This window comes from Bacillus sp. GMa5/1 (assembly GCF_050172015.1).
Classification (GTDB): Bacteria; Bacillota; Bacilli; order Bacillales; family Bacillaceae_G; genus Bacillus_A; species Bacillus_A cereus.
Genome location: NZ_JBNLYC010000002.1, coordinates 1 through 57,671, shown reverse-complemented (window position 1 = coordinate 57,671; position 57,671 = coordinate 1). Strand labels below are relative to the sequence as shown.

Below are 57,671 nucleotides of genomic sequence, written 5' to 3'. Positions count from 1 at the left end.
GTACGCTCTTGTACTTGTAAGTTATCAGCTTCTACTACACCTTCAAGTGCTTCACCGCCAGCATATTTCGCCATTAAAGCAGCTGCGTGTTGAATTGCTTCAAATGTACGTGTTGGATCGATTCCTTTTTCGAAACGTGCACTTGATTCACTACGAAGACCTAAGTCTTTTGATGTACGACGTACTGTTTGACCTGCAAAGTATGCAGACTCAATTAGAACGTTTACTGTCTCATTTGTAACTTCAGAATCCGCCCCGCCCATTACACCAGCAACAGCTAAAGCTTTCGTGCCGTTTGTAATTACAAGATGGTGGCTTTGTAATGTACGCTCTTGATCATCTAACGTTTCAATTTTTTCGCCTTCTTTTGCAAGACGAACAACGATTTCTTTTGAACCTAATTTATCGTAATCGAATGCATGTAACGGTTGACCGTATTCCATTAAAATGTAGTTTGTAATATCAACTACGTTGCTAATTGGACGAATGCCAGCTGCCATAAGACGAGTTTGCATCCACATTGGTGATGGACCAATCTTTACGTTTTTAACCATTTTTGCAATGTATAACGGGTTTTCTTCTTTCGCTTCTACACTTACAGAAATATAATCAGAAGTTTTTTCTGCTGTTTCTTGTAAGTCGATAGCTGGAAGTTTTACTTCGCGGCCATAAATAGCAGCTACTTCATATGCAACACCTAACATGTTTAGGCAATCTGCACGGTTTGGTGTTAAACCAAGCTCAAGTACTTCATCGTGTAAGTTTAAAATTTCAAGTGCATCTGCACCAACTTCAGCGTCACTTGGGAAGATGAAGATACCATCTGCATATTCTTTTGAAACTAACTTTCCATCAATGCCAAGCTCTTGAAGAGCACAAACCATACCGTGAGAAGCTTCACCACGTAGTTTTGCTTTTTTAATTTTGAAGTTACCAGGAAGTACAGCACCAACTTTTGCAACTGGTACTTTTAAACCTTTTGCAATGTTAGCAGCTCCACAAATAATTTGAACTGGCTCTTCTTCACCGATATCGATTAAGCATTTGCTTAATTTATCAGCTTCTGGGTGTTTTTCACATTCTAATACGTGACCAACTACAACACCTTTTACACCTTTATTTAATACTTCAACGCCTTCTACTTCAATACCACTTTTCGTGATTTTGTCTGCTAGTTCTTGTGCTGTTACATCTTTAATATCTACATACTCTTGTAACCAACGATATGATACGAACATATTTATCCTCTCCTTCCCTTACGCTCGTTTGAATTGTTGTAAGAAACGTACATCATTTGTATAGAAATGACGAATGTCATCTACTCCGTATTTCAACATTGCGATACGCTCTGCGCCCATACCGAATGCGAAACCTTGATATTCTTTTGAATCATAACCAGCCATTTCAAGTACGTTCGGGTGAACCATACCTGCGCCTAGAATTTCAATCCAGCCAGTTCCTTTACAAGTGCCGCAACCTTTGCCATGACACATCATACAAGAAATATCCATCTCTACAGATGGCTCTGTGAATGGGAAGAAACTTGGACGAAGACGGATTTCACGATCTTCACCGAACATCTTTTTCACGAATACTTGCAGTGTACCTTTTAAGTCACTCATACGAATGTTTTTATCAATTACAAGACCTTCAATTTGCATGAACTGATGTGAATGCGTCGCATCGTCGTCATCACGGCGATACACTTTACCAGGACAAATAATTTTGATTGGGCCTTTTTCTTTATTATTTTCCATCGTACGTGCTTGCACAGAAGATGTATGTGTACGTAGTAACGTTTCTTCTGTAATGTAGAATGTATCTTGCATATCACGCGCTGGGTGATCTTTCGGTAAGTTTAGTGCTTCGAAGTTGTAGTAGTCTTTTTCTACTTCTGTTCCTTCAGCTACTTCATAACCCATACCGATGAATACATCTTCAATTTGCTCAACAACAGCTGTTAACGGATGGTGACAACCTGTTTCAACAGGACGACCTGGCAGTGTAACATCGATTGTTTCAGTAGCTAATTTCGCTTCGATTACTGCTTTTTCTAAGTTACTAATTTTGTCATCTAAACGCGTTTGAATCGCTTCACGCACTTCATTTACTAATGCTCCCATACGTGGACGCTCTTCTGCTGACAATTTTCCCATGCCGCGTAATACTTCTGTAATTGGGCCTTTTTTTCCTAAATACGCTACGCGTACGTCGTTTAAGCCCTTTAGCTCTTTCGCTTCTTCAATAAGCTCTAACGCTTTTTGCTTTAGCTCTTTTAAACGTGCTTCCATTTTGGAACCCTCCTAATTTTAAAAATAAAAAAACCTCGCTCCCAAAAAGGGACGAGGTAAATTCGCGGTACCACCCTAAATTGACAGAACAAGTCTGCCCACTCATTAGTTATAACGATCAATTCTGACCGGAACGCCTTTACATATACATGGTCCTGGCGTCAACTCCAGAGGTGAATTCACTTTCGTCTACCATAAGAATGCTTTCAGTCTACGGCACTCTCTCCCTATATGGCGATTTTGTAAGTTACTCTTCTCTATCAACGTTTTTCGTTATTTAACTTTTAATATAATGTACTTCAACTTATTATAAGAAGTTTTTTATTTGTTCGCAACCGGGCTTTGCAAATAATACGTTAAAATCCCTGCTGCAACCGCAACATTTAATGATTCTGCCCCGCCGTAAATCGGAATATACAAGTTTTGATCCGTTTTTGCAAGAATTTCTTGGCGTACGCCATTTCCTTCATTTCCTACAATTAATGCAAAACTGCCAGCCGGCGTTACTTCACCATACGGAACTCCATTTTCAAGAGCTGTTCCATATACAGGAACGTTGTTTTCTTTTAACTTGTCTACCCATTCTTCTAAGTTCCCTTTTACAATTGGTAAGTGGAAAATAGAGCCTTGTGTAGAGCGGAGTACTTTACTATTGTAAACATCAACACAACCTTCTCCAAGCACAACGGCGTGAATACCAGCTGCATCAGCTGTACGAATAATTGTTCCTAAATTACCTGGGTCTTGCAGGCCATCTAATAAAAGGAATTTCCCATCAGTAAGAGCTACTTCTTTCTCATGCTTCTCACAAACAGCAAATACACCTTGTGTCGTTTCTGTTTCACGAAGTATTTTGACAATCGCCTCAGGTACGATATACATTTCCACATCATTAACTGTCCAATCTTTCGGAAGGTCTGTCTGATCTGAAACGATAAGTTCTGTTACAATTCCTGCCTTCAAAGCTTCCTCGACTAAGTGGAATCCTTCTACAAAAAATAAACCTTTTTTATCGCGTTCTTTTTTCGTTTGCAGCTTTTTCCACTGCTTTACACGCGGATTTTGTACTGAATCAATGTTTTTCATAATATGTATTTCCCTCTCTTCTTGTCTTATCATTATAGCCTATTTTTCATACATATTTACATAAAAAAGAACAAAAACTAACGTCAGTTTCAATTCTGAAGAAGAGGTGAAAGCAATGAGTTTTAATTTACGCGGTGCTGTATTAGCGAATGTATCTGGAAATTCACAAGATCAATTACAAGAAACAATCGTCGATGCAATTCAAAGCGGTGAAGAAAAAATGCTTCCAGGTCTTGGCGTTTTATTTGAAGTCATTTGGAAAAACGCTGATGAAAATGAAAAGCACGAAATGTTAGAAACACTAGAGCAAGGATTAAAAAAATAAGCAATTTGAAAATCACCTTTGCATAAGCTAAGGTGATTTTTTTTCGGAAAAATTTTTTCTTCTCCTAAACATTTCTACTTTACTAACGAACTATGATGGAGTACAATGTTCAAAATACATTTAAACCGATCGATTTTTCTTCATATACACCATAAGATAAAAGGAGTGAATGTTTTATGCACCGTATTACGCTTGAACAAATTTTTAAACACCACATTACACAAAAATACGTAAACCGTTCTGGAATGGTCCACGCGATCGCTGTCGCTTACCATGCGTTTCACCTAGCCAAAAAGCATCACGCCTCAGTCGATGCTGCCACAAAAGCTGGCTTCCTTCATGATATCGGACATCATACATGGTACACAGGCGGCGAATGGGATTATGACTTATATAAAAAGAATGATATCCATGCAATTAAAGGTGCTGAAAGAGCACATAAATTACTTATTAGATTAGGAGAACATCCAAAACTAGCAAAAGAAATTTCTATTGCAATTCTTCTTCATACAGATTCTTTCTTAGTGGAACAAGAAATTGAAAGAACATCTCTTCAAAATATTATTAAATGGGCAGACGAAGCAGATGAAGAACCGGGCGGAGCGCATCATTATCGAACAATTTCTTATGAAAAAGCACTTAAAGCAATTCAGCAATTAGATCGATTGGTAGAGCGTGAATTGCAAATAGAGCAAGCAAAATTGAATAACAAGACAGAACATAGTTATCAATGAGAAAGAGGCATCACTACAGGGTGATACCTCTTTTATTATTTTATGGAAAATACACCTTTATATGTAATATTTAAATATTACGCCTGAAAACAAAATGCCTTATAATTAAATATACAAATATAAAGAGGTGATTCTACATATGCAACCCGCTACACAACTTTCTAATGAACAGAAATACTCTATGTCATGGGGACAATTTATTAGCTCCGTTGTATTCGCTTTTTTCGGAACCGGACTTATTACTGTGTTCCTCGCAATGCCCTTAACAATTTATACAGCCGGTCTTACAGATAAAAAACAAATTGCCCTGTATGAATCTATCGTAAATACTGCAAGTATTGTATTACAGCTAGCCGTGTTGTTATTCTTCATTTTTAAATTCGAACCCGCAAAAAAATTACTACTACAATCATTTAACTTTAAAGCACTGAGAGAATGGCGTACATACGTATACTTACTTCTTTTCTTCGCTATAAACATTTTACTCAATTACATCTTGTTAAATTATGTATTCCAAGACGCAACAAAGCAGCAATCTTCCGCACTAAACTTAGATGTCTTTAAGCAGTATCAAATATTATTACTTCTGGGCTTTGCAATACTCACACCAATTTTTGAAGAGCTTATTTTCCGTGGCTTTATACTTCGCTTTTTCTCAGAACGCTTTCCATTTTGGATTGCAGCGATTATAACAAGCTTCTTCTTCGGTATCGCTCATACATACTCACTTGGCGTAATGGTCATTACTTTCTTCATGGGATTATTAATGGCTATTTTATGTAAAAAAACAAAATCCATTATTCCAGCTATGTTATTTCATATTATGAATAATTTGTTGGCATTCTTGAATTAGAAAGAGGTATCCTCACGATACCTCTTTTATTAATTCGTATGATCACTTCTCATCTCTATCAATTTATACATATTTATTAATAATATCCAAAATAAACCTCATGTAGTAAAATATAACTTAATTCATATAAAGGAGTTTACATATGTTCAGTGTTATTTGGATGCTTTTCACGCCACTTCTCTTACTATGCGGGATTGCTGGTGGTATTTTTTTAATAGTAACAGGAATTAAATATCGGAAATTACTCGTTGGTTTAATGGGGCTACTTAGCCTATCCTTTGTCACACTACCTTTTGTTTTTTTAAGTATAGGAATTAATATGGATACAATCTTCCCCATTCCAACTGCTCTTTACTGGACCCTATTTTCTTTAACTGGATTATTAGCTGGATTAAGTGGATTACAAGCAAAGATTAAAAGTATCCGTAATATGGGATTCATTATTTTTATCGCTGGTATATTAGGAGTTATCTTCTGGTTACTCATGACTGTGGGTGATTCATACTATATATAATATTTTTTGAAACTCACAAATCGGAGGTAACACAGAAGTGTTCGGAATATTAACTTGGATGATTTTAGCTCTTACTTTAATGGTATGCGAATTCATCGTTGGCATTTTTTTAATTATTTTTGGTATTAAATGTCGTAAATCACTTACCATTATAGCTGGTTTCATTAGCATATCGCTTATCGTTGTTCCTATCGTTTGTATAGGTTCTGGAATAGATTTAGAGGGGATGATTCCAATTTCAGGAACTTTATATTGGGGTCTCTTCTCTTTAGCTGGACTATTAGCTATTATAAGCGGCAGACAAATATCAAGTATTCGTGCTATGGGAACAATTTTGTTTATAACAGGGCTGTGCTCCGTAGCTGGTTACCAGCTTTTATATTTAACTGCATAAAGAACACAAAAAAGCAGGGAATTTAATTCCCTGCTTTTCTATTTGGTTTATTGCCTGATGGTAAGAAGAACGATAACACCCAAGCAATCCCTGCGAGTATCGTTGCAATTAAGAAGGCATCGTTAATACCGTTAATTGCAGATAGCTTTGAAATTTGTCCATATAATAGTTGTGTGCTCATCGCGTCTCCTGCTTGAGCTGATCCAGCTAAGGCCGCTAAACTTTGCCCCATGCCGTGTATTTTATCAACTAAAATTGGGTTTGATGTTGTTAACATGTTGCCGTAATCTGCTACGTGAGCAGTCGTTTGTTGCGTCATAAGTGTAATTAAAATCGCTGTTCCGATTGAACCCGCTACTTGTCTTGACGTATTTTGCGTTGCTGTACCGTGAGAAATTAATTTCATAGGCAGCGCGTTCATACCAGCCGTCATAATTGGCATCATAATGAATGACATACCAATTGAACGTATAATATAATCCGTCATAATAACGCTATACGGTGTATCCATCGATAATTTTGTAAATTCATATGTCGCATACGTCGTAATTGCCAATCCAATTATCGCTAATGGACGGATGCCATATTTATCGAATAATTTACCCGCTACTGGTCCCATGATCCCCATAATTAATGAACCTGGAAGAAGTAGTAAACCAGATTCAATTGGCGTAAAGCCACGAATGTTTTGCAGATATACTGGAAGCAATAACATACCTCCGAATAATGCCATCGTAACGATTGCGTTAATTACTAAAGTGAAAGTAAATACTGGATATTTAAATACTTGTAAATCAAGCATTTTATTGTCCGTTGTTAACTCTCTCCAAATAAATAACGCTAAACCAATTACACCAATGATAAGTGAAATAACAACTTCTGCACTAGTCCAACTATTATTTCCAGCCTCACTAAATCCGTACAGCAAACTTCCTAGCCCAATACTTGAACTAACAACACCAAATACATCTAATTTTGTTTTAGACACTGGCTGAGCTAGTGTAAAGAATTTTAAAGATAGGAACGTAATAATTAAACCGATAATAAACATCGCATAGAACATTAAGTTCCAGCTGTAATTTTCAATTACCCAACCTGTTACAGTCGGTCCGATAGCTGGAGCTAAAATCATCGCTACACCTAGTAACCCCATCGCTGCTCCGCGCTTATGAGGCGGGAATAATGTCATGAAGATATTCATACCAACCGGCATTAAAATACCCGCACCAACCGCTTGAATAACACGGCCCGTCATCATCATCGTAAAGTTTCCGGAAGTAGCACAAATGATAGATCCTACCGTAAAGAATAACATTGCTGCTACGAATAATTTACGATACGTAAATCGTGAAACTAAAAAGGCACTAATCGGTACTAAAATACCATTTACAAGCATGAAGCCTGTAATTAACCATTGTGCTGTTGAAGTTGATACGTTAAATTCATTCATTAACGGAGGTAATGCAACGTTAATAATTGTTTGGTTTAAAATAGAAACGAACATGCCGAGAATTAATACAGCTACAACTGCTTTTACGTTCACATTCTCTACAGGCGTAGAAATTTGTTTTTTCTGCACTTCTTTTTCTTGTTTTACTTCTTCTTGCTTTCCTGTTTCTAACTCAACTACATTAGAAATTTCCGATTCTTGCTTTCGTTCAATTTCTTTCTCTTCTGTTTCAACTTTACTTATTTCTATTTTACTTACGGCTGGGACTTGTTCTTCTCCCATTTTCGTTTTTTTCTTTCGTAAAAGACGATTTACAAGGAAGAAGACGATTATACAAAATAGTGCATATCCTGCAATTACAATTGAGGACATCTCATCTCCCCCTTACTTATGAATACGAACTGTCACATTCATGCCAGGAACAATATTTACTGATTTGCTATGATCTAAAGAAATTTTAACTGGTACTACTTGTGTTACTTTCGTATAGTTCGCTGTTGCGTTGCTTGATGGCAACATAGAGAATGTATTCGCTGTTGTTAAGCCAACTTGTTCTACTTTTCCTGTTAACGTTGTATCTGGGTATGCATCTACATACACATCTACATCTTGACCTTTTTGAACATCATCAACATCTGTTTCTTCAATGTTTGCTGTTACCCATAAATTGTTCATATCGAATGCGTAAGCAATCGGGCTACCAGCTCCAACGAAAGCATTTGTTGTTGCGTTTGATTGTACAACCGTTGCATTTTGTGGAATTGTTACATCTACTGTTTGTTCTCCATTAGCTGCCGCTACAGTAACAGTACCTAGTTTATCGTTCTCATTATAATTTTTTCCTACTTCAGCTTTCCAGTCAGTTAGTTTACCTGCTACTGGTGAAGCAACCGGAATTACCTTCCCATCAATCTTTGCATTGTCTGTTTTTAAGTAATTTTCCGTTTGGTTGTAATAGTAATAACCGCCAATACCGCCGCCAACTAGTACAATTAATGTGATAATGTTGATAATTACCATTCTTCGAAACTGATTCATTGCATTCCTCTCCTTATATCGCATATAATTTTTTTCTAAACTATTTATGTCCTTATTGTTTAGATTGTTTAATTGTTAATTATATTAACCTTTTAACAAAAAAATCACACCATCTGCAGCGTAAATCGAAATTTATCTACCTGCGAGCGGTGCTGATTTCTGAAGGACTATCGTTTATAATTATAAATAATTATTTTGAATCTACAACCGACAATTTATGTATGAAATGTCGGTTAAACAACAATATAATACCAATATGTTGTTTAAGTATAGAAAATTAAACGAGGGGAAATAAAAATGTCTATTAAAAATACAAATGATCCACGTGTAAAACGGACGAGACAACTCATACAGGATGCTTTTGTCGCTTTAGTAGGCGAAAAAGGTTTTGAAAATGTAACTGTTCAACATATTGCAGAACGCGCTCCTGTAAACCGCGCTACATTTTATAGCCATTACCACGATAAATATGACTTACTAGACAAAAGCATTGAAGAAATGTTAGAAAAGCTAACTGAAGTAATTAAACCAAGAAATAGAAATAAAGAAGATTTCCAACTAACATTTGATTCGCCACATCCAAGTTTTCTGGCCTTGTTCGAACATATTGCAGAAAACACTAACTTCTATAACGTCATGCTTGGTGATAAAGCGGCCGGAAACTATACGTATAAGATGATGAAAGCAATTCAAACGCATTTAACATTAAGCCTCTCTATTTCACAACCTAACGATGAAAAACTAATGGTTCCACGCGATATTCTCATTAGTTATGTTACTGGTGCCCATCTAGGGATGATTATGTCATGGCTAAAAAGAGGGATGATATATACCCCCCATTTTATGGCGATGCAATTAACTCGTTTAATTATTTTAGGCGCTCATACTGCAGCAGGATTAGAACGGCCTTTTTAAAACATAAAAAAGCGAAGGAGAATCTCCTTCGCTTTTTCTATTAATTAAATGTAATGTTATGTACAGCCTCTTTATCAAGACGTTTAATAACTTCTACAATTAACTTTACTGCATTTTCATAATCATCACGGTGTAACATTGCCGCATGAGAATGGATATAGCGCGTTGCAATTGTAATTGCCATAGAAGGAATACCATTTACAGCAATGTGAATCGCACCCGCATCCGTTCCTCCGCCCGCTACTGAATCATATTGATACGGGATTTGTAATTCATCAGCAACATCAACTACGAAATCACGTAAACCTGTATGTCCAATAACAGAAGCATCATATAAAATGATTTGTGGTCCATCGCCCATTTTACTTTGCGCTTCTTTTGACGTTACACCCGGTGTATCTCCAGCGATACCAACATCTACTGCGAACGCGATATCTGGTTTAATATAATTCGCAGATGTTTTTGCGCCACGAAGACCAACTTCTTCTTGTACAGTTCCAACGCCGTATACAACGTTTGGATGCTTTTCATCTTTTAATTGTTTTAATACGTCAATTGCAATTGCACAACCGATTCGGTTATCCCATGCTTTTGCAAGTAACATTTTTTCATTCTTCATCACTTGGAATTCAAAGTAAGGTACAACTTGATCTCCTGGTCGTACGCCCCACTCCATTGCTTCTTCTTGGCTAGAAGCACCGATATCGATGAACATGTCTTTAATTTCAACTGGCTTTTTACGAGCTTCTGGAGGTAAAATGTGCGGTGGTTTTGAACCAATTACACCTGTTACATCTCCTTTACGCGTTACAATCGTCACGCGTTGCGCAAGCATAACTTGTGACCACCAGCCACCAACCGTTTGGAAGCGAAGGAAACCTTTGTCATCGATTTGTGTAATCATAAATCCAACTTCATCCAAATGACCTGCAACCATAATTTTCGGGCCGTTTTCTTCCCCTACTTTTTTTGCAACTAAACTCCCTAAGTTATCAGTAGAAAGTTCGTCCGCAAACGGCTCGATATATTTCTTCATTACTTCACGTGGTTCACGTTCGTTACCAGCAATACCACGTGCATCCGTTAATTCTTTTAGCATTGTCAATGTCGCGTCTAATTTTGTCATTGCCAACACCCTCCTTTTTCTTCAGTCAATTCATTATACAATAATTAAATTGAAATATTCAAAAATTAAATTAGTATCCTTGTGTTTGACGCTGATGATTTACTTCATTTTTATCTAAATATGCTTTTTCAATCTCTTCTTGCTCAAATTCAAGTGCTTGTCCAAGTCGAAGATAGCTCGTAAATAATTCAATATAGTTTGTAATAGATGGTTGATCTGTAAAACGAATTACTTTCGCATATGTGTCTAAGAAAATTTCCACTTGTGTTTTATTCGTTTGTGCACATTTATAGAATAGGAAGTTTTTATCAATACCTAAATCAATTCCGATTGATAAAATAAAATGCAAACCATCTACGTACTCTTCTAATATCACTTCACGCTCCGAAGCTGGTTTGTTGCTCCAATATTTAAAACAACGTGTTTCATTTGCAAGTTCTCCAATTTCTACAAGAAGAGCTAACATTTTTTCTTTTAACAATTTTTTCGGTTGTAAGTCATGTTCTTTTGCAATACGGTCATCTAATTCTTTTTGTAATTTAAATAGTTGTAGTAAGTCCATTCTATTGTCCTCCTCCAACATCGCATTTTACGCAACAATGTTGTTTCATCTCAAAGTTCATTATTATGTTTCAGTTCTTATGAATAAGTCAGCTATCTACCTCTTTATAAAATAGCTTGTCCTTAATTTACAAATACGTTTCAGTCATCGCTCTTAAATTGTTCATCTGATGAAAGTTCCATATCATCTTTCCATTATAGCAGTGTCGTTTCGGCTAGGAAAGATACTCTTCTTTCCAAAAGAGCAGAATTAAAAAAAGCCAGGAGTATTCTCCTGACTTCATATGTATATTCTTCTATACTGCTATAACTTTTATATTGATTTTGTCATATTGATAACGACATAGTCGTTAATCTTTAGAATTTCTTTCACTTCTAACTTCTATTTGAATACAAATAAAAAACCTTAGAAGAAAATTCTTCTAAGGTTTCAACTAATTAATTAGTTAATGTTGTTTTTTGCAACTGTTGCTAATTCAGCGAAAGCTTTTTCGTCATGAACAGCTAAGTCAGCAAGCATCTTGCGGTTAACTTCGATGCCAGCATTTTTAAGACCGTGCATTAAGCGGCTGTAAGAAAGACCATTCATACGAGCTGCTGCGTTGATACGTGTAATCCATAATTTACGGAAGTCACGTTTCTTTTGACGGCGGTCACGGAATGCATACATTAGAGATTTCATAACCTGTTGGTTAGCAACCTTGAATAATGTATTTTTTGAACCGTAGTAACCTTTTGCTAATTTAATTACTTTTTTACGACGTTGACGAGTAACTGTACCACCTTTTACTCTTGGCATAATATTACCTCCTAATTGTTCTATATATCAGCCGAACTTATTTTAAGTTGTCAAGCATTTGACGAATGCGTTTGAAGTCACCAGCGCTTACTACACCAGCTTTACGTAGTTTACGTTTAGCTTTTGTAGATTTGTTAGCGAATAAATGGCTTGTGTAAGCGTGAGAACGTTTCAGTTTACCTGATCCAGTCTTTTTGAAACGCTTTGCAGCGCCGCGATGAGTTTTTTGTTTAGGCATAGGTATTTCCTCCTCTATCTATTACTTATCGTTTTTCGGTGCTAAAACTAAGAACATACTGCGTCCTTCCATTTTAGGCTTAGATTCAACTGTACTAACTTCAGCACAAGCTTCTGAGAAGCGATCTAAAACACGTTGACCGATTTCTTTATGAGTAATGGCACGTCCTTTAAAGCGAATTGACGCTTTAACCTTGTCGCCTTTCTCTAAAAACTTGATAGCATTACGAAGTTTTGTGTTAAAGTCGTGTTCATCAATTGTTGGACTTAAACGAACTTCTTTCATGCTAATTACTTTTTGATTTTTGCGCTGCTCTTTTTCTTTCTTCTGTTGCTCAAAGCGGAATTTACCGTAGTCCATAATGCGGCATACTGGCGGTTTCGCATTTGGAGCAACTAATACTAAATCAAGATTAAGATTTGCAGCTAAGTCTAAAGCGTCATTACGAGACTTGATTCCAAGTTGATCGCCATTTGCGCCAACTAAACGTACTTCACGTGCACGAATTTGCTCGTTAATCATCATATCCTTGCTAATAGTAAGCCACCTCCAAGGTTTTCTCAGAACATATTTTGTAGTCATAGAACCCGAACAAAAAAAGTGCGGGCATACGACACCCACACTTGTAAAATCTTAAGTAAGAAATACATTTACCTGTTAACTGCGAATGCGTCCATCAGGTGAGAAGCGGGTGCTTCTACTTGTTCCACAAAACAATATTCTATTATCCTTGATGAGTTTATCATAGGACATGACGTCTGTCAAGAAGACGCGATGTGTTTTACTAACAACAAGAAATATTGTAACAAACAACTAACATACTTGCAATACTTTTTTATGATAAGTGTTACATGGTTATTTTTTCTAATTTCTCTCGAGTATATTACATAAAAAAGCCGCGGTATACCGCGGCTTTTTCTTATCGTTTTCCTTCTACTTTAATCATGTCAACAAAAGCATCTAATGCGATTGTTTCTGATTTTTGTTCACCATATTTACGTACGTTTACGCCGTTTTCAGTTACTTCATTGTCACCTACTACAAGCATGTACGGAATTTTTTGCATTTGTGCTTCACGGATTTTGTAACCGATCTTCTCTTCACGAGTGTCTAATTCAACACGGATACCAGCACGACGCAATTCGTCTTGTACTTTCTTCGCATAGTCTAAATGTACTTGCGGAGAAACTGGAATTACTTGTACTTGAACTGGAGCTAACCATGTTGGGAATGCACCTTTGTATTCTTCAATTAAGAAGGCAACAAAACGTTCCATAGTTGATACAACACCACGGTGAATTACAACTGGACGATGTTGTTTACCGTCTTCACCAACGTATGATAATTCAAAGCGTTCTGGAAGTAAGAAGTCTAATTGTACAGTTGAAAGTGTTTCGTCTTTTCCAAGAGCAGTACGAACTTGAACATCAAGTTTTGGACCGTAGAATGCCGCTTCACCTTCAGCTTCATAGTAATCAAGACCCATTTCATCCATAGCTTCTTTTAACATACCTTGTGCTTTTTCCCACATCTCATCATCCGCATAATACTTTTTAGTATCTGCTGGGTCGCGGTAAGATAGACGGAATGAGTAGTTCTCTAAACCGAAATCTTTGTACACTTCTAGAGTTAAGTTTACAACACGTTTTAACTCTTCTTTAATTTGATCTGGACGAACGAAAATGTGCGCATCGTTTAAAGTCATTCCGCGTACACGTTGTAATCCAGATAACGCACCTGACATTTCATAACGGTGCATTGTTCCAAGTTCTGCAATACGGATTGGTAATTCACGGTAGCTGTGAATATCATTTTTATAAACCATCATATGATGAGGACAGTTCATTGGACGAAGAACTAATTCTTCGTTATCCATTTCCATTGATGGGAACATGCCATCACGGTAGTGGTTCCAGTGACCAGAAGTTTCATAAAGCTCTCTGCTCCCTAGTACTGGAGTATATACGTGATCATAGCCTAAGCTTGCTTCTTTATCAACGATGTAACGCTCGATAATGCGGCGGATTGTTGCACCTTTTGGTAACCAAAGTGGTAAACCTTGTCCTACTTTTTGGCTATTAGTAAATAGTTTTAATTCTTTACCTAATTTACGGTGATCGCGCTCTTTCGCTTCTTCAAGCATACGTAAGTGCTCATCTAATTCTGCTTTCTTAACGAATGCAGTACCGTAAATACGTTGTAGCATTTTATTATTGCTATCGCCGCGCCAGTAAGCACCTGCAACGCTTAATAATTTAAACACTTTAATTTTCCCTGTAGATGGAAGGTGAACACCACGACAAAGGTCGAAGAATTCGCCTTGCTCATAGATTGAAATAACTGCATCTTCTGGAAGATCGTTAATTAAATCTAATTTTAACTCATCGCCGATTTCTTCAAAGCGACGAATTGCTTCTGCACGTGGTACTTCATGACGAACGATTTCTAAGTTCTCGTTCACGATTTTTTGCATTTCTTTTTCGATTTTCTTGAAGTCTTCAACTGTAATTGCTTCTTCCATATCAATATCGTAGTAGAAGCCATTTTCAATTACTGGACCAATGCCAAGCTCAACCTTAACATCTTTATATAAACGTTTTAACGCTTGTGCTAAAAGGTGGGCTGTTGAATGGCGTAAAATATATAGGCCATCTTCAGAATCTAATGTAATGATAGAAACTGCACCATCTTCTTCGATTGGTGTAACAAGATCGATCATCTCATCGTTTAATTTTCCAGCTACAGCTTTTTTCTTTAAGCCTGGGCTAATAGAAGCTGCGATTTCTTCAGTTGTTACGCCTTTTGGAAACTCCTTCACAGCTCCATCAGGGAAAGTAATTTTAACTACATCTGCCATCACTGGTCACTCCTCTTTTTCTCAAAATAAAAAACACTCATCCCGTAAAAAGGGACGAGTGTTGAATTCGTGGTTCCACCCTTGTTCCAATTAACATAATTGTTAATTGCTCAAGTTCAACATAACGGTGTTGTCCGTTAGCAATTACTAGAAAAACCGTTCACTGCTAAAGTTTAGAGGTGGTAAGTAATAATCCCGTACTAGGAAGCTCACACCCTAAGGCTTCCCTCTCTGAAAATCGTAGAAAACTACTCATGTCCTCATCATGACATTTCAATATATTTCATTTATGTAGGTAATTATATGCTCAAAAACTTAGAAAATCAAGGGCGTTACCTTTATTTTTTAAATTTTTCACATTGCGCTCAAAATCATGTAATCCATGTAATTGGACCCGTTCTTGGAACACATTTCGCAAAGTAATAATCATATTATGGTCTTGTTCTTTCGTATATAAATAAATCTTTTTAGGCGAAATAGAAAGAAGCGGCGCAATTACTTTCGTATCAATATATACATCATTTTGCTTTAATAATTCCTCATCTATATATTGGACCAACTTCTCCTGTTTTAAACGTCTACCTTTATCATCATAAAAGATAAAGCTTTCATCAAAAATAAGATGCACGCAAGACAAACGTGATTTACGGCTACTTACTTGTTGCCGAAGCGTCTCAATGAACATTTGGTATTCTTGCTCCATCTTATATTCATCAATTGCCACTTCCGCAAGTTTAGCCACCATTTCCCTATATGTACGAAGACGAAAACGGATATATGATGAAAACGAGAATGAGAGCGGATCACAAAGCCAATTATTTAAAGAAGACTTAATATATGACTCAAATGCGTTACGCGTTAAATCCTGAGCTACACCTTTTCTTCTTCCCTTTAAAATCTCATGTGCCATGTGCAATATTTGATGACACTCTTCTTGTTCTTCATAAAAAAACTTTTCTTTTAAAATCGTATAAATCCACTCATTTTGTTTCACATTCACAATGAAATACACCATTACTGGCAATAAGATTTTTTCAATATAATTCGATTCACGTACTGGTATGTGAATCACCACTTTTTGTTCCTGTAAATACACACTCGTTTCCTTATATAACACTTCCGCTCTTTTCAGCAATTGTCTATATACGTGCATAGCATCATTTTTTTCTTCGAAGCAAATTTCAATCACTTTTGTCCCCCCTTTTATCCCCGCTCTAAAGGACTGTATCTATACGTTACAAATCCTATAAGAGTCCGTCCCGCGTGAATTTCACTCTTAGTAGAATCACATTTCCTATCGTTAGAAAATCCACTCAATATGGCTTGCTAATTTTATATATATTAAGGGAGGGAGAAAAAAATGATACAAGCTACTATGAATTTTTATTGTATACTTTACTTATCAATAAAAGGGGGTATCTGAATGTTTGAATATAAATTCGTAAAAGTCGAATTACATTGGGGGTTCACTCGCTCAAAACCAGCTGAAGACTACCAAGAAATTATTCAAGAACATGCTAGAGATGGCTGGAGGTTCGTACAGATTGTTGCCCCTACGTTTGGCAGTTCTGGACAACCTGAATATTTCGATCTCATATTCGAAAAGAAAATATCACTATAATACAAAAAAAGAGCAAGCTGAGAAGCTTACTCTTTTACTTATGACGACGGTTTTTCCCACCAATTGGAATTGGTTTCGCTAAATATTTAATTCTTTCCATAATACGTGCTGCTTTCATTTCTTCAGCCTCACCACGCTGCGTATACGTTAAATGGTGTTCCAGTTGTTTAAAATCAAAATTAGACGTAAAGAACGTCGGTAAGTTTTCTAACATACGGAATTGCAAGATTGCACCAAGCACATCGTCACGCACAAAGCTTGACATCGCTTCTGCCCCGATATCGTCTAACATTAAAACTTGTACGCGTTTAACCGCATCAATCTTTTCACCAATCGAATTATCTTGAATTGAACTTTTAATTTCACGTAAAAATTCCGGGAAGTATACGAGCATCGAACTTATTTTCTTTCGAGCAAGCTCGTTCGCTATTGCTCCTAAAAGGTACGTTTTTCCTACACCAAATTTACCGTACAAATATAAACCTTGTGCTTTTTTACCTGGTTCATATGTACTTAAAAATTCATTCGCTGCACCAATTGCATCGATACGTGCATTTAAATCAGAAGGGTCTAAGTTTTCCATAGTTGCCTGCAAAATATCCGTTGGCATATATACACTTTGAACGAGTTTTTCATATTTCTTTCTCTCGTCATGCGCTACTTTTCTAACGCAGCGATCGTATTGAATATCAATCATCTTCCCTTGAATAACAAGCTTTGGCTCATAACCTTGTAGCATATTTTTACATGAACCTAAATCCGGACAATCCACGCAACCTACACTTTGTCCAATATATTCATATAACTTCACAAGACTGCGCTCAATCATAGAAGTCGTTACTTCACCCTTATGTTCGTCTATAAATTCTTTCACACGCGGATGCGCCATTACTTCTGCCTTTAGTACTTCATATCTATTTTTAAAGTTTTCATTTTCCATTAATTTTGCAAATGAATTTTGAATATGCTCCATTTTCTCACCTCAAAGAGCGTTCATTCTCTTCTATTAATCACGCTTATATTTTTTTAACACTTCTTCTAGTCGTTTTCTTTCATCTTCTAGCGTACTTGCATCTTTTTCTACACTTGTATCTTTCTTCTCTGTTTCTTTCTCTTGTTCTTTCGGCTCTTCTTCCTTAAGCCAATCTGGCACCATTTCTTTCCGCACCGTTTTCTTCGCCGTACGGCCTTTTTTCTTCGTCTCAGCCCACTCTTGATATTGACGGTTCTCTTCTTTCGCTAACGCCATCGCGTCCGCTACTGTACCGACCTTTTTACGTGCCCAATGCCCAGCAATCTTCTCGACATACGTTTTCGCAAGTTTCATATCTGAGCGTAGCATAACGTAATAAATAAGTACATTCACAACTCCTGGTGTCAATTTTTGATTAATCATGACATCTTCAACGATCTGCAAGTCCGCTTTCGTTGCCTCTGCACCACCAGAAATCTCTTTCAATAGTTGTTTTGGCGAGATTTCCTCTAGCTGCTTTATTAACATCTCCTCTTGCGATGAAGGCTCTTTCTCTTTCATCGTACGTGCAGCATGAGGCTGTACTCTTTCACTTAATACCGGTAATGCTTGACCATTTTCAAATTGATACCAATCGCGCGCTCCTTTTCTAAGCCTTTCCGTATCAATTGTTTGCATCTCTGTCACTGCACCAAGAACGATATTTTGCATCGATAACACATCTACACCATACACGTAAGCAAGTGTTATAACGCAGTCTCTCACTTGATCTGTAATCGCCTTTTTAGGAACAAGAGCGGACAATCCATCTACAAATAAAGAGAAATCAAAGAAATCATTCCAAACTTTCGGAGCGTCTCCCTTCTCGTTACTTGGCATAGTTGTCGTTTTTGGAATACGAAGGTCTTCTTGCGCATGCTCAAGCTGTCCTGGATTAAACGAACCAAACACATCATTGAAAGAACGCGTAACATTTTCATAAGAAGCAAAATCAAATTCTTCTTCTAAGAAATATTGCTTTACTTGATTATATTTTGTCCGGCTCAATCGATTGTATAAAAAGATACTTAAAACAATATCATCAAAAAACTGCTTCGGAGATAAAGGTGGTTGCAACTCATATATGAACATTCGAATATCTTTTTCTTTCTTAATATATACCTTCAATAGCCCAATTGCCTCTAACTTTACTCGTTCCTCATATATTTCAGGAAGTTGCATTTGCATAGTCACCATAAGGGAATGATGCGTATTCTCTTTTCCAAATACACGATCTTGCTCTAGCTCTCCCCATAGTGTCATGTATAAGCTAAAAGCTCTACTACCTATTAACGGCTGATACAACATCGTTAACACTTTTCGGTCGTAATTGTGCAGTAGCCCTTTCGCACTTACTTTATAACGATCAATCGGCAATAGCTCCATCCATGACTGTTTTTCCATTCTTGCTTTTCCTTTCTCTCATCCAATCTATCCTCTACTTCATTCGTTCTATCTTCATTATATAAATTCTTAGTGAAAAAGAGCTATTAGCTTGCGCTTCTAGCTCTCTTATCCTATTACTTACGGTATGTAAAGAGAATAAAATACAACTTCTACTCTCTTTCTTTTTGCAGTATATCTTTTAATTCTTCAATAAATACATTTAAATCTTTAAATTGACGATATACAGAAGCAAAACGTACGTAAGCAACATCATCAATATCGCGAAGTTCTTCCATGACAATTTCACCAATCATATCACTTTTCACTTCTGATATACCTAAATTACGCAGTTCACGTTCCACGCTTTGTGTTACTTCTTCTAATTGTCTTAAAGATACTGGTCTTTTTTCACACGCTTTAATTAAACCACGTAAAATCTTTTCTTTATTAAACTCTTCTCGTGTGCCTTCTTTTTTTACAACGATAAGAGGTGACTCTTCTACCCTTTCAAAGGTCGTAAAGCGACTTAAGCAGCTTTCACACTCTCTCCTTCTTCGAATAGAGCGCCCCTCGTCTACCGGACGCGAATCTAACACTCTTGTACCATTATGAGAACAGGATGGACAACGCAATACATTCACTCCTTTACACTATACTCTTTATTTTTCTCTACTCACTTCACCTAAAATATATATACAATATTATATAACTCATTCTAACTCTCTTACCACTTTAAGTTTCAGCGCATCACTTTATCATCTCATCCTTAAAAATAAGATGGTATATAGAGCACTACCTCATTTGCAAGAATCCAATTTATTCAACTAACGAGTACGTTATATTTTTCCTTTTTTATAAACTAAAAAAGAGGTGCATTATACACCTCTTTACATTTTAAATCAATTATGTTCTTTTTTAAAGAGCTTTTGTTTCTCTCTGCTTAATTTCGAAGCTACCAGTTCCTCGAGGAAGCTCGATGCTCTCACGCGTTTTCGCGTTTAAACCTTCTGCAATATATTCTGCAGCAACATTTGGATCAATACGATCCCCACAAGTATAAACATCAATACTTGCGTAACCGTGCTCCGGAAAGCTATGAATTGTTAAATGTGATTCCGAGATAATTACTACTCCACTTACACCTTGTGGTGCAAATTTATGGAAAGCAACCTCACGCACTTCAGCACCAGCTTTTAGTGCTGCATCCACAAATAATTGTTCAATATACGGCATGTCATTCAGTTTGTCGAAATCGCAATCCCAAAGTTCAGCAATCACGTGACGACCCATCGTATCCATAGTATCCATTCTACAGTTCCCCCTTGTAAATTTATTCTAACTGTTCGAATTGAAAACTAATTTGCAATTTGGCTTGCTCCACTACCACGGGGGAAAGTTAGTCCAGAGAGGTCCTAACCCTTTAAGTAGTGACTACGTACCTCAGCTCTTAAGTTTACGAGTGTTAGTATACTTTGTTTATTTTCATTTTGCAACAACAGTTTTTTCGATTTTCTGTCATATTTTCCTCTTTACTTTTCCCTAAAAAAAATAAACGATTCACAAATGCAGTAATCACAACGCTTCGTGGTATGTCCACTTTTTTAAATATACTTATATAATTTTTTTCCTTTTCAGAAAAAATTAAAAAAAGAGGGCAAATGTTGCCTTGCCCTCTCCTCCCTTATTCACTTAAATGTGTTGCACATTTTCTTGTTTCGCTAACTCTTCAACAACTAACGTTACAAGATCTACAACACGACGAGAGTAGCCCCACTCGTTATCATACCAAGCAAGTACTTTCACTTTACGATCACCCATTACCATTGTAGATAAACCATCAATAATAGCTGAGTGTGTATTTGTATTAAAGTCGATAGATACTAAAGGCTCTTCGCTGAATTCTACAATACCTTTTAACGCACCGTTTGCAACAGTTTTGAATGCATCGTTAATGGCTTCAACTGTCACATCGCGTTTTACATCTACTACTAAATCAACAAGAGACACGTTTGGTGTTGGTACACGAAGTGCCATACCATGAAGTTTTCCGTTTAAATGTGGAAGAACTTTTGCTAGCGCTTTCGCAGCACCTGTCGTTGTCGGAATGATTGATTGTCCGCAAGCACGTGCTCTTCTTAAATCTTTATGTGGGTTATCAATATTTTTTTGGTCATTTGTATAGGCGTGAACTGTCGTCATTAAACCGTTTTCAATTCCAAACTGCTCATCTAACACCTTCACAACAGGCGCTAAACAGTTTGTTGTACAAGATGCATTTGAAATAACAGTATGTTTTGTAATATCTAATTGGTCTTCGTTCACACCAACTACAATTGTTACATCTTCATTTTTACCAGGCGCTGTTAAAATTACTTTTTTCGCTCCAGCTTCAACGTGAAGAATTGCTTTTTCTTTTGAATTAAATTTACCAGTTGCTTCAATTACAACTTCAACACCTAAATCTGTCCAAGGCAATTCCTTTGGATCGCGGTTGTTTAAAAGGCGAATCATTTTTCCATCAACTAATAAGTGATCTTCAAATGCTTCTACTGTTCCGTCAAACTTGCCATGAACTGTATCATATTTAATTAAGTGTGCTAACGTTTCAGATGGATAGCTTGCATTGATTGCTACAATTTCGAATGCGCTTTCTTTTATTGCTTGACGAAATACCATTCTCCCAATACGTCCAAATCCATTAATTGCCACACGAGTCATAATATGTTATCCCCCTTGAATGCGTTATACTATTTATCTCCAATCCCAATAATAGTATAACACAAAAAGGGGATATGTCACTAAGCATTTTCATTAATTTCACAATTTTTTAGTCAATAATGTTCCACTTCTTTAAAATTACCTGCAATTGTGTTTTCGTTCCCATAATTGTGCCATCATTATTTATCACTTCATCTGCATTTTTCACTTTTTCTTCTAACGGCATTTGAGATTGAATACGAGCTGTTGCTTCTTCTTCTGAAAAGTTATTTCGTTTCATTAAACGTTCTAATTGCGTATGCGGCTTAACCGCTACAACTAAAATGCGGTCAACGAGACTTGTTAATTTGCTTTCAAATAAGAGAGGAATATCTAACACAACCGCTTGCATACCTTCTTTTATGTACATTTCCTTTTGCCTATTCATTTCCTCACGCACTGCAGGATGAACAATTTTATTTAACTGCAATCGTTTTTCTTCATTATAGAAAACGACACTTCCTAGTTTTGGACGATCTAGTTCTCCATCTTCTTGTAACACTTCCGTTCCAAATACTTCTACTATTTTGTTATATGCTGGTTTTCCTCGCTCTACAACTTCTCGTGCAATAATATCTGCATCAATAACTGGTATGCTCAGTTCACGAAACATTTGAGACACTGTACTTTTTCCACTTGCAATGCCTCCTGTTAATCCAATTACTACTGTCATCATAATCCTCCTCATAATAAAAGGCGCGAAACTAATGTTCCACGCCCATACTTACATTTTCCAAATTCCAATAATAATGAGTAATACTCCAGGCAGGAATGTAAATTTTTGTAACCACTTCATATTCGATAAAACCGTTCCAAGTTTCATTCCAATAAATAAAAACAAAGAACTCATAATTGCAACTAATATCGCCATCATAGCGGGTGCATACCCTAATAAAGATGCACCAATTCCGGCACCAAATGAGTCTACAGAAAGAGCGATACCAAGAAGCAATGCTTCTCCTGCAGAAATGGTGCCTGATTTATCAAAATCTGCTACAGTCGGTTTCCGTAAAATTTGAATCACTAGCCCTAGTGAGGCAATCTCTAATTTCCAGACCTTCTCCTCTTGCTTCGGTTCTTCTTTTTTCTCACTTCGAAAAAATTGATATAATACCCAAATCCCTATTCCAATAAGAACAAGCCCACCGATACGCGTTGCGATAACAGGTGAAAATACTTTCGCGATCATATGTCCAATTCCCATTGAAACAAGCATAACAGCCGCTGAACACATTCCGATAATTATAATTGATCTTAGTGGAATTCTTACGCTTCTTAAACCATATGTTAGCCCTACACTACAGCTATCCAAGCTTAATGTAAAAGCTAATAAAATAAGAGATAAATAAAGGTACATCGGTAAGCTCCTCCCTTATACATAGCTCTGCTGTATGTATATGACAAATGCCTATCCGATGTTATCTCTTTTCTATATTCTAGGCTGACAAATTGGGCAGTAATGCGTTCCTCGCCCGCCAACAACTGTTTTTTCTAATATCGTGCCACAAGTTACGCACGGCTCTCCTTTTTTCCCATATACATTTAGGAGTTCTTGGAAAGAACCAATTTGCCCTTGTGAGTTGATATACGTCCGAATTGTACTTCCGCCACGCTTTACTGCTTCGCCTAGCGTTGTAACGGTAGCCTCATAAATTCGCTCAATTTCTTCTACTGTTAAAGACGAAGCTTCTCGTTCCGGATGAATTTGAGAACGGAATAAAACTTCATCTACATATATATTTCCAAGCCCTACTAAAAGACGCTGATCCAGTAGCACAACTTTTATTTTACGATTTGTCTTTTGTAATCTTTCTTGTAAATACTGCGGTGTCATTTCAGCATCAAATGGCTCCGGACCTAAGTCCGCAAGAGGCATTTGGTTCATTTCTTCACCTTTCTTAAAGAGATGCATCGTACCAAACTTTCTCACATCTTTATAATGTAATTCCGTTCCATCTGTAAATAAGAAACGGACGTGCGTATGTTTATCAATCGGCTCATCCTCTTGATGTAGTAAAAACTTACCTTCCATACGCAAATGTGAAACAATAACATAATTCGTTACATATAAAAGCAAAAACTTTCCTCTTCGCTTTATATTTTCAATCTTCTCGCCTTTTAGCATTTCTTTAAAGATTTCTGCATCATCCGGTCGTTTCACTATTTTTGGATAAGTAACAATAACATCTTCAATCGTTTTTCCTGTTACAAGATTTTCAAGTGTCCGTCTGACGTTTTCAACCTCTGGTAATTCAGGCATTTCATCACTTCCTTATTTTGCGTCGTACCAAGTTGGACCGTAAGAATAATCAACTTTCAGCGGAACTGCAAGTTCAATTGCATGCTCCATTACTTCAGGTACAAGCTTCTCTAATTTTTCAATTTCTTCTTTTGGCGCTTCAAATATCAATTCATCGTGTACTTGCAGAAGAAGACGTGCTTGTAATCCTTCTTCTTCTAAACGATCCGCCATAATAATCATCGCTTTTTTAATAATATCTGCGGCAGTACCTTGAATTGGTGTATTCATCGCTGTACGCTCAGCGAAGCTACGTAAATTGAAATTACGACTCGTAATTTCTGGAATATAACGGCGACGATTTAATAATGTAGCCACATATCCTTTTTGTTTCGCATCTTTTACGATGTCCTCCATGTATTCTTGTACACCAGGGAAACTTTCTAAATACTTTTCAATAAATTCCGCTGCTGCTTTTCTTGTAATTCCTAAGTTTTGTGAAAGACCATAATCACTAATACCATATACAATTCCGAAGTTAACAGCTTTCGCTTGTCGTCTCATATTTGAAGTTACTTCATCTTTTTTAACGCCAAATACATCCATAGCTGTTTTCGTATGAATATCCATATCATGTTGGAATGCTTCAACTAGCCCTTTATCATTTGCAATATGAGCTAATACACGCAGTTCGATTTGTGAGTAATCAGCCGCATACATAATCCATCCTTCTTCTGACGGAACAAATGCCTGACGAATCTTTCTTCCTTCTTCTAATCGAATCGGGATATTTTGCAAGTTCGGATCCGTTGAACTTAATCGACCTGTTTGCGTTAACACTTGATTAAAGCGAGTATGAATTTTAGATGAATCTTCATGTACAACTTTCAATAAACCTTCAATGTAAGTTGAATTTAGTTTCCCTAATTGACGATAATGTAAAATATTTGGAATAATTTCATGGTGATTCATAAGCTTATCTAGTACATCAGCTGACGTAGAATAACCTGTTTTCGTCTTTTTAATAACCGGCAAGTTTAAGTTCTCAAACAGAATAACACCAAGCTGCTTCGGTGAATTAATATTAAATTCTGTTCCCGCAAGCTTATAAATTTCCTGTTCCATTTCCTTTAATCTACCCGCAAGTTCTTCTCCCATATTACGAAGACGCTCTGTATCAACTTTTACACCCTTTACTTCCATATCAGCTAATACACGTGCAAGCGGCAATTCTAACTCTGTAAACAGTTCATATTGCTCATTCTTCTTTAACTCTTCAACGAATGTTTGCTTTACATCATATAATACATGCACTTTACGAGCCACATGCTCCGCTACTACCTCTAACTTTGGAACAGCACGCTTCGCACCTTTTCCGTAAACTTCTTCATCAGATTTCACAGCATGCGTTTCTTTCATTTTCGCTACAGTACGGAAGTCTTTATCCGTATCAGCTGGATCAAGTAAATAAGCAGCGATTAATAGATCAAAGTCAATCCCTTGCATATCTATCCCATTCCATTTCAGTGCAACGATTGCACGCTTCGCATCAAATGTATGCTTTCTCATTTCTCCATCTGCAAGCCACTCTTTAAAAGCATCTGACTTAAGAGCAATGTCTGTCTGAATAAAGTAACATCCATTTTCATTTTGAATACCGAAACCTTGAATGTCTGCTTTATGATAGTTATCTTCTTGTACTTCAACGATAAGCGCACTATCTTGCTGAAGCATTTCTTCTGTAACTTCTTCCACAATATCAAATGTAATATCATCTAATTCAGCTGGAGCAGTTTCTTCTGGCGTAACGCCTAATTTATTTAAAAGGGATGTAAATCCTAAACTCTCGAACATTGGAATGACATCACTTGCTTCATATCCTTTATACGCCATATCATCCACATGAACTGTAATCGGCGCATCTGTAATAATAGTTGCAAGATCCTTACTCATAAGAGCTTGTTCTTTATTTTCTTCCAGTTTTTCTTTTAATTTCTTCCCACTTACTTGATCTATATTTTCATACACCGCTTCAACCGTTCCAAACTGTGTTAACAATTTAATTGCCGTTTTTTCACCAACTCCTGGTACACCCGGTATATTATCTGACTGGTCTCCCATTAAACCTTTCATATCGATAATTTGCTTTGGTGATAAGCTGTATTTTTCAAATAAAGCTTCTTTCGTATATTCATCCACTTCTGTAATCCCTTTTCGCGGAATACATACAAGCGTGTTATCAGAAACAAGTTGAAGTAAATCTTTATCTCCTGAAATAACTTTTACACTTGCCCCTTGCTCACTCGCTTCTTTCGCTAACGTTCCCATGATGTCATCCGCTTCATAATTTTCTAATTCATAACGCGGTACATTGAACGCATCCAGCATCTCACGAATAAACGGGAACTGCTCTGATAATTCAGGTGGAGTCTTTTGACGCCCTCCTTTATACTCACTATACGTTTTATGACGGAACGTTGTTTTGCCTGCATCAAACGCCACTAACATATGAGTTGGCTTTTCTTCCTCTAATATTCTCATTAACATCATTGTAAAACCGTAAATTGCGTTCGTATGTATACCTTTGTCGTTATTTAAAAGCGGTAGTGCAAAGAATGCACGATACGCGATATTATTACCATCTACTAATACGACCTTTTTTTCCAAAATCGAAACCTCCCCATACAAATTTGAAATGATTTTTTTCACAGAAAAAAACCGTTCCTTTCCTCTCTCTATATTAACATGACTAATAGAGAGAAGAAAAATAACGGCTATTTTCTTTCATATATAAACAGACTTATATTGGCATAAAGGGAAGTGACGAGAACAGCTTAACTATTCTCGTCCAAAATTACTCCTTGGATGAAGGGGTTTTCATGTATTATATTAACAGAGCTTTATTAATATTTAATTAAGCCATTGTTAATATATTGTAAACATCCTTCATCCTATTTTTCAGTTGCTGATTTCGGTAAAACAACTGTAAACGTTGTTCCTTCTCCAACTTCACTATCTACTGTAATCGTACCTTGATGCGCCTCAACTAAATGCTTTACGATCGACAATCCAAGGCCGGTACCACCAGTATTTCTACTTCTTGCTTTATCCACCCGGTAGAAACGTTCAAAAATACGCGGAATTTCCTCTTTACTAATACCAATTCCAGTATCCGATACTTTTATATAAGCATTATATTTATCTTCCGCTAACTCTACTGAAACAACGCCTCCAGCCGGTGTATATACGATTGCGTTATTAATTAAATTAATAAAGATTTGTTTCAAACGACTTGGATCTCCAATAACAGAGGCACGTTTTAATACATTCACTTGTAAAGAGATTTCTTTTTCTCCTGCTTTATTATCAAGCACCATATGAATATCTTCAAGCAGCCCCTTCATGTCAACGGTTCCCATATTTAATTTAAATCCTTGTTGTTCGATCTTCGACAAATCTAATAAATCTTCAATTAATCCTTGCATGCGCTCACTTTCTTTTAAAATAATGTGCAAGAAATGTTCGCAGAATTTTTTATTATCCATCGCTCCGTCTAAGAGTGTTTCTGAAAAACCTTTAATAGAAGTAATCGGTGTCTTTAATTCATGAGAAACATTCGCTAAAAAGTCTTTTCTCATTTGTTCTAATTTCTTTAACTCTGTTATGTCATGGAATACGAGAACAATCCCTTTCCATTCATGGTTTGTCCCGATAATAGGCGCTCCATATACTTCGAAATGCTTCCGTTCAATTCCAAGTGGTAATAACATTTGTTTACGCACTTTCACTTCTGTCATAAAGATTTCTTCTACAAGCTCAATAATTTCTGTATGATGAAACGATTCATAATATAAGCGATCTAAATATTCTTCATCTGTTACGTGGAAAGTTTCCTTATAAGAGCGGTTTACAAGGTTTATATATCCTCGGCTATCAATTAAAATCATTCCGCTTCCCATATTTTCAATTAACGTATGCAGACGATCTTGCTGCATTTCTTGTTCAAGTGTCATCTCTTGTAAATTTCGTGCTAAAATATTAATCGCTTTACTCAGCATTCCTGTTTCATCCGAATGACTTTCGTATGCACGTGCTTTATAATTACCCTTTGCCAATTCAATTGCAACTTTCGTAACCGATTCAATCGGCCTAATATATTGCCCTGTAATTTTCATACCTAAAAATACAACTACGAGACAAGCAATGACAAATCCGATAATTAATAATCCCCACGTTTTTTGATGTACGTCTCTTAAAGGATCAATTATACTTTTCACCAAAATGTATCCTTGTTTTCCTTCTACATCTTGAACGAACACCGCATGATAAAATTCATTCTTTCGATCCGTTTCTTTCGTAATTACTTTACTTCGTTGTTTTGCCACTTCCGAAGAAAGTTCTTTAATCGTCTCTGGACTAAATGCCAATTCTTGTCCTTTTCTATATTGAACTTTCTTTTTTTCATCCAAAAATACGATAGAAGCTGGTATTTTTTCTTCTAACTTTTCAAATACGTATGGATTTTTTAAGACATTATCAAAACCTTGCTCTTCTGCTAACGTCGCAACATACTCCGTCTCTTTTACCATTCTCTCTTTAGCATGATCTATATAGTAGTTTTCAAACACAGTTTCTAGTAATAAACCTAGTCCAACTAAAATAAATACAATAAGAGAAACAAATGTAAAAAGAAGCCTGGAACGAAATTTATTCATTCCCTTTTGGCTCCTCTAATTTATATCCTAAACCACGTATCGTTTTAATGTACGTCGGTTTTTTCGTATTTTGTTCAATTTTATCGCGCAAATGGCTAATATGAACATCAACAATTCGTGTATCACCAGCAAAATCATAATTCCATACAGCACTTAATAATTGATCACGTGTCAACACGCGACTTTTATTTTTCGCAAGATACACAAGTAGTTCAAATTCTTTTGGTGTTAATTCAAGCTTTCTTCCTTGGAAATAAGCCTCATAAAACTCCGGTAAAATTTTAAGTTCTGCAATTGTGATGCTATCTTCATCTGGCGCTTCTGCAACTTGTTCTTCTTGTTGTAATTTCGTACGGCGCAAAATCGCCTTCACACGAGCAACTACTTCTCTTGGACTAAATGGCTTTGTCATATAATCATCTGCCCCAAGTTCAAGGCCTAGCACCTTATCAAACTCATCATCTTTTGCCGTTAACATTAAAATCGGCGTCATAACGCGCTGCAATCGTAATTCTTTACACACTTCCATACCATCCATTTTCGGAAGCATTAAATCTAATATAATTAAATCTGGGCGTTCTGTTGTCGCTTTTTGAAGCGCCATTTCTCCATCCATCGCTGTTATAACTTCAAACCCAGCTTGTTGTAAATTAAATTCGATTAAAGTTAAGATAAATTCCTCATCATCAACTACTAAAATACGATTGTTCATTCTTTTCCTCCAAGTTATAGACTTGAAACCTTCTTCATCCTAGTATTTTCCCCGTTATTCTCATCATACTAGAAAACAAGGTCCCTCTCAATATAATTGTCTATTCATGGATTCGGATTGTGCTATTGTTATTCCTAAAAACAATTACGTTCGCCTCAATTATGTTTTGTTATCCATACTTTATATACTTCCATATCGTTATTAAATTCTACTTCCGTATGAATATTGAGTTCTCGATTTTGCGCTAAGAGAAAAGATAAAGCATACGCTATTTTATAATCTGGTGTTTCATATCCATCAAATACTCTCCCGTACATTTCATTCACAAACCCGTCTGCCCACACTTCAGCTTCTCTTACCGTTTCAAAGATCACTCTTCTCTTTTCCACCTCACCTAAAAAACCACTCCTTTAATTGACTTCAATTACCGATAATAATATTATTAATCTTAATATATAAATTAATAATATTCGGAGGTCTATTATGCGACTAATACTATCCATTCTATCTTTAGCAGTCACATGTATCCTTGCTTTTAACGCTCCTAGCTGGGATACGATTAAAACGGGTTGCTCAGAATTTGCTGAAGGGTTCAAAGAAGGGTTTTTCAACTAAAAATAGCGCTAGCATCCTTATTAAAGGTATGCTAGCGCTATTTTTAGTTTCATCTTTTAAAAGTTATCTAATGCTTTTTCCATAATGGAAACAGATTTATAAGGTGGCGTTACTGTTAATGAACCCTTTACAACAGTTTCTCCTTTTTCATCATGAGCAGATACAAGCATATCAATTGTATGTTCCTCCTCAGAAACAGCCACAACTTCAAAGTGGATTTGTAACGTTTCATAATGGTGAACATGTTTCACGAATGTAAGGTCCTTTCTCGTAATATGACTTCCTGGACCCGGTAAATATTTCGTAACCGCCGTTGTAATCATTCCCGTTAGCATAATGCTTGGTACAATCGGCTTTTCATACGGAGTTTGGGATGCGTAATCATGCTGAATATATAATGGATTGGCATCATTCGTTAACCCTAAGTACAATAACAAATCTTTATCCTCAATTTTTTCAGTGATAGATAATTTCTCTCCTACTGTAATTTCATCCATTTTACGACCAATTTGAACTTTTTTCTTTAACATGTTACAACCCCCTCCGATTTTTTCACCTTATTATCCTACTAAAAGCGATACCTTATCCGAAATTTACTATGATGAGGGCAATGTATAGTATAAATCTACAGTTTCATTATAGGATATTACAAATGATAGCGTTTTCATATTATTTCAAAAAAACAATTCGGTAAATAGTAGAAAAAGATTCGGAATCCCGAATCTTTTTCACTACTATTCAATTATTAAACAAGAACTTTCATTACGTTACGTACAGATTCTACAGAGCGATTTAACGCTTCTTTTTCATCTGCAAGAAGTTCTAATTCAATAATTTTTTCAATTCCGTTACCACCTAGAATTACTGGTACCCCTAAGTAAAGGTCACTATAACCATACTCACCTTCAAGGTACGCAATAGCCGGTAATACACGGCGTTGATCTTTTAAGATTGCTTCTGTCATTTCAACTAAAGAAGCTGCTGGTGCGTAATATGCACTACCGTTTCCTAATAAGCCTACAATCTCACCGCCACCTTTACGTGTACGTTCTACGATTGCTTCTAAACGCTCTTTCGGAATTAACGTTTCTAACGGAATACCGCCTGCATATGAATAACGCACAAGAGGTACCATGTCGTCACCGTGTCCACCAAGAACAAATCCTGTAATATCTTTTACAGAAAGATTTAATTCTTGTGCGATGAATGTACGGAAACGAGCTGTATCTAATACACCCGATTGACCGATAACACGCTCTTTCGGGAATCCTGCTTCTTTAAATACAGAATATGTCATTGCATCAACTGGATTTGTTAACACAACAATAATTGCATTTGGTGAATGTTTTGCAATGTCGCGCGTAATACTTTTCATAATTTTAGAGTTTGTTGCTACTAAGTCATCACGGCTCATACCAGGCTTACGTGCAATACCTGCTGTAATAACGACAACGTCAGAATCAGCAGTATCTGCGTAATCAGATGTTCCAATAATGTTAGCATCAAAACCTTGTACTGGGCTCGCTTCTAACATATCTAACGCTTTCCCTTTTGTTGGATTTTCCAGTTGTGGAATGTCCACTAATACAACATCTGCCAGTTCTTTTTGTGCTAATAAGAATGCCGTTGTTGCTCCTGTAAATCCTGCACCGATGACTGAAACCTTCTTGCGTTTGATTGTCATAATTTACCCCCCCGCTTTAATTATGCGTTTTTGATTATCGCTACATCCATGTTTTTAATAAGTTCATTAGCGAACTCAGAACATTTCACTTCTGTTGCACCTTCCATTAAGCGTGCGAAATCATAAGTTACTACTTTTGAAGCAATTGTTTTCTCAACAGAAGCAGTTACTAATTTCGCAGCTTCGTTCCATCCTAAGTGTTCTAATAATAATACACCTGAAAGAAGAACAGAAGATGGGTTTACTTTATCTAAACCTGCATATTTTGGAGCTGTACCGTGTGTAGCTTCAAAGATAGCATGTCCAGTCACATAGTTAATGTTTGCACCAGGTGCAATACCAATTCCACCTACTTGTGCAGCAAGTGCATCAGAGATATAGTCACCATTTAAGTTCATTGTTGCAACAACATCGAACTCACGTGGACGAGTTAAAATTTGTTGTAAGAAGATGTCTGCAATAGAATCTTTTACGATGATTTTTCCAGCCACTTCAGCGTCTGCCATCGCTTTATTCGCTGCATCTTTACCATCTTTTTCAACGATACGATCGTATTCAGCCCAAGTAAATACTTTGTCGCCGAATTCTTGTTCCGCTACTTCGTAACCCCAGTTTTTGAATGCACCTTCTGTAAATTTCATAATGTTTCCTTTATGAACTAATGTAACAGAAGAGCGTTTTTCGTTAATTGCATATTGAATTGCAGCACGAACAAGACGCTTTGTCCCTTCTTCTGAAATCGGCTTAATACCAATACCAGATGTTTCTGGGAAGCGGATTTTATTAACACCCATTGCTTCTTTTAAGAAAGCAAGAACTTTTTCTGCTTCTGGAGATCCTTGTGCATATTCAATTCCAGCATAAATGTCTTCTGTATTTTCACGGAAAATAACCATATCAGTATCTTCCGGACGTTTTACAGGTGAAGGAACACCTTCAAAATAACGAACTGGACGTAGACATACATATAAATCTAATTCTTGACGAAGTGCTACGTTTAAAGAACGAATACCACCGCCAACTGGAGTTGTAAGTGGACCTTTAATCGCGATTAAATATTCACGAATTAAGTTTAAAGTTTCTTCTGGTAACCACTCGCCTGTTTGGTTGAATGCTTTTTCCCCTGCAAGCACTTCTTTCCAAACGATTTTCTTCTCACCATCATAAGCTTTTTCAACTGCTGCTTCTAGTACGCGAGATGCAGCTGCCCAAATATCAGGACCAATTCCATCTCCCTCGATAAATGGAATAATCGGATTGTTTGGTACATTCATAACACCATTAGTTACAGTAATTTTTTCACCTGTCGTCAATGTGATAACCCCCATGTTTGAAATTTCATATGTATGAAACTGAGGGAATAACCCCTCAGTTCAAACCGTTAGTCAAATTAAAATATTCTAATCATTACATCTTTCCGAAAAAATCAGACTTTTGAAAGCGTATTTTCACTATCAAAATAGTGTTATTCGCTTATCGTTGTGCAATTGGAACATACACTTGATGCGTTGGTCCATTATAATCAGCACGCGGACGAATTAAACGGTTGTTTTCATATTGTTCTAGAATATGAGCTAACCAGCCTGACATACGGCTAATTGCAAAAATAGGTGTAAATAAGTCATGGTCAATTCCTAAACAATGGTATACAGAAGCTGAATAGAAATCAACATTTGGTGGAAGACCTTTTTCTTTTGTTACAATGTCTTCAATTTTGATAGACATATTATACCATTTCTCTTCCCCTAAAAGCACGCATAATCTCTTAGACATTTCACGTAAGTGTTTTGCACGTGGATCACCCTGCTCATACACACGGTGGCCAAAGCCCATGATTTTCACTTTATTTTGAAGAGCATTATGAATATATGACTCTACATTTTCTTCTTCACCAATCTCAGTTAACATCTTCATTACATTTTCATTTGCCCCACCGTGAAGAGGACCTTTTAATGCACCGATTGCTGCTGTAATACCAGAATATACATCTGAAAGTGTAGCTACGCAAACACGTGCAGTAAATGTAGAAGCGTTTAACTCATGATCTGCATGAAGTACAAGCGCCTTATCAAAAGCTTCAATTTCAACTTCATTTGGCTCGCGATCATTTAACATGTACAAGAAGTTTGCAGCTAATGATAAATCCTTTCTTGGCTCAACAATATCTAAACCTTTACGGATTCTCGCGTAAGCAGCAACTAAAGTTCCGACTTGCGCCTGTAATTTAACCGCTTTCAAATAATTGGACTTTTCATCCATAATTTCAGCGCTCTCATCGTATAATGATAGCATGGAAATTGCAGTTCGTAAAACAGACATCGGATGTGCAATTTTTAAATCTACTTGTTTCAAATATGTTAAAATCTCACCTGGAACTTTATAGTATTCAGATACAATTTCATTAAATTCCGCTAGTTCTTTTTCATTAGGAAGCTTGCGGTGCCATAATAAGTACACTACTTCTTCAAACGTAGCATTCTCAGCTAAATCATCAATATTATACCCAACATAAGTTAATGTATCATCAATAATAGAGCTCACAGATGATGTTGTTGCTACTACCCCTTCTAAACCTCGAATAACAGTCATGAAATTCTCTCCTTTTCCTGAAAATTCTCCCAACCTTGCTCCTTATATCTATTTGCTCCCCTTATGAATTATGAACGCCCGTTCACTCTTTAGGCAAGCAAAATGCACGATCATGCAAATTTGTTGCGATGTTCCCCTCTTATTGTCCATTGTTTACATGGAAAGCATGAGCGTGAATGTCTCCCCGAATCCTCACGCTCAAAACAACAAGTTAGTGAGGAAAATACATTCCGAAGAGTTTTATGATAAAAACAACATAAAACAATATCATTATAAAATTGTTTTATGTTGTTTTTATTTTATCTGGTGTAAAGTCTCTGCTGTTATGTAACTTTTCAAAGTTTCTAATCCTATTATAAACAATTATCTGACTTTTGTGAACAGAAAGAATTCAAAAATTTTATATTACTATAAAATTCCTTATTTAAACATCTGTATAATACTCATAACCGCATAGGCAATTCCAGCCCCAATTAACGGACCAACAGCAACCCCATTAAATAGCGCAACCGCTATAATTGTCCCAAAAACAAGCGCAGTTGTAATGTGAGGATCCGTCGTCAACAATTGTACGCCGCCTTTCGCTAACAAAGCGACCGCTACACCTGAAGCTAAAGCAATCCACGCATAATAAGATTTCGCCGCTTCTCCAAGTTGTTTAAAACCTATTTCCCCTGTCGCAATCGGTACGAGCACCGCTATTGTAATGACCGTTACACCTAGGTTAATTCCTTTCGTTTGTAAATAAGGAAAGACCTTATCTCCTAAAAACGTAAACTTCAATAAAAATAACACACCAATAGCTACAGTAAGCGATTGGTTTTTAGCAATAAGTCCTATAATAAGTAGTATGAATAAAAATAACGTTGACTGACTAATCATGTTTGCACTTCCTTTCTGAAAATAATGAACTCATTTCCAAACAAAAATACCTTTAAACCTATCGTTATACATGCTATATCGATGCCTATTCAACATGAATCACTTCATTTTTTATGTATTTTAAAATGACAAACTGAGACTTTCACCATCAAAATTTAAGCATGTATACATTTTAAAAAACGGGCGTCTCTTCTTTCTTTTCTAATTAGAAACAGGTAAAATAAAAAGAAGAGAAAATGAAGTTTTTACCATATAGTAGAAGCATCAACACCAAGCTTTCACAGTCACTCACATACTGAAAAAGCAGGAAAAATCCATCATTCCACTATAACATAAAGTGAAACTTTAATCAGTGGAGCACACTCGTTATAAGTTGAACGAATTAGGATAATCCAAATTGGAATGGGAGGTATACATCTTTGAACCGAAACTTACTATATATGATATTGAGACTCATATTTGTCATTGTAGCAACGGTAGCTGGGTTCTATGTATTACTATACATGTCAGGGCTTATCTATCCTTTTATTATCGCTTTTGCATTTGCTTATTTGATTAATCCTGTCGTCAATTTCCTTAATCAAAAACTACAATTTCCTCGCGCACTAGCAGTACTCGTTAGCTTAATTCTCGTATTTGGAGCTATCGTTGGACTTGTTACATATCTTGTGACTGAAGCAATATCTGCCACAACATACTTACTACAACTTGTTACAGTAAAGTTTCCAGATATCGTTACATTCGCTCAGCAATTTGCACTTAATCATATTATGCCTCTCTACGATGATTTAATCTCTAAATTTAATCATCTTGGAGAACCACAGCGCTATACAATTACACAAAACATTCAAAACTTAGGAACAGAAGCAACAACACAAATGAAAGAACTTTTAACCGCCATTATAAGCGGGTTAACGAATTTCATTAGTGCACTGCCAACAACTTTAACTGTTCTTGTATTCATTTTATTAGCCACTTTCTTCATTAGTTACGATTGGCACCGTCTTGCTCAGAAAGCAAGAAAATTGCTACCGAATCGTGTACATGGCTATGGAAAAACTATTTTTGTCGACTTAAGAAAAGCTTTGTTTGGTTTTGTGAAAGCACAACTTACACTCGTATCTATGACAACCGTCATTGTACTAATCGGGCTTTTAATATTACGCGTACCATACGCCATTACTATTGCGATTATTACAGGAGTTGTAGATTTACTACCATACTTAGGAACAGGCGCAGTCTTCGTTCCATGGGTTATATACGTATTTTTCACTGGCGATACCGCATTCGCCATTGGTCTTCTCATTTTATACATCGTCGTGATTGTCCAAAGACAAATTATGGAGCCGAAAGTACTTTCATCTAACATCGGTCTCGATCCATTAGCAACACTCGTCGCTCTATTTGTCGGCTTTAAACTTTTTGGCTTTTTAGGATTAATCATCGGCCCAGTCACCTTAGTACTACTTAATACATTACACAAAGCTAATGTCTTCCATGACTTGTGGAAATATATTAAAGGTTCACCTTCAAAATAATAGTTTCTAATTCATACACAACAAAAAACTTACATGTAATCAGTGGGAATTTCCCACTGATTATTCCTTGTACTTATTTTTCATACTCATTACATAAAACAAGAGAATTGCACTCAAAAAAGATAATTCTCTTGTTTTTTTGCATGAAAAACGCATATTTCGTGGTGTTTTTACATATTTATTCTATTTATTTTATAATTATCATTTACATTTATTACTTTTTATGTAAATGAATAAATATACAAAATAGCATAAAACAAGACTTCAACTAACAATCTCCGCCTTTTTATATGAATTTTTTACACCAATCGTTCCTTTATATAAGAAAGCAAAACTTTAATTCAGCAGCGTTTCCCTCCATCTTATTCATCTAAATTAATAGCACTAAAAAATCACAAGTTTAATCGAAGTACACACAAGAGTTCAAACGAAAATTATATAGCACATATAATAAGCGAACGTTTTGTTCATCCCCACTCATCATTCGCCCCACATCAGACGCTTACGAGCAGCCCAGCTTTGAGATAGAAATTTCACCCCACAAATAGCGAGGTAAAGCAAAGCTTCAATCAGAAAGTTCCTCTCCTCTTACAATACAAAAAAATAGCACTTAGATTTCTACAATCTAAGTGCTATTTCTGAATAATAATAGTAGAGTTCTTTCTAAATTTCCATTCCATCCACTTCATAACAAGCGGCTTCAATAAAGCTCTCGTAATAGGGATCACGCAGATAAACCCTAGCACATCGGTCACATACCCAGGAAGCACTAAGAGAATACCTCCTACAAATACAAAAATACCATCTAGTACCGCCTCACCTGGCATTTCCCCTCTATTCAACTTAGATTGAATCTCTCCAAGCACTTTAAACCCTTGTCTTTTCGCCAAATACACACCTACAACACCTGTAAATACAATCATAGCGAACGTAGACCATAAACCTATTACATGACTTGATCCAATTAAGACCGTAATCTCAATCGCCGGTATTAAAATAAACAAGAATAGTAACCACTTCATAGTTCTACACCTCTCTCACAACTCACTTTTAACGTCCTCACAACGCCTATATACATCATATGAAATATAGATACTCTTTCATATTAAAACACATAACAAACAGCTTTTAAAAGCAATTCTAGGCGCTTTAAGCTAATTCTATCTCGTTTTTGTGTAAAAAAAAGAGAAGGACTCCGATCCTTCTCTCCGTATTACTTATAGCACTTCCGCATGTCCATTATAAACAATTCCGCGTGCTGCATCAACTGTTACTTCTTGGCCATTTTTTAAAGTTGCTGTTACGCCGTTTACACCAACGATAACAGGAATACCGATTGATACGCCTACAACAGCTGCATGGCTTGTTAAGCCACCTTCTTCTACAACTAAAGCCGCAGCTTTTTCGATTGCAGGAATCATATCTTTATCAGTGCTTGTTGTAACAAGGATATCACCTTCGTTTACGTTCGCTACAGCTTCAGCAGCTGTTTTTGCTACAACTACTTTACCTTTTGCAGCTTTACGACCAATTCCTTGTCCTTTAGCAATTTCTTCACCAACAACGTGGATTTTCATTAAGTTTGTTGTACCAGTTTCAGCAACTGGAACACCCGCAGTAATCACTACAGTATCTCCAAGTCCAATTAGACCCGCATCCATACCTGTTTGAATTGCTGTATCTAACATTTCGTCAGTTGAAGCTGCGCGCTTCTCAGCCATAAATGCTTGTACACCCCAAACAAGTGCAAGACGACGTCCTACTTGCTCGTCAGATGTTACAGCTACGATTGGAGATTTTGGACGGTATTTAGAGATCATTTTCGCAGTATATCCACTTTCTGTTGGAGCTACGATTGCAGCTACATCAAGAGCAAGTGCTGTATGCGCAACAGATTGGCTAATTGCATCTGTAATTGTTGGAGTGAACTCTTTAATACGTTTTTTGAACATATCTTCATATTGTAATGATTTTTCAACACGTACCGCAATGTTAGCCATCATTGTTACTGCTTCTACCGGATATTGTCCAGCAGCTGTTTCACCTGAAAGCATGATTGCATCTGTACCATCGAAGATTGCGTTAGCTACGTCACTTGCTTCCGCACGAGTTGGACGTGGGTTACGTTGCATAGAATCTAACATTTGTGTTGCAGTAATAACCGGTTTACCTAACACGTTACATTTTTTAATTAGACGTTTTTGTACTAACGGTACTTCTTCTGGTGGAATTTCTACACCCATATCACCACGAGCTACCATTAAACCGTCAGAAACTTCTAAGATTGAATCGATGTTGTCGATACCTTCTTGGTTTTCGATTTTTGGTACGATTTGGATGTATTGAGCGTTATGCTCTTCTAATAATTCACGGATTTCTAATACGTCAGACGCTTTACGTACGAATGAAGCTGCAATGAAATCAACTTTTTGCTCGATACCGAAGATGATATCTTTTACGTCTTTTTCAGTGATACCAGGAAGCTTAATGCTTACGTTTGGTACGTTAACACCTTTTTTATTTTTTACAGTTCCGCTGTTAAGAACTTTTGTACGGATGTTTCCATCAGCTTTTTCGATTACTTCTAGTTCGATAAGACCGTCATCGATTAGAATACGAGAACCTGGGTCTACATCGTCATAAAGACCAGCATAAGATACAGAGAACTTCTCTGCAGTACCTAATACTTGCTCAGTAGAAAGAACTACCTCTGCACCTGTTACAAGCTCAGCTTGTCCGTCTACGAAGTCGTGAGTACGGATTTCTGGACCTTTTGTATCAAGTAAGATACCAACTGTTTTACCAGTTTTCTTTGAAGCTTCACGAATGTTTTTAATACGAGCTCCGTGCTCTTCATGGCTACCATGAGAGAAGTTTAAACGAGCAACGTTCATACCTGCTTCGATTAATTGCTCTAATTTTTCAATACTTTCACTAGCAGGACCTATAGTACATACAATTTTAGTTTTACGCATATTGCACCTCCGAAAATTATGAAACCGTTCCCAAATATCTGACATTACGCCGATTAGATGGATAATTCTTTAGATAATTGATACATATCTTTATCGATTGTATGCTTTTGAGCTAACGCTTCGATAATGTCATGATCAACAAGTTTATTATCTTGAATACCTACACAACGTCCACCTTTACCAGCAATTAACAACTCAACTGCTCTTGCACCAAGACGACTTGCTAATACACGGTCTTGTGCACTTGGTGATCCACCACGTTGTACGTGACCTAATACAGTTACACGAGTATCAAAGTTTGTTGCTTCTTCAATGTGCTTACCGATGTCAATTGCACTTCCAACACCTTCAGCTACAATGATAATACTGTGTTTTTTACCACGTTCGCTACCACGTTTTAGACGAGCGATTACATCATCCATGTCATACTCTTCTTCTGGAATTAAGATTGTTTCTGCACCATCAGCTAAACCAGCCCATAATGCGATATCTCCAGCATGACGTCCCATTACTTCGATAACATATGTACGTTCATGAGATGTAGCTGTATCACGGATTTTATCAATTGCATCAATAACAGTGTTTAAAGCTGTATCGAAACCAATTGTGAAGTCTGTTCCAGGGATATCATTGTCGATTGTACCTGGTACACCAACACATGGGAATCCTTGTTCAGTTAATTTTTTAGCGCCTTGGTAAGAACCATCTCCACCAATAACAACAAGTCCTTCGATACCATGTTTCTTTAATTGCTCGATACCTTTTAGTCGTACTTCTGGGTCTTTAAACTCAGGACATCTTGCTGTATATAATTTCGTACCACCGCGGTGGATAATATCGCCAACAGAACCAAGTTCTAATTTTTCAATGTGACCAGAAATTAATCCAGCGTATCCATGGTAAATACCATATACTTCAATATCATGGAAAATCGCTTTACGAACAACTGCACGAATGGCAGCATTCATACCAGGTGAATCTCCACCACTTGTTAATACACCAATACGTTTCATTTGTACTCACCTCATAAAGATTATTTGCCTTATAATAAAATAACACGAAAAAATATAAAAACACAATGGAGAAGATGTGTCTTTTCATAATAAAAACGTGCATTCGCGAAGAGGAACGCACGCTTTTCTTATTTTATCCCAATGGAAGCGTTTGAAAACGAAACTTGCCCAATTTTCATATATTTTTCATAACGTTTTTCGATTAATTCATCTTTCGAAATTCCGTTTAATTGTTCAAAAGTTTTTCTAATTATTAAGTCTATATTTTCTGACTGTTTCAAAATATTACGGTGAGCTCCACCTTTTGTCTCTGGAATAATTTCATCAATTACACCTAATTCTTTCAAATCTGCTGCTGTAATTTTCATTGCCTCTGCAGCTTCCTTTGCTTTTCCTGCATCTTTCCAAAGAATTGCCGCTGCACCCTCTGGTGTAATAACAGAATAAGTGGAATTTTCTAGCATATGAATGTAATCTCCTACTCCAAGGCCTAGCGCACCACCACTACCGCCTTCACCGATAACGATACAAATAACTGGTACCGTTAAACCTGCCATCTCAAATAGGTTGCGGGCAATAGCTTCACTTTGTCCACGTTCTTCAGCTGCTTTACCAGGATAAGCTCCCTTCGTATCGATGAAACAAATAATAGGACGATTAAACTTTTCCGCTTGTTTCATGAGACGCAGTGCTTTTCGATATCCTTCTGGATGAGGCATTCCAAAGTTACGGCGAATATTTTCTTTCGTATCTTTTCCGCGCTGATGCCCAATTACAGTTACAGGCATCCCTTTATATTTCGCAATGCCGCCGACAATCGCTGCATCATCGCCAAATAGACGATCTCCATGACATTCGAAAAAATCAGTAAATAAGTGCTCAATATAATCGAGCGTTGTCGGTCGTTCTGCATGACGAGCAATTTGAACACGGTCCCATACTTTTAGATTGCCGTATATATCTTCCTCTAAATTTTCTAGCTTTTCTTCCAAAATACGAATCTCCTCACTGAAGTCCATCTGGCTGTTTTTCGTATAGTCTTTCAGTTCACGAATCTTATTTCTTAGCTCAACAACTGGTTTTTCAAATTCTAGCTCTGCCATACAGCCACTTCCCCTCCTTGATGAACTTCTAAAATCTTACGAAGCGATTCTCTCATATCATCACGATGCACCACCGCATCTAATTGACCATGATCTAGTAAGAATTCTGCCGTTTGGAAATCTTCCGGTAGTTTCTCACGCACCGTTTGTTCAATTACACGTCTACCAGCAAATCCGATAAGTGCACCTGGTTCTGCAAGATTATAATCACCAAGTGAAGCGAAACTCGCTGAAACCCCGCCCGTCGTTGGGTGAGTCATAACAGAAATAAATAATCCTCCTGCATTACTATGCTTTTTCAAAGCTACGCTTGTTTTTGCCATTTGCATTAAACTTAATATACCTTCTTGCATACGGGCACCACCCGAAGCAGTAAAGATAATAAATGGAACTTGTAAGTCGTACGCCTTTTCAACCGCACGGGCGATTTTTTCTCCTACTACAGAGCCCATGCTCCCCATTCGAAAACGAGAATCCATTACTGCAACAACAACAAGCATGTCATCAATTGTTCCTTCACCAGTTACAACCGCTTCGTTCAATTCAGTCTTCTTACGATCGCTCTCTAGTTTCTCTTCATAACCTGGAAACTCGAGTGGATTTAATGAAACCATTTCTTTGTCATACTCACGGAATGACCCTTCGTCCAATATACTATCAAGACGTTCCCATGCATTCATAGGATGATGATATCCACAATTCACACATACTTTTAAATTTTTTAGAAGTTCTTTCGTATACATGATTTTTTTACATTCCGGACATTTTGTCATAACGCCATCTGGCACATCTTTTCGTACTTGTTCTGAAGGTATTGCAGCGTACTTTTTCTTTTTCACGAATAAATCTCTTAGCACAATTTGACCCCCTTCGTTGAGAGCTAAGGTTAGCGTAAGAAGAAAATGGGGCTAACACCAAAGTTTGATGTTAGCCTTATCTTCTCAATCTGTCTAATAACCTCACTCTTTACGTTTAACTTTAACCGCTACGCGGTAGAATGTTTGTCATAACGTGTCATGGTCATTTCGACAAATTTTATACATTACGAGTGAAACTGTATATTCTCTACTAATTCATCGTAAATTTTTAGTGCATCATTTTCTTGTTTTTCTTCCAAAGTAGCGTAAAGCTTTCTATACATATCGATAGAATCTCTTGAAACTTTACAAGAAAGCGTTGATACGTAATCATTTACGATCATCCAAATGCGATATAGTAAATAATTATCGACTTGTTCAATAAGTGTTTTAAAGAACGTTTGATGAAGCGTTGGGATTGAGTTTTCATTTCCTTCAAGTACTTGGTGTAATTTACTTAGCACTTTAGAAAACGTTTCTTTCGGTAAATTACATACAATTCGAATCATATCTTTCTCGAGTAATCGTTTCGTTTGTAATAAATCACGAATTGTTTTCTCATCTTGCAATAAGAACGGAGCAATTAATTGTACAAGACCGTTATCATAAAAGTTTCGAATAAACGTCCCTTCACCACGTCTCGTTTCAATCAATCCTACCAGTTCTAAAGCACGCAATGCTTCTCTTACAGAGGAACGTCCTACGTTTAAGCGTGAACTTAACTCACGCTCAGACGGCAAACGATCCCCCGCCACCAATCCATCCTCTTCCATAATGGAACGGATTTTTTTTACAATTTCGAGATATACTTTTGTATTTGATGATGTCAATGGAATTTCCTCGCTTATTCTTTACCAATCAGCGCTAATTGTTTTGTTTTTTCAGCGATCTCATTTGGATCTACTTGACGGCGAGCTACTCCTGTCTCCATTGCTGCTTTTGCAACGTAAGCCGCTACTTGAGGCGCTACACGCGCGTCAAATGGTGCCGGAATGATATAGTCTGCATTTAACTCATCTTCTGCTACAAGCTCAGCAATAGCCTGTACAGCTGCCATCTTCATTTCTTCGTTAATTTGTGTCGCATGTACGTCAAGTGCACCGCGGAAAATACCAGGGAACGCCAGTACATTATTTACTTGGTTCGGGAAGTCAGAACGACCTGTTCCAACAACAGCTGCGCCCGCTGCTTTTGCCAATTCTGGCATAATTTCTGGAACTGGATTCGCCATTGCAAAAATAATCGCATCGTCATTCATTGTACGAACCATCTCTTCTGTTAATGCACCTTCTGCAGATACACCAATGAATACGTCTGCACCTTGTACAACATCAGCTAAAGAACCTTCTATACGATTCTTATTTGTATATTTTGCAACTTCATCCTTCACCGGATTCATACCTGTAGGACGACCATCATAGATTGCCCCTTTACGGTCACACATAATAATGTCGCGTACACCATAGCGATATAAAAGTTTAATAATTGCAATACCTGCTGCACCTGCGCCATTTGCGACAACTTTAATGTCAGACATTTTCTTTCCAACTAATTTCAGTGCATTTACAAGACCTGCTACTGTTACAATAGCTGTTCCGTGTTGATCATCATGGAAGATAGGAATATTTGTTTCTTTTTTCAAACGCTCTTCAATAATGAAGCAGTTTGGTGCTGCGATATCTTCTAAGTTAACGCCGCCAAAAGTTGGCTCCATTAATTTTACAGTTTCAACAATTTTATCTACATCGTTTGTATTTAAGGCAATTGGGAATGCATCTACACCAGCAAAGCTCTTGAATAATACAGCTTTACCTTCCATTACTGGAAGAGATGCTTCAGGTCCAATGTTACCAAGACCAAGTACAGCTGTTCCATCTGTCACAACTGCTACCATATTTCCCTTCATCGTATATTCATATACCTTACTTTTATCGTCATAAATTTCTTTACAAGGTTCTGCAACCCCTGGAGAATATGCAAGACTTAAATCTTTTGCATTTTCTACTTTTACTTTTGATACAGTTTCTAATTTTCCTTGATGCACTTTATGCATGTGAAGTGCTTCTTCACGAAGTGTTGACAAACTATCCACTCTCCTCAAATTATTCTTGCTGATATCAATTTCTCCAAGTGGTCTGACCACGAACACTACTACTATAATAATCGAAGTGTAGGGAAATTGTCCATTATATTTTCACAACTACATTTTCTTCCCCGACAATTTCACGAAGTGCTCCTAAACATTCTTCACTTGGATGAATCGATAAACTCCGAGATAATTGTACCATTTTATGTTCCTTTTCATAATAAATTAGTACTTTCGCAAAACCTGAATAGTCGAACAATATTTTCGTAACCCGATTTAAAAGCTTTTTCTCATACTGAGATGGCAATTTCACGTAAACAGATGCGTCTTTCTTTTCTTCATAAACATCCATTTCCTCTAGCGGATATAGTCCATTTACAATCCATTGCAGCTTATGATTTCTTAGCTCAATCGTACCGTCAACTAAAACAATTGCTCCTTCTTGCAACTTATCCGAGAAATGTATATACGTTTCCGGGAAGAGGACCGCTTCCATTTCATCATTTTGATCACAGAATGTAATAAATGCCATCTTTTGAAACTTTTTCGTACGAATCACTCTAACACTTGTTATATACACAATAGCTCTTTGTACTTTTTTCTTGTGTCGCATCGCCTGAGCGAGAGATGGAATTTCTAATTCTTTTGCTAACTTCACATATTGCGCTGTCGGATAACTTGATAAATAAAAGCCAAGTACTTCTTTCTCTTTATTTAGTTGTTCAATAAAAGATAGCTCTTCTCCTTGTACATATTTTGATTTTGGAACAGCATCTCCTAAATCACGTGCGAGATTCGCGTACTCTAACGCCCCTTTAATACTTTTCCATAAATTCGTTCTCGAAACACCAAAATCATCAAAACATCCCGACCAGACGAAAGCTTCTAAATTACGCTCCGTTACGAACTTTGACGGCATACGGAGACAAAATTCAAATAAATCTTCGAACATTTTTTTCTCTCGTTCTTCTAATAATGCCGTCACTGTAGCCATTCCAATATTTCGGATCGAAAGTAAACTGTAACGTATCGCATTCCCTTCTATTTGGAAGTTATAACCACTTCTCTGAAGAGACGGCGGCAAAACGTGAAAACCTTTCCGCTTCGTTTCTCGTATATACTGTACAATTTTATCTTCATTTCCAATTGCGCTTGATAATAATGCCGTCATAAATTCCAGCGTATAGTTCGCTTTCAAATAGGCAAGCTGATATCCGATCATACTGTAAGCTACAGCGTGACTTCGGTTAAAACCGTAATTCGCAAATCTTACAATTAAATCATAAATTTTTTCAGCAGACGTCTCATCATATCCATTTCGCAAACATCCCTGGACGAAATGCTTACGTTCCTGATCTAAAATATCACGATTTTTTTTACTCACTGCACGGCGCAGTAAATCTGCTTCTCCAAGCGAAAACCCTGCTAACTTCGATGCAATTTGCATAATTTGTTCTTGGTATACAATGACGCCGTATGTTCTTTCTAAAATTGGCTTTAAATCCGGATGTAAATATTCGATTTTTCTTTTTCCATGTTTCGATTCAATAAAAGTCGGTATCTGTTCCATCGGTCCTGGTCTGTATAACGAGTTAACAGCTACGATATCTTCAAACTCATTCGGTTTTAACCCGCGAAGTACATTTCGCATACCGCCTGACTCAAGCTGGAATACACCTGTTGTATCTCCTCTCCCTAATAATTGGAATGTCTTTTCATCTTGAAGAGGTAAGTTTCTTATATCGATTTCTTTCCCAGTTTTGTTCGCGATAAATTTTATAATATTTTCAAGTAACGTTAAATTACGTAATCCTAAAAAGTCCATCTTAAGCAACCCAAGTTCTTCTAGCGCATCGGCTGGATATTGCGTAACATAAACATCGTTATGTCCTTCTTGAATTGCTACACTGCCTGTTAGCGGTTCTTGACTCATAATAACACCAGCCGCATGAATAGACGTATGACGTGGTAAACCTTCTACACGTTTTGCGATTTCAAACACACGCTCATGCAAAAGATTCCCTTGTATAAACTCACGAAGTGATTGTGATTCTTCATATGCATCTTTTAACGTTATACCAAGCTTTGATGGGATAAGTTTTGAAAATATATCAATATCTCGCGGCGGAAGCCCCATTACGCGGGCAATGTCTCTAATTGCCGCTTTTGCTGCAAGCGTACCAAACGTTACAATTTGCGCAACACGGAGCTGACCGTATTTATCTTTCACATAGCGAATCATCTCATCACGTCTTACGTCTGGAAAATCAATATCAATATCAGGAAGCGTCACACGTTCAGGATTTAAAAACCTTTCAAATAATAGATCGTATTCAATTGGATCAATATCTGTAATTTCTAATACGTATGAAACGAGTGAACCAGCTGCCGATCCACGACCTGGTCCTGTTAGAATATGATTTTCATGTGCATACTTCATAAAATCCCATACGATGAGGAAATAATCACTAAATCCCATACGAGAAATAACATTTAATTCATGATCCAAACGCTTTATATGCACTTCTTTCGGTTCACCATATCGTTTCCGCAAACCTTCTTCACAAACACGACGCAAGTATATATCACTCGTTTCATTAGACGGAACAGGAAACTTCGGAAGTTGATTTACATGGAACGGTATTTCTACTTGGCAACGCTCTGCAATTTTTATTGTATTTTGGATTGCTTCCGGCGCATGGGAAAATAGTGCTTCCATTTCATCCGATGACTTTAAATAATACTGATCTGTTTTCAGCCTCGGCCTATCTGGATCAGTCATTTTCGTTCCACTTTCAACAGATAGTAAACATTCGTGAACAAGCGCGTCACTTTGATTGATATAGCGCACATCATTTGTTGCAACGACTGGAATATTAACCCTACTAATAAATTCAGGTAGTTTCTCTTGTAAAAGCAACTCATCTTGAATTGCATGATGCTGCAAACTCATATAAAAATGGCCGAACATATTTTGATACGTGCGAGCTACTTCTTCAGCCTGACTCTCATTGTCTTCTAGTAATAATTGCTCAATTTCGCCATCTTTACCTGGCGAAATAGCAATTAATCCTTTCGCATAATGCGCAAGCCACTTCTTAGGAATACCTTCTTTGGACTTTGTCATAATACTGCTAGAAATCTTTAATAAATTTTGGTAGCCTATTTCATTCTCAGCAAGTAATACAAGCGGATAAGACCTTTCTTCTTCTTCACTAAAAATAGAAGCGGTTAATCCAATAACAGGCTGTATACCATGTTTCTTACATGCTTTATAAAACGGAATAACACCATACATAACATTTTCATCCGTAATAGCTAACGATGAAAAACCAAGTTCTTTCGCCCTGACTACAAGCTCATCAATTTTACAAGCACTTTTTAATAAACTAAAAACGGTTTGACATTGTAAATGCACAAACTTCACTGTTGTACCCTCTCTTTACCTATTTGACTACTTTTATTATAGGTGATGAGGAAAGCGGAAATCAAAACATACTTCTTATACTTTGTCCATATATATGAAGAAGAAAGGGGAATGACGATGGATGTAAGAGAACATACTTTTTTCTCTCTGCTTATTATTAGTTATTTTATTGCCTTTGGGGTTATACTTGGCGGTTCATTAATTGGTGGATTTGGTGCGTTTCTTATCGGAAAACCAGCTCTAACTTACATTAATCAATTCGCCCAAAATTTAAGAATTTGGGCACTCGTTGCAGCAATCGGCGGAACATTCGATACCTTTTATAGCTTTGAAAGAAGTTTCTTTGGCGGAGATATGAAAGATATCGTAAAACAAATTCTCCTTATTTTTTTCGCAACTGGTGGTATGCAAACAGGTCTCATTATTATTAAATGGCTAACGCAGGAACATGTATGAGAGTACCAAGTGCCAATACAGCAAAAAGATGGTACTTAGTATTAGCTGGTGCTGCTGTTGGAGGCGTGTTGAGCTGGTTTATTTTTTTGTACATATACGGTGTTTTTCAACAAGAACAAGCTAGTAAAATAGCAGAACAAAGAGAAATTATAGAAAAACAAGAAGCAAAGCTCCACGTCCTTCTCGAAGATCAAGAAAAATTGAACACTGAAAATAAACGGCTCTTAACCATTCAAGAGATTAAAATAAAACTTATCAATCGAGAAAAATACGATTTAGACAATCTTACACTCGAAAATATGACTACATCTATTCATAATGATCTCCAGCATCTTTTAACGAAAAACATTCAAAGTATCGCAAAAAATAAAGACCTACTAAAAAAGGTAATCGAAAATAAAACATACAAACATTACGATCGCCTATACCGTTTTAAAGTCGATACAATATCTTTTGATACAGTGCTTGAAATTAGCATTACTATAGAGAAAGAAAAATAAAGAAGGAGGGCTTTAGCGCCGCTCCTTCTTTTCGTTCTAACATATAGTCTTTTATTTACAAATCTCACGTAAATCAGCAAAAAGACGATCCGCTTCTTGCCAAGAAGATGCCTTGGCACCAGAAGCCATCGGATGCCCTCCGCCGTTATATTGCATTGCCAATTTGTTTATAACTGGCCCTTTTGAACGAAGACGAACACGAATTACGTCATCTTCCTCTAAAAATAGAACCCACGCCTTTAATCCATCAATATTGCCAAGCGCTCCAACAACACCAGATGCTTCAGAAGGAAGTACATCAAACTCTTCTAATACTTCTTTCGTTAATTTAATGTAAGCTGCTCCTTCTTCTACCATCGTAAAGTTTTGTAAAATATAACCGTTTAAACGAGCAATTTTTTCTTTTGTCTTATACATTTCATTGTATAAATCTGTGAATTTCACACCCATATCAACAAGCTCACTTACGTAACGAAGTGTTTTTGCTGTCGTATTTGGGAATAAGAAACGACCTGTATCTCCAACAATTCCTGCTAAAATAAGGCGAGCTGCTTCTTTTGTTATTTTTAATCCTTTATCTTTTCCATAGTTATAAAACTCATAAATCATTTCACTTGTAGAACTCGCTGTCGTGTCTACCCACGTAATATCTCCATATGGATCTTCATTTGGATGATGATCAATTTTAATTAACATCTTCCCTTTTGTATAGCGTTGATCGTCAACCCGTTCTTGATTCGCAGTATCACAAACAATAACAAGCGCATTTTCGTATACACTATCTTCAATATCATCCATTACTCGTAAGTATGCTAGTGACGGTTCATTGTACCCAACCGTATAAATATTTTTCTCTGGAAACGATTCTTGTAGAATTGTACCAAGACCACCCTGTGAACCTAACGCATCTGGGTCCGGACGCACGTGGCGATGAATAATAATTGTATCAAACTCTTTAATTGCTCCTAAAATTTGCTCATGCATATGTATAATCTCCTTTTTAATCAACTTCTTCACTTTATCCTCCATTATAACGGAAAGTATTTCATACATGCGAACAATTGCTTTATAATAAAAGTTAGAAAGTTTAGATATTTCTTTTTCTTTTCTATTATTTTTCACAAAGCGATGGGAGTGTTCATTATGCCAGTATTAGTCTTCTGTATTATCGTCTCATTTATGTTGTACCTCTTTTACAAAACAAAATACTTTCGTACAAACCGCCCAATGGAGAAAGGTTGGCTCTCAGGAAAATCCGCAATGGCACTCGGTTCATTCGTTTTATTTTTCGGGATAAACCAATTCTTTTTAGAACTTTCAACCGCTCGTATTATCGTTGGTGTTTTATTCGTTCTATTTGGTAGTGCAAGTGTATTTAACGGGTTTCGCCAATACAAACATTTCTTGCCATTAGCAGTTAAAGAAGCCGAAGTCTATGAAGCAACATAAAAAAGCATCAATATTGTGATGCTTTTTTACGTCCCTTAACTTTCAAAATCATATATGCAACAAACGCAGATGGTATATTAAATGGGTTACCTTGTACATGAAAATGTAGTTGTTCTTCTCCAAAAGACATTTTTTCATATAGCTCTCGCTGAGATAATCCTGTCTTTTCCTTTTTTTCATGTAAACCTTGTAAATATAAATATTGGATCGGTATCATTACAAGAAAGTAAAATAGTGCGATACTACCAAAAAAGAGTACGGCTGACGACATAATGCATACCACCTTTCAGAAATCCATTTTCTTACAATATAATCATAACACAATATACAACCAAATTGAATTACTATTCTGTCTTTTCTTACGTTACGTTACTTTTCCACTCCACTCCATACATATTTCACTAAAACTCCCATCTAAAATCATGCCTTTCAAATTTAAAACAACAAAAAAAGATGGAACAAATCAAAACGATTTGTTCCATCTTTTTATTTATCGATTAACTGCACCATAAGTAATGCCTTTCCAACAACATTACCTTCATGATGCACCTCTACATCGACCTTACCAAATTTACGCCCAATTTCTAATACTTTCGGATGAACAGATACAACATTGTCAATTTGAACCGGCTTTACGAAATAAATCGTTAAGTTTTCAACAATTAAATCGCTTTTCTTTTGCGCACGAATGACGCGATTTGTCGCTTCTGTCACAATTGTTGCAAATACACCGTACGATAACGTTCCGATTGAGTTCGTCATTTGCGGCGTCACCGAAAATTGATATAGATGCTCATTCTTCGCTTCTTTCGGCGTCATAAATTGATTCGTTACAATATCATCAATGGTTTCTCCAACTTGTGGCTGACGTTGAATCATTTGCAGTGCCTGAAGTACATCTTGACGGCTAATAATACCTTGTAGTTTATTTCCTTCATCAACAACAGGAAGTAACTCAATACCTTCCCACACCATCATACGTGCCGCAGCTGCGACAGACATTTTACCGTTCACTGTAATTGGGTGTTTTGTCATCACTTTATCAATTGGTGTTTCTTTCGCTACACCGATCATATCTTTTGAAGTCACGATTCCTAGCACTTTGTTACTTTCATCAACAATCGGATACCTTCCGTGCATCGTCTCTTCATTATAGGCATGCCATTGCTGCACTGTATCATTTGGCTTTAAATATAACGTTTCTTCAATTGGCGTTAAAATATCTTCAACGAGTACAATTTCTTTCTTAATAAGCTGATCGTAAATCGCACGGTTAATTAACGTTGCAACTGTAAAGGTATCGTAACTACTTGAAATAATCGGCAGTTTTAATTCATCTGCTAATTTCTTCACATGATCTTCCGTATCAAATCCGCCCGTAATTAATACAGCGGCTCCAGTTTCTAACGCTAATTGATGTGCGTTCGTACGGTTACCGACAATAAGTAAGTTCCCAGCTTCTGTATAGCGCATCATCGCTTCTAATTTCATTGCCCCGATTACGAATTTATTTAACGTTTTATGTAGTCCTTCTCTGCCTCCAAGTACTTGACCGTCGACAATGTTAACGACTTCTGCATATGTCAGTTTTTCGATATTCTCTTTCTTCTTTTGTTCAATTCGAATTGTTCCGACACGTTCAATTGTACTAACATACCCTTTATTTTCTGCATCTTTAATTGCACGGTAAGCGGTCCCTTCACTTACACTCAAATCTTTCGCAATTTGTCTTACAGAAATTTTATGGCCTACTGGCAGGCTATTAATATGTTCTAAAATTTGGTTATGCTTGGTAGCCAAATGGTTTCACCATACTTTCTTTTCCCTAAATTCTTCATGTGTTGTACTTTCAGTATACTATATTTTCAAAACTGTTACACTCTCTCTTTGCATACCTGTACTATTTTTTTTATAACAAAATGACTCTTACATTCCACCAGTCATTCTATTACAACAATGTAATGCTATTGTCATCTCATTCGATAGTTCGCACACTTGATTACCTATACAATTAAGACAAGAAATAAAACAAAGGAGCGAACACATGATGAAAAAACTTTTAGAGGTTGTAGGTGCTGTATTTTTAGCTTTCGTAGATGGGAAAAAAGTTACAATGGAATTGAATGAAACACCTGAACAGCCACATACCAAAAGAAAAGAATCACCAAAACAAATACAAGTATTAAAAGCTGTCCTACACACGTAAAAACCCTTCACTTTTCTTTTCAAATGAAGGGTTTCTTTTCTATAGTGTAATACTTTCTCCAGCTTCTAATACTTTCCCTGTACAATCTTGTAGCTTTTCTACAAATTGATATGGATCTTGTTCAATAACTGGGAACGTATTGTAATGCATCGGTACAACAGTTTTCGCATTAATCCATTTTGCCGCTAGTACAGCATCTTCTGGTCCCATTGTGAAATTATCACCAATTGGTAAAAATGCTAGATCAACTTTATTTAATTCCCCAATTAACTTCATATCAGAGAATAGTGCAGTATCTCCTGCGTGGTATACAGTTCTCTCTTCTGCTGTAAATAAAATACCTGCTGGCATACCTGTATATGTAATCGTCTTATTTTCTTCATCAATATAACTAGAACCGTGGAATGCTTGTGTAAACTTCACTTTTCCGAAGTCAAATTCATGTGAACCACCAATATGCATCGGGTGTGTATTTACACCTTGCCAACTTAAAAATGTTGCTAGTTCAAATGGCGCTACAACAACTGCATTATTTTTCTTCGCAAGTTCTACTGTATCTCCAACATGATCACCGTGTCCATGCGATAAAAGAATTGCATCCACTTTTACATCTTCAGCTTTTAAATCTGTTCTCGGATTACCTGTTAAAAACGGGTCAATTAAAATAACTTTTCCATTCGCCTCAATTTTCACAACTGAATGTCCATGATAAGATACTTTCATTATTACATTCCTCCCCTATTCACATTCTCACTTTTTATTCTACATGATTTTTCAATCCCCTGTCTTTTCTAACATCTATTTACTTGTCATAACGCTTTCTTCCGAGTTAAAGTTATATTTGTAATTAAATATCTCGGGGGTGCCAATCGATGAATGCTAGATTAGAAAATTTAATGCAATGGCTAAAAGAAAAAAACGTAGAAGCTGCGTTCTTAACTTCTACACCGAACGTCTTCTACATGACAAACTTCCACTGTGAACCACACGAAAGACTTCTTGGTATGTTTGTATTCCAAGAAAAAGAACCTATTTTAATTTGCCCTAAAATGGAAGAAGGCCAAGCACGTAACGCTGGCTGGGCACATGAAATTATCGGATTTACTGATACTGACAGACCATGGGATATGATTGCAAAAGCAATTAAAGACCGCGGCATCAATGCAAATGCAGTTGCAATTGAAAAAGAACATTTAAACGTAGAGCGCTACGAAGAATTAAAGAAATTATTCCCAAATGCAGCTTTCAAATCAGCTGAGGAGAAAGTTCGCGAACTTCGTTTAATTAAAGATGAAAAAGAACTTTCTATTTTACGCGAAGCAGCTAAAATGGCGGACTATGCTGTTGAAGTTGGTGTAAATGCAATTAAAGAAAACCGCAGCGAGCTAGAAGTATTAGCAATTATTGAACACGAATTAAAAACAAAAGGCATACATAAAATGTCATTTGATACGATGGTATTAGCAGGTGCGAACTCTGCTCTTCCACACGGTATTCCTGGCGCAAACAAAATGAAACGCGGCGATTTCGTACTATTTGATTTAGGCGTAATCATTGATGGTTATTGCTCTGATATTACACGTACAGTAGCATTCGGTGAGATTTCTGAAGAGCAAACTCGCATTTACAACACTGTACTTGCTGGACAACTACAAGCAGTTGAAGCATGTAAACCAGGTGTTACACTTGGCGCAATCGATAACGCTGCTCGTTCTGTTATTGCAGATGCAGGTTACGGTGACTTCTTCCCACACCGCCTTGGTCACGGACTTGGAATTAGCGTACACGAATATCCAGATGTAAAAGCTGGTAACGAGTCTCCATTAAAAGAAGGTATGGTCTTCACAATCGAGCCAGGTATTTACGTACCAAACGTAGGTGGCGTTCGTATTGAAGATGATATTTACATCACAAAAGACGGATCAGAAATTTTAACGAAATTCCCGAAAGAATTACAATTTGTAAAATAATAAAAAAGGCAGCGGGATTGCTGCCTTTTTTATTTCTCTACTATTTCAAATTTCTCTACAATCATTTTTGCTGGATAACTTTCAAGTATTTGAGAAAACCATACTTTTATTTTATCCCCTGTTTTTAACTGTTTATATGCGTCTTTGTCCTTAAAGCTCAAGACTATATGTGCTGGATGATCTTTATTCATTTGTTGTTCTATATAATGTTGCAACTCTACTTTTGTTTTAAACGTTTTATCATCGGCAAAAAACACCGTGTCATTTCTTAATATAATATACCCTTCTTTTACCGTTACTTGCTCTACTTGTTTTGTATCACACGCTGATAATACGACTAGAAATACACTTAAAAACATAACAATTTTCATATGCCTATTCATTTTTAACCCCTTACTCTAGGCTATTTCAAATTTAGCACCATCTTCTCCTCATACTTATCATCCCATTTAATCACAATCTCTATTAGTTCATCTTTAGAGATAGGCGCGCAACTTACACAAGAAGACTTCATTTCAACCTTTGCTCCTCTATGAACTTCTGACGTTTGTGTCATTGTACTAAAGGCTCCATTAATAGCAATCTCTAAATTCTTAAATTCTGTATTCCCATCTCCGCCCTTATACTGAAACGTAAACACTCCATCTTCACTGTCGTCCTTAATATGGCCCTTATATTGTCCCGTCCAACTTTTGCTCTCGCTAGAAAAAGTAACATACGAAATGGAACAGCTTCCTAAAAAGAAAATACTAATGAAAAAGAATAATGCTCTCTTCATAATGCCCACCTCCATTCAAAAGCACTTATTTATTGTCTATTTCTTCCTCTTATTATACTATTAAAATACAGAATTTTCTAAAATAGGTGGTTTATATGTTACAACAACAGTTAGAAGAAATTCGTAATAATCATTACGTAATGGATACAATTAACATGGATTCTTTAATTTCCAATATGCTTAAACATATCGGTGTTACCGATAGCTATTTAAGGGACAAACTTATTTGCTCTACTTTTTACCATCTCATCAAAAAGGACTACCTTTCACACACACAATTACAGAAACTATTATTAGAAAGCATCAGTGACAAATATTTATTGTATAAGATTCATTCGGATGACGAAGATGCGGTATTTACCCGTGCATTTACAACATTATTAATTGCACTCATTATTGATGCCGATACAAATCATAATTTCTTATCACAGGCTGATCTTTTACATGTAAAAGATCGATTAGTGTTATATATGAACAACGAGCATGATTTCCGCGGATATGTGCAAGACCACGGCTGGGCACATAGTATCGCTCACGCTTCTGATACATTTGAGGCGCTTGTTCGTAGTCCTAAACTGGAAACTTTATATTACGAAGAAATATTACAAACTTTATTAAACAAAGTTTGTGTCCATTCTATTTACTACAAATATGAAGAAGACGAACGTCTCGTTTATCCGATTGTCGCAATGCTACAAAATGGTCTAAAGGAAGAGGTACTCCTATTAGCCCTTCATGAATTAGTAGCTCAATTACCCGTCAAAAAACAGACATTACATACTGAATCGTACGAGTACCTATACGGAAATATAAAATCTTTCTTACGTAGTTTGTTTTTCCGACTACGCACACTGTCTATATGTGAAGAAACCGAATGCAAAATTGAAAAATTGCTGCAAGACCTTCCAAAATATTATTAAAAAAAGAAGGCCACTTAGAAAGTGCCTTCTTCTATTTCACTAATATTTAATTGAAATTTCACGATCCAAACTGAAAAAAGGTGGACAAGAAGCGCAAACGCCATACATGCTCCGCTTAAAAAAGTTAGTATAGGATGCGAATACACGTGCCCCAATCCATAGGATATCGCCACGAAAAACATTGTTATGTAAATATAAATTGCTCCATGTATTTGCCTCATATAAACCTCCTTTTCCCATATTATAACATAAGTTTTCTGATTATTCACATTAATTACTCGTAATCAATATTTCTCAACTGTTACACCCCTTACAGCAGCCTTAATATACGGTGACCCTTGTAAACTTTGTAAATCCTCTGTTTTCCTGTTACGACTACACCGTATATTGGTAAGTCTTTTGGTTTGGTGTTTTTTATTTCTTTATCCCGCATTAACAGGCAGTAAGACCCCACATCAAAATTCAGCGGAAGCAAAGAAGTTAGGGGGGGCGGACTGCTCGTAAAAGCCCGATTGGTGAGGGCTGATAATCAGTGGGGGATGCCCTCACCACTGATTAAAGTTTCACTTTATAGTTTATCCTAAAATATTCTCGATATCCCTCTTTATTTTCACTTAAAGATATCCAAATACAGCTTTTATAAATTTTTCCATAGTAAAAAGCACATTTATTTTGATGTGCTCTTCACATATAATTTAGTAAAATATGAACCATTTTTTTGAAACAAAAACTCCCACTCATCTCTCCCCATACTATCGTTATGACTTAGTTGCCATAATAATTGAACGAGGATAAAATCCCAGCTTTTCATAAAATGATACAGCTTCATTTCCATACACTACTGTTAATTCAATTTCATCTATCTTTTTCACTTTAAACCATTCCACTGCACTATTCATTAATTTCAAACCAAATCCGTTTCTTCGGTATTTTTCATCAACAAATAAAACTTCAATCTTTCCGCTTACGCTTTTACTATACGCTATACAAAATCCTAATA

At 36.6% G+C, this 57,671-nt stretch carries 59 protein-coding genes, 2 pseudogenes and 3 other annotated features (1 of these 64 running past the window's edge); of the genes and pseudogenes, 15 read left to right on the top strand and 46 right to left on the bottom strand.

Translation table 11 applies throughout. The features are described from left to right. The 3 genes from pheT to ACQGSG_RS00845 all read right to left on the bottom strand — a co-directional run. On the bottom strand, positions 1 to 1,238 hold the 5' portion of the coding sequence (gene pheT, locus ACQGSG_RS00855) for a phenylalanine--tRNA ligase subunit beta (RefSeq protein WP_000498191.1). It extends 1,183 nt beyond the left edge of the window; the window shows 1,238 of its 2,421 coding nt (coding positions 1-1,238); it begins with the start codon at positions 1,236 to 1,238; its stop codon lies off the left edge, out of view. A gap of 18 nt (positions 1,239 to 1,256) precedes the next feature. After that, complete coding sequence (gene pheS / locus ACQGSG_RS00850; RefSeq protein WP_000388219.1) at positions 1,257 to 2,291, bottom strand: phenylalanine--tRNA ligase subunit alpha; 1,035 nt, start codon at positions 2,289 to 2,291, stop codon at positions 1,257 to 1,259. Positions 2,292 to 2,335: 44 nt separating this feature from the next. Then, positions 2,336 to 2,564: a binding site (T-box leader), on the bottom strand. A 48-nt stretch (positions 2,565 to 2,612) separates the two neighbouring features. After that, positions 2,613 to 3,410, bottom strand: a complete 798-nt coding sequence (locus ACQGSG_RS00845) for a TrmH family RNA methyltransferase (protein WP_001986644.1) — start codon at positions 3,408 to 3,410, stop codon at positions 2,613 to 2,615. A gap of 82 nt (positions 3,411 to 3,492) precedes the next feature. Here ACQGSG_RS00845 and sspI point away from each other — a divergent pair, with 82 nt between their 5' ends. The 5 genes from sspI (at position 3,493) to ACQGSG_RS00820 (ending at position 6,197) form a co-directional block, all read left to right on the top strand. Next, complete coding sequence (gene sspI, locus ACQGSG_RS00840; RefSeq protein WP_000009509.1) at positions 3,493 to 3,702, top strand: small acid-soluble spore protein SspI; 210 nt, start codon at positions 3,493 to 3,495, stop codon at positions 3,700 to 3,702. 176 nt (positions 3,703 to 3,878) lie between these two features. Continuing rightward, positions 3,879 to 4,436, top strand: coding sequence for an HD domain-containing protein (locus ACQGSG_RS00835; RefSeq protein ID WP_000554786.1), 558 nt, complete (start codon positions 3,879 to 3,881; stop codon positions 4,434 to 4,436). A gap of 139 nt (positions 4,437 to 4,575) precedes the next feature. Next, positions 4,576 to 5,289: a CPBP family intramembrane glutamic endopeptidase gene (locus ACQGSG_RS00830; protein WP_001182122.1), complete on the top strand. Its 714-nt coding sequence runs from the start codon at positions 4,576 to 4,578 to the stop codon at positions 5,287 to 5,289. A gap of 142 nt (positions 5,290 to 5,431) precedes the next feature. After that, complete coding sequence (locus tag ACQGSG_RS00825) at positions 5,432 to 5,803, top strand: DNA-binding protein (protein ID WP_070179522.1); 372 nt, start codon at positions 5,432 to 5,434, stop codon at positions 5,801 to 5,803. Between the two features lie 37 nt (positions 5,804 to 5,840). Next, entirely contained in the window at positions 5,841 to 6,197 is a 357-nt protein-coding gene (locus ACQGSG_RS00820; RefSeq protein WP_065222750.1) for an ammonia permease, read from the top strand. Between the two features lie 22 nt (positions 6,198 to 6,219). On the opposite strand, the gene ACQGSG_RS00815 is transcribed toward ACQGSG_RS00820, so the two are convergent. After that, positions 6,220 to 8,019 (bottom strand): DHA2 family efflux MFS transporter permease subunit, encoded by a 1,800-nt coding sequence (locus ACQGSG_RS00815; protein WP_000095274.1) that lies wholly within the window; start codon positions 8,017 to 8,019, stop codon positions 6,220 to 6,222. 12 nt (positions 8,020 to 8,031) lie between these two features. Then, positions 8,032 to 8,685, bottom strand: a complete 654-nt coding sequence (locus ACQGSG_RS00810) for an HlyD family secretion protein (RefSeq protein ID WP_001071419.1) — start codon at positions 8,683 to 8,685, stop codon at positions 8,032 to 8,034. Positions 8,686 to 8,982: 297 nt separating this feature from the next. Between ACQGSG_RS00810 and ACQGSG_RS00805 the strand changes: the two genes are divergently transcribed. Continuing rightward, positions 8,983 to 9,600 carry a TetR/AcrR family transcriptional regulator gene (locus ACQGSG_RS00805; protein ID WP_000023672.1) on the top strand — a complete coding sequence of 206 codons (618 nt, stop codon included), beginning with the start codon at positions 8,983 to 8,985 and terminating at the stop codon, positions 9,598 to 9,600. 40 nt (positions 9,601 to 9,640) lie between these two features. Here ACQGSG_RS00805 and ACQGSG_RS00800 read toward each other — a convergent pair whose 3' ends face one another. From ACQGSG_RS00800 to ytxC, 7 genes are all read right to left on the bottom strand, one after another. Beyond that, the gene (locus tag ACQGSG_RS00800; protein ID WP_000163555.1) at positions 9,641 to 10,726 is read right to left on the bottom strand and encodes a M42 family metallopeptidase; all 1,086 of its coding nucleotides are present in this window, start codon (positions 10,724 to 10,726) and stop codon (positions 9,641 to 9,643) included. Between the two features lie 70 nt (positions 10,727 to 10,796). After that, positions 10,797 to 11,288 carry a dUTP diphosphatase gene (locus tag ACQGSG_RS00795; protein ID WP_000365050.1) on the bottom strand — a complete coding sequence of 164 codons (492 nt, stop codon included), beginning with the start codon at positions 11,286 to 11,288 and terminating at the stop codon, positions 10,797 to 10,799. A gap of 441 nt (positions 11,289 to 11,729) precedes the next feature. Beyond that, positions 11,730 to 12,086 (bottom strand): 50S ribosomal protein L20, encoded by a 357-nt coding sequence (gene rplT / locus ACQGSG_RS00790; RefSeq protein WP_001138362.1) that lies wholly within the window; start codon positions 12,084 to 12,086, stop codon positions 11,730 to 11,732. A 37-nt stretch (positions 12,087 to 12,123) separates the two neighbouring features. Continuing rightward, positions 12,124 to 12,324: a 50S ribosomal protein L35 gene (gene rpmI / locus ACQGSG_RS00785; RefSeq protein ID WP_001125945.1), complete on the bottom strand. Its 201-nt coding sequence runs from the start codon at positions 12,322 to 12,324 to the stop codon at positions 12,124 to 12,126. Between the two features lie 21 nt (positions 12,325 to 12,345). Further along, on the bottom strand, positions 12,346 to 12,849 hold the full coding sequence (gene infC, locus ACQGSG_RS00780) for a translation initiation factor IF-3 (protein WP_000973215.1): 504 nt from the start codon (positions 12,847 to 12,849) through the stop codon (positions 12,346 to 12,348). Between the two features lie 63 nt (positions 12,850 to 12,912). Beyond that, positions 12,913 to 13,033: a sequence feature (ribosomal protein L20 leader region), on the bottom strand. Positions 13,034 to 13,243: 210 nt separating this feature from the next. Beyond that, complete coding sequence (gene thrS, locus ACQGSG_RS00775; protein ID WP_000786083.1) at positions 13,244 to 15,181, bottom strand: threonine--tRNA ligase; 1,938 nt, start codon at positions 15,179 to 15,181, stop codon at positions 13,244 to 13,246. A 47-nt stretch (positions 15,182 to 15,228) separates the two neighbouring features. After that, positions 15,229 to 15,457, bottom strand: a binding site (T-box leader). A 31-nt stretch (positions 15,458 to 15,488) separates the two neighbouring features. Continuing rightward, positions 15,489 to 16,370 (bottom strand): putative sporulation protein YtxC, encoded by an 882-nt coding sequence (gene ytxC / locus ACQGSG_RS00770; RefSeq protein ID WP_000569629.1) that lies wholly within the window; start codon positions 16,368 to 16,370, stop codon positions 15,489 to 15,491. A 234-nt stretch (positions 16,371 to 16,604) separates the two neighbouring features. Here ytxC and ACQGSG_RS00765 point away from each other — a divergent pair, with 234 nt between their 5' ends. Next, a complete protein-coding gene (locus ACQGSG_RS00765) occupies positions 16,605 to 16,802 on the top strand; it encodes a DUF4177 domain-containing protein (RefSeq protein WP_000464456.1) in 198 nt (65 codons plus the stop codon). Positions 16,803 to 16,836: 34 nt separating this feature from the next. Here the strand turns inward: ACQGSG_RS00765 and dnaI are convergent, their stop codons facing one another. The 12 genes and pseudogenes from dnaI to ACQGSG_RS00705 all read right to left on the bottom strand — a co-directional run bounded on the left by dnaI (position 16,837) and on the right by ACQGSG_RS00705 (position 30,017). Then, entirely contained in the window at positions 16,837 to 17,775 is a 939-nt protein-coding gene (gene dnaI, locus ACQGSG_RS00760; RefSeq protein WP_000400104.1) for a primosomal protein DnaI, read from the bottom strand. Positions 17,776 to 17,808: 33 nt separating this feature from the next. Further along, positions 17,809 to 19,218: a replication initiation and membrane attachment family protein gene (locus ACQGSG_RS00755; RefSeq protein ID WP_000415029.1), complete on the bottom strand. Its 1,410-nt coding sequence runs from the start codon at positions 19,216 to 19,218 to the stop codon at positions 17,809 to 17,811. A gap of 152 nt (positions 19,219 to 19,370) precedes the next feature. Then, the gene (nrdR, locus tag ACQGSG_RS00750) at positions 19,371 to 19,832 is read right to left on the bottom strand and encodes a transcriptional regulator NrdR (protein WP_001203687.1); all 462 of its coding nucleotides are present in this window, start codon (positions 19,830 to 19,832) and stop codon (positions 19,371 to 19,373) included. 283 nt (positions 19,833 to 20,115) lie between these two features. Beyond that, positions 20,116 to 20,499: an adenosylmethionine decarboxylase gene (gene speD / locus ACQGSG_RS00745; protein WP_098413228.1), complete on the bottom strand. Its 384-nt coding sequence runs from the start codon at positions 20,497 to 20,499 to the stop codon at positions 20,116 to 20,118. A gap of 390 nt (positions 20,500 to 20,889) precedes the next feature. After that, positions 20,890 to 21,918: a glyceraldehyde-3-phosphate dehydrogenase gene (locus ACQGSG_RS00740; protein WP_000198974.1), complete on the bottom strand. Its 1,029-nt coding sequence runs from the start codon at positions 21,916 to 21,918 to the stop codon at positions 20,890 to 20,892. Positions 21,919 to 22,027: 109 nt separating this feature from the next. Continuing rightward, positions 22,028 to 22,630 (bottom strand): dephospho-CoA kinase, encoded by a 603-nt coding sequence (coaE, locus tag ACQGSG_RS00735; RefSeq protein ID WP_000219315.1) that lies wholly within the window; start codon positions 22,628 to 22,630, stop codon positions 22,028 to 22,030. Positions 22,631 to 22,681: 51 nt separating this feature from the next. Continuing rightward, positions 22,682 to 23,314 (bottom strand): sporulation membrane protein YtaF, encoded by a 633-nt coding sequence (gene ytaF, locus ACQGSG_RS00730; RefSeq protein WP_000281743.1) that lies wholly within the window; start codon positions 23,312 to 23,314, stop codon positions 22,682 to 22,684. A gap of 72 nt (positions 23,315 to 23,386) precedes the next feature. Further along, on the bottom strand, positions 23,387 to 24,217 hold the full coding sequence (gene mutM / locus ACQGSG_RS00725; protein ID WP_001114478.1) for a DNA-formamidopyrimidine glycosylase: 831 nt from the start codon (positions 24,215 to 24,217) through the stop codon (positions 23,387 to 23,389). 12 nt (positions 24,218 to 24,229) lie between these two features. Then, on the bottom strand, positions 24,230 to 26,863 hold the full coding sequence (polA, locus tag ACQGSG_RS00720; RefSeq protein ID WP_000412804.1) for a DNA polymerase I: 2,634 nt from the start codon (positions 26,861 to 26,863) through the stop codon (positions 24,230 to 24,232). 284 nt (positions 26,864 to 27,147) lie between these two features. Further along, positions 27,148 to 28,911 (bottom strand): sensory box histidine kinase PhoR, encoded by a 1,764-nt coding sequence (gene phoR, locus ACQGSG_RS00715; protein WP_001032106.1) that lies wholly within the window; start codon positions 28,909 to 28,911, stop codon positions 27,148 to 27,150. Beyond that, positions 28,904 to 29,623: a two-component system response regulator PhoP gene (phoP, locus tag ACQGSG_RS00710; protein WP_001065220.1), complete on the bottom strand. Its 720-nt coding sequence runs from the start codon at positions 29,621 to 29,623 to the stop codon at positions 28,904 to 28,906. The genes phoR and phoP overlap by 8 nt, the downstream gene beginning before the upstream one ends. Before the next feature lie 155 nt (positions 29,624 to 29,778). Further along, a pseudogene (locus ACQGSG_RS00705) lies at positions 29,779 to 30,017 on the bottom strand (hypothetical protein). An 89-nt stretch (positions 30,018 to 30,106) separates the two neighbouring features. Here ACQGSG_RS00705 and ACQGSG_RS00700 point away from each other — a divergent pair. Further along, the gene (locus ACQGSG_RS00700; protein ID WP_001237022.1) at positions 30,107 to 30,238 is read left to right on the top strand and encodes a hypothetical protein; all 132 of its coding nucleotides are present in this window, start codon (positions 30,107 to 30,109) and stop codon (positions 30,236 to 30,238) included. A 56-nt stretch (positions 30,239 to 30,294) separates the two neighbouring features. On the opposite strand, the gene ACQGSG_RS00695 is transcribed toward ACQGSG_RS00700, so the two are convergent. The 5 genes from ACQGSG_RS00695 to ACQGSG_RS00675 all read right to left on the bottom strand — a co-directional run bounded on the left by ACQGSG_RS00695 (position 30,295) and on the right by ACQGSG_RS00675 (position 35,393). Beyond that, positions 30,295 to 30,768 carry a MaoC family dehydratase gene (locus tag ACQGSG_RS00695; protein WP_000914181.1) on the bottom strand — a complete coding sequence of 158 codons (474 nt, stop codon included), beginning with the start codon at positions 30,766 to 30,768 and terminating at the stop codon, positions 30,295 to 30,297. A gap of 215 nt (positions 30,769 to 30,983) precedes the next feature. Next, on the bottom strand, positions 30,984 to 31,922 hold the full coding sequence (gene mdh, locus ACQGSG_RS00690) for a malate dehydrogenase (protein WP_098348257.1): 939 nt from the start codon (positions 31,920 to 31,922) through the stop codon (positions 30,984 to 30,986). A gap of 20 nt (positions 31,923 to 31,942) precedes the next feature. Continuing rightward, the gene (gene icd, locus ACQGSG_RS00685) at positions 31,943 to 33,235 is read right to left on the bottom strand and encodes an NADP-dependent isocitrate dehydrogenase (protein ID WP_000206898.1); all 1,293 of its coding nucleotides are present in this window, start codon (positions 33,233 to 33,235) and stop codon (positions 31,943 to 31,945) included. A gap of 160 nt (positions 33,236 to 33,395) precedes the next feature. Next, positions 33,396 to 34,544 (bottom strand): citrate synthase, encoded by a 1,149-nt coding sequence (citZ, locus tag ACQGSG_RS00680; RefSeq protein ID WP_142320254.1) that lies wholly within the window; start codon positions 34,542 to 34,544, stop codon positions 33,396 to 33,398. 387 nt (positions 34,545 to 34,931) lie between these two features. Further along, entirely contained in the window at positions 34,932 to 35,393 is a 462-nt protein-coding gene (locus ACQGSG_RS00675) for a DUF441 domain-containing protein (protein ID WP_000625507.1), read from the bottom strand. A gap of 419 nt (positions 35,394 to 35,812) precedes the next feature. Between ACQGSG_RS00675 and ytvI the strand changes: the two genes are divergently transcribed. Beyond that, entirely contained in the window at positions 35,813 to 36,931 is a 1,119-nt protein-coding gene (gene ytvI / locus ACQGSG_RS00670) for a sporulation integral membrane protein YtvI (protein ID WP_001081388.1), read from the top strand. Positions 36,932 to 37,563: 632 nt separating this feature from the next. Here the strand turns inward: ytvI and ACQGSG_RS00665 are convergent. From ACQGSG_RS00665 to dnaE, 8 genes are all read right to left on the bottom strand, one after another. Continuing rightward, positions 37,564 to 37,953: an FxsA family protein gene (locus ACQGSG_RS00665; RefSeq protein ID WP_000871631.1), complete on the bottom strand. Its 390-nt coding sequence runs from the start codon at positions 37,951 to 37,953 to the stop codon at positions 37,564 to 37,566. A 195-nt stretch (positions 37,954 to 38,148) separates the two neighbouring features. Continuing rightward, positions 38,149 to 39,906: a pyruvate kinase gene (pyk, locus tag ACQGSG_RS00660; protein ID WP_001232673.1), complete on the bottom strand. Its 1,758-nt coding sequence runs from the start codon at positions 39,904 to 39,906 to the stop codon at positions 38,149 to 38,151. A gap of 53 nt (positions 39,907 to 39,959) precedes the next feature. Then, positions 39,960 to 40,919 carry a 6-phosphofructokinase gene (pfkA, locus tag ACQGSG_RS00655; protein WP_000821156.1) on the bottom strand — a complete coding sequence of 320 codons (960 nt, stop codon included), beginning with the start codon at positions 40,917 to 40,919 and terminating at the stop codon, positions 39,960 to 39,962. 128 nt (positions 40,920 to 41,047) lie between these two features. After that, positions 41,048 to 42,022 (bottom strand): acetyl-CoA carboxylase carboxyl transferase subunit alpha, encoded by a 975-nt coding sequence (accA, locus tag ACQGSG_RS00650; RefSeq protein WP_000818807.1) that lies wholly within the window; start codon positions 42,020 to 42,022, stop codon positions 41,048 to 41,050. Further along, positions 42,010 to 42,879 carry an acetyl-CoA carboxylase, carboxyltransferase subunit beta gene (gene accD / locus ACQGSG_RS00645; protein WP_000942857.1) on the bottom strand — a complete coding sequence of 290 codons (870 nt, stop codon included), beginning with the start codon at positions 42,877 to 42,879 and terminating at the stop codon, positions 42,010 to 42,012. Before accD ends, accA begins: the two co-directional genes overlap by 13 nt. A gap of 185 nt (positions 42,880 to 43,064) precedes the next feature. Then, positions 43,065 to 43,709, bottom strand: coding sequence for a FadR/GntR family transcriptional regulator (locus ACQGSG_RS00640; RefSeq protein WP_000204440.1), 645 nt, complete (start codon positions 43,707 to 43,709; stop codon positions 43,065 to 43,067). A 14-nt stretch (positions 43,710 to 43,723) separates the two neighbouring features. Further along, a complete protein-coding gene (locus ACQGSG_RS00635; RefSeq protein WP_161508111.1) occupies positions 43,724 to 44,932 on the bottom strand; it encodes an NAD(P)-dependent malic enzyme in 1,209 nt (402 codons plus the stop codon). 133 nt (positions 44,933 to 45,065) lie between these two features. Further along, positions 45,066 to 48,392 (bottom strand): DNA polymerase III subunit alpha, encoded by a 3,327-nt coding sequence (gene dnaE / locus ACQGSG_RS00630; protein ID WP_000673729.1) that lies wholly within the window; start codon positions 48,390 to 48,392, stop codon positions 45,066 to 45,068. 42 nt (positions 48,393 to 48,434) lie between these two features. Between dnaE and ACQGSG_RS00625 the strand changes: the two genes are divergently transcribed. Then, a complete protein-coding gene (locus ACQGSG_RS00625) occupies positions 48,435 to 48,848 on the top strand; it encodes a YtrH family sporulation protein (protein ID WP_002005839.1) in 414 nt (137 codons plus the stop codon). Continuing rightward, positions 48,845 to 49,348: a sporulation membrane protein YtrI gene (ytrI, locus tag ACQGSG_RS00620; protein ID WP_001265740.1), complete on the top strand. Its 504-nt coding sequence runs from the start codon at positions 48,845 to 48,847 to the stop codon at positions 49,346 to 49,348. Before ACQGSG_RS00625 ends, ytrI begins: the two co-directional genes overlap by 4 nt. 51 nt (positions 49,349 to 49,399) lie before the next feature. On the opposite strand, the gene ACQGSG_RS00615 is transcribed toward ytrI, so the two are convergent. Beyond that, positions 49,400 to 50,332, bottom strand: coding sequence for a DHH family phosphoesterase (locus ACQGSG_RS00615; protein WP_000545137.1), 933 nt, complete (start codon positions 50,330 to 50,332; stop codon positions 49,400 to 49,402). A gap of 159 nt (positions 50,333 to 50,491) precedes the next feature. On the opposite strand from ACQGSG_RS00615, the gene ACQGSG_RS00610 reads away from it, so the two are divergent. Continuing rightward, positions 50,492 to 50,797: a YtpI family protein gene (locus ACQGSG_RS00610; protein ID WP_001144776.1), complete on the top strand. Its 306-nt coding sequence runs from the start codon at positions 50,492 to 50,494 to the stop codon at positions 50,795 to 50,797. A gap of 7 nt (positions 50,798 to 50,804) precedes the next feature. Here ACQGSG_RS00610 and ACQGSG_RS00605 read toward each other — a convergent pair whose 3' ends face one another. Together ACQGSG_RS00605 and ACQGSG_RS00600 are read right to left on the bottom strand one after the other, a co-directional pair. Continuing rightward, positions 50,805 to 51,068, bottom strand: coding sequence for a DUF3949 domain-containing protein (locus tag ACQGSG_RS00605; protein ID WP_000093045.1), 264 nt, complete (start codon positions 51,066 to 51,068; stop codon positions 50,805 to 50,807). A gap of 215 nt (positions 51,069 to 51,283) precedes the next feature. Beyond that, entirely contained in the window at positions 51,284 to 52,597 is a 1,314-nt protein-coding gene (locus ACQGSG_RS00600) for a CBS domain-containing protein (RefSeq protein ID WP_000201590.1), read from the bottom strand. Between the two features lie 244 nt (positions 52,598 to 52,841). Here ACQGSG_RS00600 and ACQGSG_RS00595 point away from each other — a divergent pair, with 244 nt between their 5' ends. Further along, positions 52,842 to 53,003: a hypothetical protein gene (locus tag ACQGSG_RS00595; protein ID WP_000976305.1), complete on the top strand. Its 162-nt coding sequence runs from the start codon at positions 52,842 to 52,844 to the stop codon at positions 53,001 to 53,003. Between the two features lie 39 nt (positions 53,004 to 53,042). On the opposite strand, the gene ACQGSG_RS00590 is transcribed toward ACQGSG_RS00595, so the two are convergent. Next, positions 53,043 to 53,726 carry a metal-dependent hydrolase gene (locus ACQGSG_RS00590; RefSeq protein ID WP_000868929.1) on the bottom strand — a complete coding sequence of 228 codons (684 nt, stop codon included), beginning with the start codon at positions 53,724 to 53,726 and terminating at the stop codon, positions 53,043 to 53,045. A gap of 149 nt (positions 53,727 to 53,875) precedes the next feature. Between ACQGSG_RS00590 and pepQ the strand changes: the two genes are divergently transcribed. After that, positions 53,876 to 54,973, top strand: a complete 1,098-nt coding sequence (pepQ, locus tag ACQGSG_RS00585) for a Xaa-Pro dipeptidase (RefSeq protein ID WP_000994024.1) — start codon at positions 53,876 to 53,878, stop codon at positions 54,971 to 54,973. Between the two features lie 29 nt (positions 54,974 to 55,002). Here the strand turns inward: pepQ and ACQGSG_RS00580 are convergent, their stop codons facing one another. Together ACQGSG_RS00580 and ACQGSG_RS00575 are read right to left on the bottom strand one after the other, a co-directional pair. Continuing rightward, positions 55,003 to 55,356 carry a DUF3221 domain-containing protein gene (locus ACQGSG_RS00580; RefSeq protein ID WP_001079374.1) on the bottom strand — a complete coding sequence of 118 codons (354 nt, stop codon included), beginning with the start codon at positions 55,354 to 55,356 and terminating at the stop codon, positions 55,003 to 55,005. Positions 55,357 to 55,376: 20 nt separating this feature from the next. Beyond that, positions 55,377 to 55,751, bottom strand: a complete 375-nt coding sequence (locus ACQGSG_RS00575; RefSeq protein ID WP_325842517.1) for a hypothetical protein — start codon at positions 55,749 to 55,751, stop codon at positions 55,377 to 55,379. A gap of 95 nt (positions 55,752 to 55,846) precedes the next feature. On the opposite strand from ACQGSG_RS00575, the gene ACQGSG_RS00570 reads away from it, so the two are divergent. Continuing rightward, positions 55,847 to 56,671 carry a DUF2785 domain-containing protein gene (locus ACQGSG_RS00570; RefSeq protein WP_000941455.1) on the top strand — a complete coding sequence of 275 codons (825 nt, stop codon included), beginning with the start codon at positions 55,847 to 55,849 and terminating at the stop codon, positions 56,669 to 56,671. A 14-nt stretch (positions 56,672 to 56,685) separates the two neighbouring features. Here the strand turns inward: ACQGSG_RS00570 and ACQGSG_RS00565 are convergent, their stop codons facing one another. From ACQGSG_RS00565 to ACQGSG_RS00555, 3 genes and pseudogenes are all read right to left on the bottom strand, one after another. Then, positions 56,686 to 56,892, bottom strand: a complete 207-nt coding sequence (locus ACQGSG_RS00565; RefSeq protein WP_001248905.1) for a hypothetical protein — start codon at positions 56,890 to 56,892, stop codon at positions 56,686 to 56,688. 63 nt (positions 56,893 to 56,955) lie between these two features. Beyond that, positions 56,956 to 57,095, bottom strand: a pseudogene (locus ACQGSG_RS00560) (anti sigma factor C-terminal domain-containing protein); the annotation flags it as partial. A gap of 334 nt (positions 57,096 to 57,429) precedes the next feature. Next, a partial coding sequence (locus tag ACQGSG_RS00555) for a GNAT family N-acetyltransferase (protein ID WP_426947009.1) occupies positions 57,430 to 57,671 on the bottom strand: 242 nt, incomplete at its 5' end.

Bases quoted from the DNA above. Each gene is read 5' to 3' on its own strand.
- pheS (WP_000388219.1), bottom strand. From the start codon at position 2,291: ATGGAAGCACGTTTAAAAGAGCTAAAGCAAAAAGCGTTAGAGCTTATT.
- ACQGSG_RS00845 (WP_001986644.1), bottom strand. From the start codon at position 3,410: ATGATAAGACAAGAAGAGAGGGAAATACATATTATGAAAAACATTGAT.
- sspI (WP_000009509.1), top strand. From the start codon at position 3,493: ATGAGTTTTAATTTACGCGGTGCTGTATTAGCGAATGTATCTGGAAAT.
- ACQGSG_RS00835 (WP_000554786.1), top strand. From the start codon at position 3,879: ATGCACCGTATTACGCTTGAACAAATTTTTAAACACCACATTACACAA.
- ACQGSG_RS00830 (WP_001182122.1), top strand. From the start codon at position 4,576: ATGCAACCCGCTACACAACTTTCTAATGAACAGAAATACTCTATGTCA.
- ACQGSG_RS00825 (WP_070179522.1), top strand. From the start codon at position 5,432: ATGTTCAGTGTTATTTGGATGCTTTTCACGCCACTTCTCTTACTATGC.
- ACQGSG_RS00815 (WP_000095274.1), bottom strand. From the start codon at position 8,019: ATGTCCTCAATTGTAATTGCAGGATATGCACTATTTTGTATAATCGTC.
- ACQGSG_RS00810 (WP_001071419.1), bottom strand. From the start codon at position 8,685: ATGAATCAGTTTCGAAGAATGGTAATTATCAACATTATCACATTAATT.
- ACQGSG_RS00805 (WP_000023672.1), top strand. From the start codon at position 8,983: ATGTCTATTAAAAATACAAATGATCCACGTGTAAAACGGACGAGACAA.
- ACQGSG_RS00800 (WP_000163555.1), bottom strand. From the start codon at position 10,726: ATGACAAAATTAGACGCGACATTGACAATGCTAAAAGAATTAACGGAT.
- ACQGSG_RS00795 (WP_000365050.1), bottom strand. From the start codon at position 11,288: ATGGACTTACTACAACTATTTAAATTACAAAAAGAATTAGATGACCGT.
- rplT (WP_001138362.1), bottom strand. From the start codon at position 12,086: ATGCCAAGAGTAAAAGGTGGTACAGTTACTCGTCAACGTCGTAAAAAA.
- rpmI (WP_001125945.1), bottom strand. From the start codon at position 12,324: ATGCCTAAACAAAAAACTCATCGCGGCGCTGCAAAGCGTTTCAAAAAG.
- infC (WP_000973215.1), bottom strand. From the start codon at position 12,849: ATGATGATTAACGAGCAAATTCGTGCACGTGAAGTACGTTTAGTTGGC.
- thrS (WP_000786083.1), bottom strand. From the start codon at position 15,181: ATGGCAGATGTAGTTAAAATTACTTTCCCTGATGGAGCTGTGAAGGAG.
- ACQGSG_RS00765 (WP_000464456.1), top strand. From the start codon at position 16,605: ATGTTTGAATATAAATTCGTAAAAGTCGAATTACATTGGGGGTTCACT.
- dnaI (WP_000400104.1), bottom strand. From the start codon at position 17,775: ATGGAGCATATTCAAAATTCATTTGCAAAATTAATGGAAAATGAAAAC.
- ACQGSG_RS00755 (WP_000415029.1), bottom strand. From the start codon at position 19,218: ATGGAAAAACAGTCATGGATGGAGCTATTGCCGATTGATCGTTATAAA.
- speD (WP_098413228.1), bottom strand. From the start codon at position 20,499: ATGGATACGATGGGTCGTCACGTGATTGCTGAACTTTGGGATTGCGAT.
- ACQGSG_RS00740 (WP_000198974.1), bottom strand. From the start codon at position 21,918: ATGACTCGTGTGGCAATTAATGGATTTGGACGTATTGGGAGAATGGTA.
- coaE (WP_000219315.1), bottom strand. From the start codon at position 22,630: ATGACAGTAGTAATTGGATTAACAGGAGGCATTGCAAGTGGAAAAAGT.
- ytaF (WP_000281743.1), bottom strand. From the start codon at position 23,314: ATGTACCTTTATTTATCTCTTATTTTATTAGCTTTTACATTAAGCTTG.
- mutM (WP_001114478.1), bottom strand. From the start codon at position 24,217: ATGCCTGAATTACCAGAGGTTGAAAACGTCAGACGGACACTTGAAAAT.
- phoR (WP_001032106.1), bottom strand. From the start codon at position 28,911: ATGAATAAATTTCGTTCCAGGCTTCTTTTTACATTTGTTTCTCTTATT.
- phoP (WP_001065220.1), bottom strand. From the start codon at position 29,623: ATGAACAATCGTATTTTAGTAGTTGATGATGAGGAATTTATCTTAACT.
- ACQGSG_RS00700 (WP_001237022.1), top strand. From the start codon at position 30,107: ATGCGACTAATACTATCCATTCTATCTTTAGCAGTCACATGTATCCTT.
- ACQGSG_RS00695 (WP_000914181.1), bottom strand. From the start codon at position 30,768: ATGTTAAAGAAAAAAGTTCAAATTGGTCGTAAAATGGATGAAATTACA.
- mdh (WP_098348257.1), bottom strand. From the start codon at position 31,922: ATGACAATCAAACGCAAGAAGGTTTCAGTCATCGGTGCAGGATTTACA.
- ACQGSG_RS00675 (WP_000625507.1), bottom strand. From the start codon at position 35,393: ATGATTAGTCAGTCAACGTTATTTTTATTCATACTACTTATTATAGGA.
- ACQGSG_RS00665 (WP_000871631.1), bottom strand. From the start codon at position 37,953: ATGAAGTGGTTACTATTCTTGTTTATTTTAATACCGGCGATTGAGATT.
- pyk (WP_001232673.1), bottom strand. From the start codon at position 39,906: ATGCGTAAAACTAAAATTGTATGTACTATAGGTCCTGCTAGTGAAAGT.
- pfkA (WP_000821156.1), bottom strand. From the start codon at position 40,919: ATGAAACGTATTGGTGTATTAACAAGTGGTGGAGATTCACCTGGTATG.
- accA (WP_000818807.1), bottom strand. From the start codon at position 42,022: ATGGCAGAGCTAGAATTTGAAAAACCAGTTGTTGAGCTAAGAAATAAG.
- ACQGSG_RS00635 (WP_161508111.1), bottom strand. From the start codon at position 44,932: ATGCATAAAGTGCATCAAGGAAAATTAGAAACTGTATCAAAAGTAAAA.
- ytrI (WP_001265740.1), top strand. From the start codon at position 48,845: ATGAGAGTACCAAGTGCCAATACAGCAAAAAGATGGTACTTAGTATTA.
- ACQGSG_RS00615 (WP_000545137.1), bottom strand. From the start codon at position 50,332: ATGCATGAGCAAATTTTAGGAGCAATTAAAGAGTTTGATACAATTATT.
- ACQGSG_RS00610 (WP_001144776.1), top strand. From the start codon at position 50,492: ATGCCAGTATTAGTCTTCTGTATTATCGTCTCATTTATGTTGTACCTC.
- ACQGSG_RS00605 (WP_000093045.1), bottom strand. From the start codon at position 51,068: ATGTCGTCAGCCGTACTCTTTTTTGGTAGTATCGCACTATTTTACTTT.
- ACQGSG_RS00595 (WP_000976305.1), top strand. From the start codon at position 52,842: ATGATGAAAAAACTTTTAGAGGTTGTAGGTGCTGTATTTTTAGCTTTC.
- ACQGSG_RS00590 (WP_000868929.1), bottom strand. From the start codon at position 53,726: ATGAAAGTATCTTATCATGGACATTCAGTTGTGAAAATTGAGGCGAAT.
- pepQ (WP_000994024.1), top strand. From the start codon at position 53,876: ATGAATGCTAGATTAGAAAATTTAATGCAATGGCTAAAAGAAAAAAAC.
- ACQGSG_RS00580 (WP_001079374.1), bottom strand. From the start codon at position 55,356: ATGAATAGGCATATGAAAATTGTTATGTTTTTAAGTGTATTTCTAGTC.
- ACQGSG_RS00575 (WP_325842517.1), bottom strand. From the start codon at position 55,751: ATGAAGAGAGCATTATTCTTTTTCATTAGTATTTTCTTTTTAGGAAGC.
- ACQGSG_RS00570 (WP_000941455.1), top strand. From the start codon at position 55,847: ATGTTACAACAACAGTTAGAAGAAATTCGTAATAATCATTACGTAATG.
- ACQGSG_RS00565 (WP_001248905.1), bottom strand. From the start codon at position 56,892: ATGAGGCAAATACATGGAGCAATTTATATTTACATAACAATGTTTTTC.